Genomic DNA, 57,005 nt, shown 5'->3' with positions numbered 1-57,005 from the left:
GTGGAGCGGGCCGTGGCGCTGGATATCGCCGTCAGTCCGAAAACCCGCACCGCCCTGTTCGGGCCGATGGCCGTCGCCGCCTGATGCTCCGACATGATATTCGGCGCGGGGCTACGGTTGCCGCCTGTTGGGATGCCGTTTCCTGGCGTCTTTTGGTGCTAACTGGGTGTTATCTGGTGTTGCCTGAACACGACAGACGAGCGGCGAGCGTCTGTTAGTTGCGATCCTTCAGGAAGATGCGCGGGATGTCATGAGCCGAACATCCGTTCGAGCGCATTTTCGAGGTGCGCCCGCATCGCCCTCGCCGCAGCGGGACCGTCCTTGCGGCGGATCGCCTCGAGCACGGCCAGATGTTCATCCTGCACCAGCCGTTGCCGCTCCACCGTCTTCACGAGCGACAGATTACGCGACAGGTTCATGCTGAACAGAATCTGTTCCTCGATGAACGACATGACCGTGATGAAAAAAGGATTTTTCGACGCGCGCGCCACCGCCAGGTGGAACATGAAATCGTCCTGCGCACCGATGCCCCGTGTTTCTATGATGCGCTCCAACTGATCCCACGCATGCTGGATCGCGTCGATGTCGTCGGCGTCGGCTTTGAGCGCCGCCTGCTCGGCAGCGCCCGCCTCGGTCACGATGCGAAATTCATAGCAGCGGCGGATGTCAGACAGCGTTTCGAGCGGCGCAAAGCGGCGCACATCGGGGTCCGGGCGGCGCGCAACCGTGGTGCCCGAACCGTGCCGCGTCATGATGATCCCGTCCGCCCGCAAGCGCGCGAGCGCCTCGCGCACGGTCGGCCGTGAAGTCGCGAAGCGTTCGGCCAGTGCGTGCTCGGTCGGCAGCCGCTCACCTTCCTTGTACTCGCCTTCAAGAATGCGATTCAGGATGTCGCCGTAGATCTTGTCGGGCAAGCCCGTCGTTTTGCGCTCGTTCATCAGCGGGACTGAAGCAGCTTGTCTGAATAGGTTCCGATTGTAAGGCAAACCTCACGCCATGCCCGGCTGGTCGCTGCGCCATGGCTTGTCCGAAATGCCGCAAACGCATGCGGCGCGGCGCTCGTTGCGTGAAGCATTGTTGTCTCAGAATTTGACAAGTGTTTGATTTACATCCTGTGTCGATGCATCTTTTTCAGCGATCATTTAAGCTCGCATCGTAATCCAATTGTCAACGAGCCCGGCCGGCCGAACGGCTGCGGCACTCAACCCCTTCAGACGCGGAGTCGATATGTACACACGCATCCTTGTAGCCGTCGACGGCAGCCATACCTCGCGCCGTGCGTTCGAAGCAGCGCTCGCACTCGCGAAGTCCACTGGCGCCGTCATGCAACCGCTCTACGTCGTCGAAAACACGCCGATGTATTTCGAAGCGCCAGGCTATGACCCTTCCGTTCTGCGTAACCGCCTCGTCGAGGAAGGCAAGGAACTCGGCGCGGAATTCGCGGCGGCCATGGCTGCGCAAGGCGTCAAGGGTGAACTCGCCGTGGGCGAAGCTTCTTCGCTCGACGACGTTTCAGTGGTCGTACTCAAAGCTGCCGCTGACTTCAACGCCGATCTGCTGGTGATGGGCACGCATGGCCGCCGTGGGTTTCAGCGCCTGATTCTTGGCAGCGTCGCGGAGCGCTGCGTGCGCCAGGCGACCTTGCCGGTGCTGCTGATTCCATCCGCGGCAGGCAAATCCGGCGACAGCGCCTGAACATGTTGAGCGACATACATGGCCGTTGCATGCGCTCACCCTCATGGCCGGTACATACCGCGCGCTATCCCTAAAATGCGGGCCGAGCAGGGCGACGAGGATACATAGCAGTCCGTAACCACAAGCAGCAACGCGAGGGTGACGTCGCTCAAGAGGCCTAACTGCGTTAACGCGTCATTTTGTCGCTAAACGGGGAGCATGGGCGGTGGGACAATCAGTCATCACCCTTACAAACGGCTGAAAAACATGCTAACTCCTACCGCTGTGACCCGCTCGGCCGGCACTGCCGAATCCACTGTGATTTCGTCGCCTGCGCGTGGCGCCCGTCGTGCCGCGCCGGTGAGGGCAACCGCGCGCACCGCCGCTCGCTGTTCGAGCTGTGCGATGCGGGCGCTCTGCATGCCGCAAGGCCTGCCGCCAGACGAACTGCCCAAACTCGAAGCGCTTATTTGCACCGCCCGCTCGGTGCAGCGCGGTGAAGCGCTGTATCGCAGCGGCGATCGTTTCGACAACATTTATGCGGTGCGGTCCGGCTCCATGAAAACCGTCATGGCGCACCGTGACGGCCGCGAACAGGTCACCGGCCTGCGCCTCGCCGGCGAAGCACTCGGGCTCGACGGCATGAGCGATGACGTGCATGCATGCAGCGCCGTCGCCCTTGAAGACAGCACCGTTTGCATTGTTCCCTACCCTGCCCTCAAGTCCCTGTGTCGCGAAATCAACTCGATGCAGGAGCGCCTGCACAAACTGCTGGGTGAGCAGATCGTCCGCGAAGCCGGGCAAATGATGGTGCTCGGCTCACTTTCGGCCGACGAACGCGTGGCGGCATTTCTGCTCGACGTGTCGCAACGCAATGCCCAGCGCGGTTATTCATCGGCGGAATTCAACTTGCGCATGACCCGGGAGGACATGGGCAGCTACCTGGGAATGACGCTCGAAACCGTGAGCCGCACCCTGTCAAGATTTCAAAAGCGCGGTCTAATAGATACACAGGGCAAACATATCCGCATCGTCGACCTGGAAGGCTTACAGAGGGTGTAAGCCGTACGCGCCGGACTGGCCCGCGCCGCCGCGTCCCGGTCCATTCGCCTTTAGGCGCGCATTCGCCTTGGCATGGCTCCTGCGAGCGGGTACAGTCTTTAGTCCGTCCCCCGCAAGGAGACCCGGCGAAATGAATCGCGACCCCGCCCCGCATCACCCGCTCGTCCAGCGCCTGATTGATGCGCGTCAAGTAACTGACGCGCTGTTTTCCATCGTCAAACCCGAATTCCTGTATGACCGGCCGATCCGTGAGCGCCACCGGATCGTGTTTTACATCGGCCATCTGGAAGCTTTCGACCGTAACCTTTTCGACCGGCGCCTGTGCGATCTGCCTGCATTCGATCCGCACCTCGACCAACTGTTCGCTTTCGGGATCGATCCCGTCGACGGCGGCTTTCCGACCGATCAACCCAGTGACTGGCCATCGCTCGACGCCGTGCGCGGCTACGGGTTGCGCGCCCGCGAACAGATCGATCGTGAACTCGATGCGCTGAGCGACTCGGCGCGTGTCGGACATGAGGGCATGCAAACCGGCGCGGCCGAGCAGTTACTGAACGTCGCGATCGAGCATCGTCTGATGCATGCTGAAACGCTCGCGTACATGCTGCACCAGTTGCCGCTTGCACAGAAGGTCGCCCCGTCGTGCGAGGCGGTCCATACCCGTGCCGAACCGCGTGAGGCGTTGTCCTCGATGGTCAGCGTGCCGGCTGGCACCACGGTGCTCGGCATGGCACGCGAGAGTGGCCGTTTTGGCTGGGACAACGAGTTCGGCGAACTGCGCGTCGACGTGCCGGCGTTCGAGATCGATCGCCACATGGTAACGAACGGCGCATTTTGCGAGTTCATCGAGTCAGGTGGCTATCGCGAACCGAAATGGTGGACCGACAAGGATTGGGCCTGGAAAGAAGCGGAACAAATCGAGCATCCGGCCTGCTGGTCGCAGCCAATCGGAAGCGCTCAGAACAGCGGCTGGATGCTACGCACGATGTTCGACGAAATGCCGCTGCCACCCGACTGGCCGGTGTACGTGAGTCATGCCGAGGCCAGCGCCTACGCGCGCTGGGCCGGCAAGACACTGCCCAGCGAAGCACAATGGCAACGCGCGGCACACGGTGCGCCGCACGCGGCGTCGGGCAATTTCGATTTTCGTAGCTGGAACCCGCAGCCGGTCGATGCGTATCCCGACAACGTCAGCGCGTTCGGCGTGGAAGGTCAATTCGGCAATGGCTGGGAGTGGACCTCGAGCGTGTTCGACGCCCTGCCGGGGTTTGAAGCCTTTCCGTTTTATCCGGGTTACTCCGCCAACTTTTTCGATGGGCAGCATTACGTGCTCAAGGGCGGCTCGGCGCGCACCGCGCAATGCATGTTGCGGCCGGCTTTTCGCAACTGGTTTCAACCGCACTATCAATATGTGTACGCCGGATTCCGGTGTGTGAAAGATTGACGAATAAAGCATAAGTCGACGGCGCTGGACGTACACGCCCAGCGCCGAGGTTCACCCGGTTATTGCGAACCCATTCGGCGCACGGTCATCTCATTGCGCCCGAACTTCGATGGAAACGCGCCTGTCCGGTTGCAGGCAATCGATGACAGCCCTGCTCCCACCGTCCGGACATTGCGTTGTTGAATCGCGGGAGCCCACGCCTGTTGCATGAATCAACTCACCGTTCAGCCCATGATCGATCATGTACTCCCTTATCGTCTGGGCACGCGCGAGAGACAACGGCTGGTTGACCGTTTCAGGCCCAAGACGGTCGGTATGGCCTACGACCGAAATAGACTCAACGCCACTGCGCTGCTTGATACGCGCGATGACCTCGTCGAGGCTCGCCGCCCCTCCCGGCAACATCGAAGCGCGGCTTGATTGCCCGAAGGCAAACAGGGCATCGCTTTGCAATGCGAATTGCGCGACCGTTGGCGCCTCGGCTGCGGCCGGCGGTGAAGCCGCTGCAACCGGCGTATCCGGCGCCTCGCCACATGCGAATGTGAGCCGTCGCGTGACATCGGACTGGTCACTATCCGACAGCAGGCGTCCAACTTTCTGCACCGGGCGAACCGGTTCTCCGTGACATATCCGCTCGGCGACCTTCATGCAGGTGGCAGGTCCTTCGAATATCCCGTGACATTCGACCTGATGAAGCCTCGAACCGTCCGCGGCCGTAACCGTATAAGCATTGAACGTCGGCCCGGAAGCGCTCGAACATCCCGCAAGAAAAACCAGGCTAAGCGATAAACGGTGCTATTCGAATCGGAAGCTACCGAGCCCTGCCCGCCCGCCGAAGAATTCGGACCCGTGGACGCGGGTGAAGAACCCGGGGTGGACGAGAAGGGGGCACCGCCGCCGCCCCCGCTTTGGTTATTGATCAGCGTGGTCAACTGCGTCGTGACTGCGGCAAGCTGGCTTACGTTCACCGCGTCGGTTCCGGCCTTGCCGGCAGCCACACCGGTGATCTGCCGATTGCCGATATTGACCTCGCCCGCGGCCGAATGCGATTGCTGGCCGATCGCGACACCGCCGGGCGCCGTTGCATCGACAACCGCTCCGTCGCCGATACCGACACCGTTGTCTCCGTTGACAACGGTCGTCGATCCGACCGCGATCGACTGCGAACCCGCCGCCAACAAATCGGCCGCCGGCGAATTCGCGTGAAAATAGTTCGTGCCCGACCGGAACGTCTTCGGTGCAAACCGGCGAGGTGCGCTCGCGCGGTATCGAGCTGAGCGCGGTCGGAAACGTGACGCGCGAACTCTCCGTGATCGCGTCGTACATCTATCAGGACGTGAAGAATGTAAAGGCAAACGACGCGTCGCTGAACAACTGGCCGGTCGACATTCCTCGCCCTCGCCAGATGGCGTCGCTGTGGACCGACTGGACATGGCATACGGGAGCGCTCGCCGGCTTCGGGTTGGGAGGCGGCGTCCGCTACGGGAGCGCGTCCGCCGGTGCGCCGGACAACTCGCTGACAGTTGCAAGCTATGTGTTGTACGACGCGGCACTGCACTATCAGACCCGCAACTGGCGTTTCATGCTGAATGCGGCCAACCTGTTCGACCGCCACTACATCAGCGGTTGCCAATCCGATTCGGTCTGCGCATTCGGCAATGGGCGAACGCTGCTAGCCAACGCGAAGTACACCTGGTAGCAAGACGTTCGTCCACTCAGAAGCGATGCCGGATGCCGCCGGCAATCAGCAACTGATTGCTGCCTGTGGACGGAGCCGCCGTGTTAATGACCGCGGGCGCGCCCGACGATGCACGCTGATAGAGCGTCTCGACATACGTATCGGTACGCTTCGAGAGCTGGTAGTCGGCCTGCAGCGCGCCCTGGTGCCAATGCGCACCCGAGCCCTTCGTGTACGTGTACATGCCGGCCAGCGACACCGCAGGCGTCAACTGGTACACGCCGTTCACTTCATAGTTGCTGAATCCAACCGACGGCGCGGGCGCTCCGGAGTCGGCGTTGCGCACACCGCTATACGTGGAGCGCGACCAAGCCGTCCCCAACGTGAAACCGCCAATCGCATAGTTTGCCCCCACGCCGTAGGTATTCTGCGTCTGCACGCTCGCCTGGAACACGTCACGGTCGACGCCCGGCAGCGCGACTGTGTCGTATGCACCGCCTGCCGTGTTGCCCCGGCCATTGCCATGCAACCAGGCCGCGCCCGCGCTGAACGATCCATTCTGATAGTTCGCGCCCACGCCGTACGCGCGGTTGTTCGCGAACTGGCCGGCGCCATTTGAGACCGCATACATGCCGCCGAAACTGAAGCCGCCGAACGTCGGGCTCGCATACTTGACCGAATTGCGAGCCAGGTACGAGTTGTTGGCGTTGTCGTTGTCAAACGGATGAGCGAATGCTGTCCCGCCGCTGGCACCCGTTAGCGTGAACGGCGCGAAGTAATCGTGAATCGAATCGTACTGGTGGCCCAACGTGACGGTCCCGTACCCATCGTTGCCAAGGCCGACGTAATAAGGATGATCGTTCAGCGCGGCACCTGTCTGTGCCGAGAACCCTCGTTCAAGGCGGAAAATCGCCTTGTTGCCGCTACCGAGTTCCTCCGAACCCTGCAGGCCCCAGTAGCTCCCGTCGATTAGTCCCGAGGTTGCCTGATACTGGGCATGACCGCCGACGTTGCTCAAATACGCGAGACCCGCATCGATTTCTCCATACAGCGTTACGCTGCTTTGTGCCTGTGCATACCCGCTCGCCAGCGTGAGAATGGCCGTGCAAATCGAGACGCGGATGAAGGATGTGTTTTTATTGTTCGACATGCCGAAAGCCTTTTTTAAATTGATCAGTTAAACGAATGGTGATCCGAGCCACGGACCACACCGCATTGCCGCCGCCCCCTGCCGGCGACAGCGCAAACAGCCGGTTCAATACCACCGCCCAAAGCGACGGATGTAGACCGTCTTGACGACCTGAGTGAGCATCATGTAGCCCACCATCGTGGCGATGAACCAGCCCCAATAGCTTGGAGCCAACGCCGTGAAGCCGAGCGTGTCAGCCAGTGGCGAGAACGGCAGCCAGCAGCCGACCGCGATCGCGGCGAAAGTCGACAGCAACACGGGCAGCGCTGCCGTGCTCTGCAGGAACGGAATCTTCTGCGTACGCAGCATGTGCACGACGAGCGTCTGGGACACGAGACCTTCAACGAACCAGCCCGAATTCATGATGATCTGGCCACCGTTGCCGCCGTGCAGGTGATACAACGCACCCGCGCCGAATACGCTCCACATCAGGAAGTAAGTCGTAATATCGAACACCGAGGACGTCGGCCCGAGCCAGACCATGAAGCGCCCAATGTCGCCCGCTTCCCACTTGCGCGGCTTCTTCAGAAACTCGGGGTCCATCTTGTCCCAGGGCAGGAACATCTGCGACAGGTCATAGATCAGGTTCTGGATCAGCAACTGCATCGCAAGCATCGGCTCCCACGGCAGGAACGCGCTCGCCACCAGCACCGAGAACACGTTGCCGAAGTTCGAACTCGCCGTCATGTTCAGATACTTGAGGATGTTGCCGAACGTCTCACGGCCCTTGATCACGCCCTCCTCCAGCACCATCAGGCTCTTCTCGAGGAGGATGATGTCGGCCGTTTCCTTGGCGATGTCCGCACCGCTATCGACCGAAATCCCCACGTCGGCGTCGCGCAGCGCCGGCGCGTCATTGATACCGTCGCCGAGGAAACCGACCGTGTGCCCGTTCGCCTGCAGCGCCTTCACAACGCGGGCCTTCTGCAGCGGCGCGAGCTTCGCGAACACGGTCGTCCGTTCGACTACTTCGCCAAGCCGGTCATCGTCCATCTGTTCGATGTCGCGTCCGAGCAGCGGTGTGCCGGGGTCAAGGCCGACGTCCCGGCAAACCTTCGATGCGACGATCGGGTTGTCTCCCGTCAGCACCTTCATGGCGACGCCGTTGTCGTGCAATGCGCGAATCGCAGGCGCCGCGGAATCCTTCGGCGGATCGAGGAACGTCAGGAACCCGCGCACCACGAGCCCGGCCTCATCCACGGTCCTGTATTGCAGTTTTGCCTCGGCCTGAGGGATCTCGCGGGTGGCGACAACCAGTACCCGGTAGCCATCCTCGTTGTACTCCTGCGAGCGGGCAATCAGGTCCTGACGCTCCTTCGCACCCAGTTCGCGGATCGCGTCGCCGTCCTGAACGTGCGTGGAAACCACCAGCATTTCCTCGACCGCCCCTTTTGACACCATCAGTTGATCGCCGCCGGCACGCGCGACGATCACCGACAAACGCCGTCGGACGAAATCGAAGGGGAGCTCATCGACCTTCGTGTAATGCGTCGGTTTCACGGCCATTCCCGCCTGGTTCGCGTGGTTGACGACCGCAATGTCGATCAGATTCTTTTGCCCGCTCTGGTGGAAGCTGTTGAGCCAGGCGAGTCCCAGGATGTGCGGGTCTTTATTGCCATGAATATCGAGGTGATGCTCGAGGATGATCTTGTCCTGCGTGAGCGTCCCGGTCTTGTCGGTACACAGCACATCCATTGCGCCGAAGTTCTGCACGGAATTCAGGCGCTTGACCACCACCTTGCGGCGCGCCATTGCAACGGCCCCTTTCGCAAGATTCGCCGATACGATCATGGGCAGCATCTCGGGCGTCAACCCCACCGCGACAGCAAGCGCGAATGTCAGCGCGGACAGCCAGTCGCCCTTCGTCAGCCCGTTGATCATGAATACGATCGGCACCATGACCAGCATGAAACGTATCAACAACCATGACACGCTGCTCACGCCGCGGTCGAAACTGGTTTCAACCCGCTTGTGGCTAGTGACGTTCTGCGCAAGTGCGCCAAAGTACGTGTCGGCTCCGGTGGCGACCACAACCGCGGTCGCCGTACCGCTTACGACATTCGTGCCCATGAAGCAGATATTGGCCAACTCGAGCGGATCGCCCTGACCGGTCGAACCGGCATCCGCGGATTTCTCCATCACGGCGCCAAGCGTGTCGTATTTCTCGACTGGCAGTGCTTCGCCGGTGAGTGCCGCCTGACTGATAAACAGGTCGCGCGAGTGGATCAGCCGGATATCGGCAGGGATCATGTCACCCGCCTGCAGACTGACGATATCGCCGACAACCAGACTGGACATTGCGATTTCGCGCTTTGCCGGCGGCGCCGATTTGGATGCGCGACGCACAACGGTGGCAGTCGTGCGCACCATCGATTTCAGTCGCTCAGCGGCCTTGCTTGAGCGGTACTCCTGAAAAAATCGCAGCAGGCTGCTAACCGTCACCATGGTGAGCAGGATGCTGATGCCGGTCCAGTCGCGATCGTCCGGGGCGGCAAAGTAAACATCGGTCAGGTAACTGATTGCCGCGAGCACAAGCAGCACGATCACGAACGGATTCTTGAAGGCCAGCAGCAATTGCACGACGACGTGAGGCGGCTTGTCATGTGCCACTTCGTTCGGGCCATTCTGATGCAGACGCTCCTCGGCGTCGGCCTCGACAAGGCCATCCAGCGAGCTTTGCGTATGCAGCAGCGTGGTGTTGATACTGTTGTTGGCCTCGCTGACGATGCGCGCAGAGTGCTTGCGCTCGTTGGAGGTGGACGTGGTAATGAAGCCCCTCTGCTTACGCGGGGACGGATGAGAACGGTAAGAATGCTTGGACATAGTTTTCCCCGTGGCGGGCGGCCACTGGCCGCCGCGACACTTCTTTTTTCAAGGTGATTTTCTATGGTTGCGCGACCTGACTCCGGAATACGACGGAGCAGGCCCGGGCATGCGCCGGATCGCTATCCGGCACGCAGCGACGTCAGTGCGCGCGGCTCCACAACCCCGTCCACCAACGGGCAATGGCCGTCGGCGTTTTATGTTCGTGGATACGCAGCGTCAGCAGCGAGTCGTAGTGAGCACGAGCCTCACGAACGTGAGGCAACTCGGGTACGAGAAGAGCGAAATGCATGATGTTCCTCCGTCCGGGCTGCGGCCCGGAGGTTGTTCGCGTGCGCCAGCTGGAAGGCCGGCACCACGACGCCAAGGCTCAACGAGAGAAAGGCGAGGAACGGTGTGGACTTCCTTCAGGCGGAAAGAGAGTTTGAATCGCGTAAGGGACAAGAGTCACTGTCGGGCATGATTTCTCCTTTCTCGCGCTTTGACTGCACGAGCATGTCTTTTCAACCACGCACTGTATGAATTGCGCAGGCGTGAGCGATCACCGTCGCGAGTCAGGCTCACGACGTCCTTCAAGCGGACGAGCGAAATCACGCGCGTCGACGCGGTACTAAAAAGGTGCGGGGGAAGTATTGCGAAACTACGGCAAAAATACGACGCGCACCGTCCTGCCTGCTGGCGGGACGGCGGCTAGAAGAGGCGGGCGTCCTGCCGGTCAGGCAGACAAACTGTTCGAAGATCGACTACTGCTACTGTCCAAGGCATCGGCCCCTTAGTGAGAACGGACGAATAGTAATTGCCGTGAAAGTCGCTGTCAACCCGCAAAACATCCTTTTGGAATGGCCGTTAGTCGAAAAGAATCGGAGTCGGAAAAGTGAGGATTCGGACGGTCTTCTGGCTGATTGGCGCGACCGTTAGCAAAGTGCCTAACGCGTACCGTCAACCCGTCATGTCGAACTATGGATACGAATCTCAAACCGGCATATCATTCGGCATCCTTATCTTGATGTTCATCTGAATCGATGCCCGCTCCAGCATCACAGCCTCAGTGCCCCGCGCCGGTCACCAGTTGCAACGGCGTTTCAATGACTTGCGACAAGTCACTTTCCTTTCGCTGTTCGGTCACTGCCTTCAACGCCACGTCGACACCGAATACAGCTTGCCGTTCGGCAAACTGATTCATGGTCGCGAGCACGCGGCCGTCGGCGAGCAAGGGTTTAATCGCATCGCTGTCGTTATACCCGGTGACATAAACACCACCGGTTCTCCCCGCGTCGCGAACAGCATCTACCGCACCCATGGCCATATTGTCGTTACCGCACATCAGCGCGCGGATCTGCGGATAGTCTCCCAACATCTTCGACGCGACGTCCCGGCCCTTCGCATAATCCCAGTCGCCGGACTGTATGGCGACGATCTTCATGCCGGCCTCGCTCATTGCGTCCTTGCCGCCGGCCGTGCGTTGCTGCGCATTGCGATCGGCGGAGCTCCCTTCGATAATCCCGACCTGATCGCCCGCCTTGAGTCGCTGCGCAAGATAATCGCCCACCTGCTTCGCGCCCTTGCGGTTGTTCGGGCCGACAAAGGGCACGGAGATGTGAGCGGCATCCTGCAACGCGTCGTCAAGCGGGTTGTCGATGGTAATTATGATGATGCCCGCCTTGACGCCCCGCGCTACGACCGCTGTCAACGCCTTCGAGTCAGTCGGCGCGATGACGATCGCATTCATCCTCGCTTTGATTAGTTCGTCGACCATTCGGATCTGTACAGCCGTATCGTCCTCGGTTGCCGTTCCCCGAATGGTCAAAGCGAACTGCGACGCATAGTGCTTCTGATAATTTTGCGCAGCGTTCAGCATCGCGACGGTGAACGGATCGGACATCGACTTCAACACGAGGGCAATCTTCAGCTTGCCGCCCTGCATTGCATCGACACGAACCGTACCTGTCAGGCCTGCCGCGGCCAGCGTGGCGGCAACCAGCAAGCGGCGGCGCATCCTCTGTGTCATTGAATTTCTCTCCTTGGACACACACGGACGGCTGTTTGCATCGCGTCCGCCCCTAAAACGGATCAAACTGCCGCCAACGCTGCTGTGTCCCGATCGCCCGCGCCCGATAGCGGCCGCAGAACGGCAGCGATATCGTCGAACAACGGCCGGCTGCCAATGTCCTCGCTCAGGCAATGCGCTTTTAACGCTACCAGCTTCGCCGCGATATCCACGTTCGCATCCAGTCCGTCGCATCGCTCGATCAATTCCTCGAGCAGACAACCATACGCCCTGACTTCGAGACGTTGCAATGCATCACTGAAGTCCCGGTTATCGGCAATGTGGAAAGACGCCGCGCCAAAATCGCCCAGCAATACGCTACCCTGCTCACTGCCAGCGCCGTGCAGAATATTGTGCGCGTACAGATCGCCATGCATCACCCCTTGACGATGCAGATGACACGCCGCTGACGCGATACCGTACGCAATACGTAATACTGAGGCCAACCCGAAGCGCATGCCTTCACGATAGACGTCGCGCGTGCATGACTCGAGGCTGGGTGGGCCCGCAAGATTGGCGAACTGCGGATCGATCAGCTCCATCACCAGGCCATGTGCGCCGGCTGGATGGTCCTTCACCTTACCCACCACCGGAATCAGGTTCGGATGATCGCCGGCACGAATGCAGGCCGCCATCTCGCAGTCGGGCAATCCGTCGCTCGTTACCGCACCCTTGAACAATTTGACGGCCACCGGCCTGCTCGCCTCGTCATGACGGGCGGAAAGCGCCGCGCGATAAATGACACCGGACGCACCCTCGCCTAACTGCGCTTCAAGTTCCAACGCATTCCATTGAATAGCCGCGATCGGGGTGTCGATCAGGACTGACGCGGCCAGCGCTTCACTGAATGGATTGCCGGCGTACGCCAGCCACGCAAGCCGCGGCAGGCACAACAACCACGCGGGCAGTTCGTCCAGTTGATTCGCCGCGAGACGCAGCAGTTCGAGCCGCGAGCAGGCTGCCATTTCCTCGGGCAATGCGCGCAGCCGGTTACCGGCAAGCATCAACTTCTGCAGTTGCGAGCAGGCGCCGATTTCAGGCGGCAGGACTTCGACCTCGTTGTCGGTGAGGATCAGCCAACGCAACAACGGTGGCAGCGATTTACCCGAAACCTCGCGAATACGATTGGCCTTGAAACCGACCATGCTCAGTTGTGAACACTGCCCCAGCACTTCCGGCAATTCAGTGAACCGGTTGTCAGAGGCAAAAATGATGCGCAGCTTTCGCAGCCTTGGCAAATCATCCGGCAGCGTTGAAAGTGCATTACCCGACAGATCGAGAATTTCCAGCGTGTCGGCCAGATCGAAAATCTCACGTGGAAATTCGCTCAGGCCGTCCGCCAGAGTGAGTCGGCGGGTACCCGCCAGTTGTCCGGCGCGCAGTTGTTCGAGGGTCGTGGTCACAGTCGTAGAGAAAATATCCGCTCGCCGGTAAGCGATGCGTCGAAGGTATCAATTCTACTGAGTCCCGGGCCGCGTGCGGAATTGGATAGCAAGATCCGGCGTGACCTCGGCGCGAACAGTGTTTAAGCTGTCACGTATCGGTGGGTCAAGGCGCCGCGAGTTTGCAGCCGCTCGCGTCAAGCCATCCCGGCCCCCAGCCAGCCCCAGGAGCAAGCAAAGTGACATACGCGTACAAGTTAATGAATTCGCCCGTCGGCGAGTTGAAGCTCGTTGCTAACGGCAACCGGCTCGCCGCCATTCTCTGGGAGAACGACAAGCCGAACCGGGTACGCCTGCCGGAATCGATCGAAGCGGCTGACCGCCCGATCCTGCTCGAAACCGAGCGTCAGCTAAACGAATATTTCGCGGGAACGAGAGACCGGTTCGACCTCGAGTTCGACTTCCAGGGAACGGAGTTCCAGAAGAAGGTTTGGGCGGCGCTGCTGACGATCCCGTTCGGCGAAACGCGCAGTTATTCGGACATCGCTACACAAATCGGAAACATCAACGCGGTGCGGGCCGTGGGCGCGGCGAACGGCAGAAACCCGATCTCGATCGTTGCGCCATGTCATCGCGTGATCGGTGCGTCCGGCGATCTGACCGGCTTTGCCGGCGGCCTCGCCAACAAGATGTTTCTTCTGTCGCTTGAAGCCGGGCAAACTTCGCTGGAAGCAGCGGCGGAATCGGCTACGGCTTCAACCACCGCAACGGCAACGGCAATGGCTCGTCGGGAAGCTCCGACGAAAACGGCGCGCCCGGCGCCCGCTCGTGGGACACAGAGCTCGCTGTTTGGTAACTGAGGGGTAACTGAGCGGTAGCGGAGCGGTAACTGAGTGGCACGATTCTGAGTGCCTGCGTGCGGGATTCCTTTTTCATGTTGAGGCGGGTCTTGTCGTCGATCATCGCGCGAAGTGCCTGGAACAACGCCGTTGCGTCCGGGCCTCCGCGCGAGGCGGCGCGCCCGCGGCTTTCGTGAATCGGCACGTGCGGCGAATGATTGACGCCACTGCCGGACTCCAACGGCGCAGGCGCGAGCACGCTGCGTCAACCGCAATCGTCGAGCAAAAGTTCTTGCGCCACGATCTCAGGTGTTGCATAGCGCCACAGCGAACGCCCCAGCAGAGCGCTTAGAGGCATGCTGAATTCAGCGGCACGCGCCGACGAGCACGCCAGCAGACGATTCGATCCATTGCTTCTGCCCGCGCCTAAGCATTTCCTAAGCTGGCCCCGCTAAGATCCGGGACGCGATCCATCACATGCCCCTCAAAAACCTCCCTGCATGAACCCACTCGAAGCCTTCAATCAGGCGCTCTTTCTGATGATCAATGCAACGCCGTCGACGCCAGCCTGGCAAATCGACATGGCGCGCATGATTGCTGAGTACGTCATTTATCTCGTTCCGCTGTCGCTGACCGCGATATGGTTCTTTGGCGACGAGCGTCAGCGCGAAGTCGCGGTGCGCGCGTTTTGCGTAACCCTGCTCGCCCTCGGGCTCAATCAGATTGTCGGTCTGGTTTGGCCGCATCCCCGGCCTTTCGTGATCGGACTCGGTCATACGTTTCTGGAACACGCGCCCGACCCATCGTTCCCAAGCGACCATGGGACGATAGTCTCGTGCATCGCACTGAGCTTGTTGCTCGGCGGCATGAGACGGTGCGGCATGCTGATCCTGCTGTCCGGTCTCGCGGTGGCGTGGGCACGCATCTTTGTCGGCGTGCATTTTCCGCTCGACATGGTTGGCGCCGTAGGCATGGCATGCGTGGCCTACCTGCTGATCGCCCCGCTGTGGCGGCTGGCCGGCGCCACGGCGATGCGCGGCCTTGTTACCGTGTACCGCAAATTACTGGCGTGGCCGATCGGGCGGGGCTGGTTATCCTCGTAGGCCAGTGTGGGCGCGCGGGCCTGCGCCTCGGATCTTCGAGCGCCGCTGAGGCGCAACCATCGGTTGCACCGCCCGCCACGGCCTGATTGGCGAGCGGTGCGTTGGCAATGGCCAAACCCCGCTTGATTGGCGCGTGAAGATCATTGCGCCCAGCATGCAGTGCAGGCTCGCGCTCGCCGCTTACTTCCAGAGCGTACGGCCGAAGAACGTCAGGGTGCGGTCCCAGGCCCGCTGCGCCCAGACGGGATCAAACTGGGTCCGGGAGATACGGCCAGGCCCGACTGCCGTCTCGTTAGCGAACGAGTGAAGAGCGAGATAGCGATGAAACTCGACGTCGACATTGGCTGCGATGAGCTTCGCCTCCAAAGCATCGACCGTCTCCGCCGGGAAGAACTCGTCCTGGGTCGCCCAATGGCCAAGAACAGGAACCTTGATTTTCGATGCGTCGATGTATTCGAGCGGCGGAAAGCCGTACCACACCACGCCGGCCGCCACCTCCGGGATATTGCATAGCGAGAGCCAGGTGAGCGCGCCACCCATGCAATAGCCGGTCACACCGACGCTCGCCGCATGCTGCTTCAGGTACTGAACGGCGCCCCGCACGTCCTGGGTAGCGGCGTCGCCGAAATCGAGCCCGCTCATCAGATGGTGCGCCTCTTCCTCCTCCACCGTCGATTTGCCGCGGTAAAGATCGGGCACCAGCGCCAGATAGCCGGCTTGCGCGAGACGGTCGGCCACCCCGCGGATCTGGTCGTTCAACCCCCACCACTCCTGAATCACGACAATGGCAGGCGCGCCTTCTGCTTTATGCGGCCTCGCCAGATAGCCCTGGACTTCCTTGCCGTCCGGACGGTGAAACGTGATCATCGATCCTGTGCTCTGTGTCATCGGTCATTCCTCGAAGTAGGCGGAGCCGTTAGCATAGCGCCAATGCGAGGAACCCTGCCGAATTCAGGCTTTACTTAAAAGCGGTCAATATGCCGTGCAGTGTTTTCACGAGCGTGCTTATGCGCCTTTCCGTGCGCTTCCTGGGCCGCCTATTCATAAAATATTGTTACTAACCAGTCAGTACAGTACGGCGGGATTCGCCCCTGCAGTGTAATAACGCCCAATTGACTCACTACGCGATCGCAACGCGCGCTATTAGGAAGAGACAGCATTCAACCAAGGAAATCCCTACGCCAACGTCAGGGTTTCCTGACGTTGAATTCGGTGACGCCCGATCAGCAAAATTTTTTGACGCCTTTATGCTCAACCGAGGCTTTTAGTTTATGATCACTCCCCAGCGAAGTCGGCTATCTAAAAAGACAAGCTTGTTCTGCAACGATCTGGCGCGAAATTGTTAAATTTAAGCATGCGGCAAAAATTTCCACCACCCGCACTGAATTCGTAAAATTGACTGATTACCGTCTCTCAGGTTCTGGCATGCAATCCTCGGACGCCAGAGTCTTTTCAGCCGACACAATGTGTCGGCTTTTTTTTGCGGGTTAGCCGCAGAAATAAACTTCGATCCGGCGATTTTCGAAGGCATTAATTAAATAGAAAAATTAAATCTCCCGCAAACCTTTGCGAGATTAAATTATTTTCAAGGAAGTCCGGGCATATTGGCTTGATAGCGAACACTATCTCGATCGACAAACCCAAACGCGCAATTAAGAGATAAAGAGGGATTAGCATTCCCGCGAAAGACGTAGCGCATCTATTTGTATGACAAATAACTGGAAAACCGAACGCAACAGCTATAACCGCTGGTGCGGTACTCAGGAATGAGGCAGGAACCCGGATACTCCGGTCAACCCCGTTTCCAGCATCTGCCGATTATTCGTATATCCAACGCACACATAGCCTTCCATATCGAGCGCACTGCCCGAGGGTGAACATCACGCCGGCTTGTTCGATCAGCGTAGCGCAAAACTCCACCGACGAGATCGGCAGATCGTACTTCAGCAGCGCGGTCGTTCCCAACTTCGGCTTGATATATGACATAGCCGGCTCGCTTACCGGAACCGCTCGGGACGAAACGGATAGGGATCGGCGCAAGGCGTCGCGCCCGTCATCATTTCCGCCAGCAAACGGCCCGTCACGGGACCGATCGTCAATCCGTGGTGGTTGTGGCCAAACGCGAACCAGAGTCCTCGATGGCGAGGCGCTCGCCCTATGACGGGCCGCATGTCTGGCGTGCAGGGACGCAGGCCGATCCATGGCGCGTCGTCCAGCCGGCGCCCCAAACCGAAAACCGGCCGGGCGACGCTTTCTGCGCGCGCAAGTTGAATACCCGTTGGCGGTGCATCCCGGCGGGCGATTTCAACACCCGTCGTCAAACGCAAGCGGCCTTCCATTGGCGCCACCACGTACCCTCGCTCCGTATCCACAAGCGGCACCGAGAGCAGTGGTTTCGTGGCCTCGTAGTGCATGTGATAGCCGCGCTTCGCGCGCAGCGGTATGCGATATCCGAGCGGCTCAAAAACTTTATCGGACCACGGGCCGAGTGCCACGACCACCTCGTTGGCACTGATCCTGCCTTGGGACGTCTGCACAGTCCACGCATCGGCCTCCTGACGCACCGTACTTGCCTCTCCGGTCAGCAACGTTCCGCCGCCGTCCTCGAACAACCGTGCATATCCCTTCGTCAACGCGCCTGGGTTGGAAATACTCTTCGGGTCCTGCCAATGCAGGGCGCCACAGAAACCGCTGCCCAACCCAGGCTCGCGCGCCAGCAGCCGCGCGGCATCGAGCGTCACCACGCGCAACCCATATTGACTCGCGATGACCTCGGCGGCTGATGCCTGCCGTTCATATTCGGAGCGCGTGCGAAATGCCTCGATCCAGCCGCCGTCATGCGCGAGTCTCTGAAGACCGGCACGCTCGATCAGCACATCGTGTTCGTCGACGCTTTGGCGGATCAACGGCAGCATGTCGCGTGCGGCCGCTTCCAAGCGCTCCGGCGACGACTCCCACCAGAATCGCGCGAGCCACGCGGCAAAAGTCGGCACAGCCTTATAGTCCCAGTACAGGTCGATCGAACGATTGCGCATGTAGCGCAGCAGTGTTCCGAAATCGCGCGGAAACGCGTAAGGGACCACCGACGAGCGCTCGATCAAACCTGCATTGCCAAAACTGGTCTCTTCACCAGGGCCACGCCGATCGACGAGCGCCACGCGGCGGCCACGATCCTGCAGATGCAGCGCCGACGACACGCCGACGATCCCGGCGCCCAACACGATTACATCGAAATCCATAAGTTACTTCGCGATGATGTCGCGCTTGAAATACTTCTGCGAAAGATTGCTGAGCGTGCCGTCCTTCTTCAAGGCGTCGAGCGCAGCATCGATCTTTCCGGCCAGCGCCTTGTCGCCCTTACGCAAGCCAAAACCGGTGCCTTCGCCAAGCGTTGCCGGATCGCTGAGCGGCTGGCCGACAATCGCATAGTCCTTGCCTGAGGGCTTATTCAGAAAACCGTCCTCGACAGTCTGCGCTTCCTGGACGGCCGCATCCAGTCGTCCTGCAACGAGGTCGGCATACACCTGATCCTGGTCCTGATAGGAGACGACCGATACGCCGGCATTCGCCCAGTGGCGCTTGAGGAAATCCTCCTGCGACGATCCCTGCAGCACACCGACGCGCTTGCCCTGCAGGCTCTTCACGTCGGGCAGCAGGGACGAACCGCGCCGGGCCACCATCACGATCGGCACCACGTAGATAGGCGGCGTGAAATCGATGGACTGCTTACGTTTGTCCGTGATGTTCATGGCGGAGTTGATCACATCGAATTTGCGCGCCTGCAACGCGGGAATCAAGCCGTCGAACGAATTCTCCACCCACTCGCATTTCACACCCATCTTTGCACACACCGCATTGCCGACATCAACGTCGAATCCTTGCAATTGCCCCGTCGGCGACTTGCTCTCGAACGGCGGATACGCTGCCTCGATGCCGAAACGCAAGGCGCTTTGAGTTTCCGCGCTGACAGTGCCGGCCGAACCGATTAACGCAGCCGCGACGAAAAATGACAGTGAAAGCTTCAGAGACATGATGGATCCCGGTGTGGTTGAAGGGTCGCGAATTCAGGGCGAGAACGGTCGCTAACAAGGCACCGTCTGGAAGCCACATGAGAAACAAAGGAGACAGGCTTCTCACACTCGCTCTGGAACAACAGTCTATTCTGGACATTGGTAATTGCAAGCGATTTTCAAAAAAAAGTCCAGACTGGACTTTTTGACTTTAGAATCGTGCTGACGCCGCACGCCGGCAACGATCTGGAGAGCAAGCCCATGAGCAGCACAGACAAAGTATTCCCGTTGATCGTCCAGCAGGACGCGGTGCGTAAAGCCCTGCCTCATCTCGATGTGCGCGGTGCGTTGACACGCATGTTTCTCGCGCTTGCGAACAATGCCGCGGTGCAGCCGGCGCAGACCTTCACGCCTTTTCCGCAAGGGGCCGGCGACTTCATCACCTACCTCGGGGTGCTGGCGGAAGCCAAGGTGTTCGGTGCCAAGTTGTCGCCGTACATCGTGACTGAGTCGAAACCGGTCATCACCGCATGGACCGCGCTGATGTCGATGGAAACGGGGCAGCCTTTGATGTGGTGCGATGCGGGATTGCTGACCGTCGAGCGCACCGCCGGTGCGACCGCACTCGCGGTGGATCACCTTGCGGCGCCGAACGCGCGCCGGCTCGCCATTGTCGGGGCGGGCGCGGTGGGACAAGCTCATGTGCGCCATCTCGCGGCGCTACGGCCATGGGATCTGATCAGCGTATTTTCTCCCGAGCTTGCCGGGAACGAAGCAAAACGCGCGGCGATCGGAGCCCTTGATGAGCGCGTGCTGGTTTGCACCCGACTTGAAGATTGCCTGCGCGATGCGGACGTGGTTGCATTGTGCACGTCCTCAGGCACACCGGTACTTTCGGAAGACAGGCTGACAAAGCCGGCGCTCATTACGTCGATCAGTACGAACGTCGCGAACGCTCACGAAATTCCACCGGCATGGCTGCCGGGCATGGAAGTCTATTGCGACTACCGGCCAACCACGCCAGGCAGTGCCGGGGAAATGAAGCTGGCGGCGCAGTTGCATGACTGGTCGCCGGACCGCGTGCTTGGCGATCTGCCGGAGTTGGTGTCCGGCATGGCCAGAAAACCCTCCGGGCAACAGCACGTCTTTTTCCGCTCAATCGGACTCGGGCTTGAAGACGTGGCGATCGCCAACGAATTGTTCAGACACATCGTTGCGCAGCACAGCCACATGGCAAAATAACGCGCGTCGCACCGATTCTCCGCACCGCGACGCAACACGTTGCAAACTTTCCGATCTCTGGAATTGCCCCCCATCCCTATGCGAAAGACTAAGACATCGGCCGCACGCAAGCTTCTTCTGGATCGATACGGCCGTGTCGCCGATGGTATCGCGCTGCTCTTTTTCCCCTACGTCGAAGTCGTCATCCATGACCTGCAAAGTCAGACCGTCGCATACATAGCCAACAACCTGTCCAAGCGTGAACTGGGCGACGAATCGGCACTGGAAGAAATCGACCACTCGGTGGAGTCAGGCACGGTCGGCCCCTACGAGAAGATCAATTGGGACGGCCGGCGGATGCGCTGCGTCAGCACGGTGCTGTTTGACGACGCCGGGGTTGCCGTTGGCGTGATGTGCGTGAACTACAACATTGCGGTCTTCGAGGACATGAAACATGTCATCGACCGGGTGATTTCCGGTGCGGGTGTGGTCAAGCAACCCGAAGAACTGTTCAAGGACGACTGGCAGGAACGTATCAACACGTTTCTTCACGCCTGGCTTCAGGAGCGTCAGTTGGCGTTGAACTCACTGACCCGCGACCATCGTCGCGAACTGGTCGAAGCGCTGTGGGCCGAAGGTGCGTTCAAAGGGAAAAGTGCCGCGAACTACGTCGCAAACGTGCTGGGAATGGGACGCGCAACCGTCTATCAACACATCAGAGATCTGCGCGACGCGGCAGCCTGAATTGATCGGCGCGCCGCGGCGTTACCCGCGGCGCGGCGCTACTGCGCGGCCTTACTGGCCCGTATAACCGAGCGGAACAGTCGCGTTGGCCTTGGCAACCGTCGCGTTGTTCGACACGATGTACTGTGGCACCTCCGTGAGAGTCAGCGTGACCTGCCCATTGGTATAGGCAAGCGTGCTGGTGTTGCCATAGCCGTCGATCTTCGTCACATTGCCCGACGTACCCGGGCTGTCGACCTGCAGGGTGTAGCTCGTCGAGTAGGTCTGGCTGTAGAGACCGCCGCTCGTGGGCCACTGCGCATTGCTATGCGCCCATGCAGCCGTCACCACCTTGCCGTTACCGAGTTGCTGGAACGCATACGCAAAGGTTCCCGACGGCGTACCCGTGATCCGGCCCAATGTATTCGTGCCGTCCAGCACACGCGTCATCGTGGCGAAGGCCATCGCCTCGGGTTTCGGCGACAGGTTCGACGCACCGTATGCGCCTTGAGCGTCATTCAGGTCGAAGAACGTGCCGTATCCCACTTCGCCGGGATAGTCGGCGCCGTAGAAAAGCGTCGTCAACTGAGCGCCGCCGCCCAGCACAATAATGTGCGAGCGTACGCCAACCGCGGCCTGGGCAAACAACTGGTTCTGTGACGGCACCGTGGGACCATAGTTAAGACCCGGATCGTAGCTCGTGCCCTGTTCGGTAACGAAGAGCTTCATGTTCGGCTTACCGGCCTGCATCATCGAACGCAATTGCGCAATCTGGTTATCGAGCGCGTTCGCCTGGTTTGCCGTACTCGGATCGGAGTCCTGCAATTCCGGTGGATGAGCCGGATAGGTGCCCGCATTCCAGTAGCCATGCGTCGAGACCGCGTCAATGTAATTCCACAGACCCAGCGCACCAAACGTTTGCAGATAGCCGGTCGTGCAGGTGCTGCAATTCGCCGGGAACGGGTTGGTGGGGCCCATCACGACGGCATTCGGATCGGTCGAATGAATGCCCTGGTACGCAGCCTTGTACATGGCAACGAAGTTCGCGTTGCTATCCGCCCAGCCGAGGCTCGGCTCCCACGTCACCTGATAATAGTTGCTCTGCTGGTTCGGGTAGTTTGCGGCGCGAATCAGGCTGGTATCGGTGCCGACCTTGGCCATGAAGCTCTGGAACTCCGGCATGTTCGACGGTGCATAGTAGCTGTCGTTATATTGACCCGTCTTCGAATCCCAGGCCGGCAGTCCATCAAGACGCACGATGCGCATCTGATCGGGATTTGCCTTGTAGAACGGATCGAGATCGTTCACGCTCGGCGTGTAGGTGTTGGGGCCATTGGGTTCCATTGACGATACCTCGCGGTCGTCGACGGTCCACGAGACGCCCATGTCATGCAGTGCGGCGATGTTCCCATTGAAGCCCTGCATACCGAAGCGGTGCTGATCCTGATGTGCGTATGTGACGGTGCCCAGCACCGGCGTCAGATTCGGCAGCACGCCGAAGGTTGCGATGCCCACCGGACGCGTGCCGCTGTTGGGCAAAGTACCGCCGTTCGAGCGCAGCGTCGCGGTCAGCGCGCCATAGCCGGACCACGTCGATGTACACGGAATCGAGTTGGTTTGCACACCGGCGCTCACCGCGAAACTGCCCTGCGTCTTGATCGCGCCATTCGAATCCGCCACGGACCAGACGACGGTATCCGCGCTCGGCGCGTTCGTCGTAATCGTGAGCTTGAACGGTGCGTTGTTCTGGAAAATGCGCAGGCCGTCGGTGGTGGGGGTGTCGGCGCTGATCACTCCGTTGGCGGTTCCGCCTGCGGTGTGCGTGGGCGTGCCGCACGAGAGGGTTGAACTGCCTGGCGTCGGGGTGGGCGTTGGCGTTGGCGTTGGCGTTGGCGTTGGCGTTGGCGTTGGCGTCGGCGTCGGCGTCGGCGTTGGCATTGGCGTTGGCGTTGGCGTTGGCGTTGGCGTTGGCGTCGGCGTTGGCGTCGGCGTCGGCGTTGGCGTTGGCGTTGGCGTCGGCGTCGGCGTCGGCGTCGGCGTAGCGCTGGCGGCAACCGCCCTCACCCAGCATGACTTGCCATAGCCGAATGCAGGATCTGTCTGCGAAACCGCGCCGACATAACACCCAACGCCGTTGCTAAAGGTAGCCGGCGCCGTCAGCATGGCCGACGGCGCGGTGGGCGGAACGGCACCGAACACCACCGAAGCCGTGCCGAGGAATTTGCAGGTGCCATTCTCTTGCGCGCACAACTTGTACTGGAGTCCCGCGACTGTGATGGTGCTCGTCGCGGCCTGCGCGTTTTCCGCGCCAAACCATGCCAGTACGGTCGCTGCCGCAACCCCTAGAAGTTTCAAATTTCTCGTCATTGTCAATGTGTATCGCTAAGAATCAGGTTATCCCCGAGGATTGAGCGAGATCGAACCAGGTCGTCCCACTTTGACGTTGTTCTGGGTACAGAGAGAGTTGAATCGGTGAACGCGATGACGCATTCATTGCTGATGAAGCTGACGCTTCCAATGTGTCGTTACCCGCTGGCAGACACCGCCTGACATTCGAACGCCGCGCGGCGCCAGCCGGAAGCACGTCACGCGTCTCGAACTGCCGGTGGTCAGCAGATATTTATTACGTAATCCTTACCATCAACCCAAAAAGTCTGCGTGATGAAGTTCTTCAGTGATTTACGGCGAACCTGGCCACCTCGATTTCGGTCGAGGAAAATCCAGAACACGGCTAGTGCGCCCTGAACGAAACTAATTGGGTTTCGAGCCCAATTCCGTTAGCGCAACATCCATGAAAGTTGCTGAACGGTAGCGTTAGAGTCGCTTGACTCCTTCGCACCCGTTTGGTTGAGTAACGCCGCTCAACGTCGCGCGAACGCCTGCCACGCAAGCTTTACTCGATCGACGTGGATTTCGGGCGTATGCCCGGCATTAGTTACTGCCAGTTTTTGGCTGACGAATTATAAACGTTTCATTCATGTAACGTGACCGCGATGGCGGTCGATAAGTAGTAGTTCAAAGAATCTTTGGGGAAACGCCTCCGACAGTTTTCCAAAGCCAAGGGAATGGAAAATCTCTGCCTCATAGAGCCGCGGAAAACGCAAATCTTTGACTCTTACCGGAGAAAAATAAATAGCTCGCGTGTGGAATAGCGTCGCATGTTTTATATTATTAATATAAATGCGAGCGACGCCAAATGAACATCCGGTCAGAACCGCTCGGCGTGAAATCAACCAGGCGTCAACGGCGCACCGCGTTTTTCATCTGACCATAATCGCGGCAGAAAAACCGCTCAGGGTGTCCAGCGATAAACGATCACGCTGGAGCCGTTGTAGTTGTCTTTCGTGATCACGTACTCACCTGCCGACCTAAGGTAAGCCCTGAGGCCATACATCGAATCCACGTCGTTGCCCACGTCGACCGTCCCCACGCTCGAATTGATCAGCGTCGTATCGAGATTCCCCGTCGTGAGATTGAAGGCGTCGATGTTGGGCACTGTATGCACGTAACCGACGAACAGGTAGTTTCCCGCCGCCGTGATCGACTTGGGATTGGCGCTGGTGAGGTTGATCACCGGATTGGGCTTCGTGGTGTTGCCCGCGCTCCAGCCGTGATACACCTCGATTCTCGATTGCATCGCCGTCCAGTCCCAACTGCCGGCAATGCCTTGCGCGAGGATCATGGTGTCGCTCTCCGGCAGGTAGATGATGCGCGTCAATGGCCGGATACTCTGCGGAATGGAAATGGCGATTCCCGGTCCCCATATCGGCTTGCCTTCGCCATCGAAACCCGTCAACGGGTAGTGGTAGATGTGATTCGTCCTGTCCAGACCGGCCCACACGTCTCCCCTGCTGTCGATGCAAAATCCCCCGGTGACCGATAGTATCGTGTTGAAAGCCGGACCCGGAATCGACGCGTCCGGGATCGCAATGTAGCCGCTCGCCGAATTGAAATGGAAGAAGTAGAAGATGCCGGGGTTCTGGCCGGACGCAACGAGGATCCGGTTTCCGCCCACGCTGACAAGCTGACCGAAGTGCTCGTCGCGCTGCGTATCGTTCATGTTGAGTCGCGGATCGGATGGATAGCTGAATGGGTCGACCGTATTCGCGACAAAGGTGCCGCCGGCGGTGCCGGTGTAAATGTTCGTGCCGCCATAGAAATAGGCACCATCGGTAACCGGATCCGGCGCGGCGACCGCCTCGAAGTTGAGCGACTGAAGCTTCCATTGCAGATTGCCGTTACTGTCGTACGCGTGAATGTCGGTGCCGCCGTTGCGGCCGAGGTCCCAACCTCCGCCCCATGGGTTGTTGAGCACATACAGGTTGCCGGCTGCGTCTTTGCCGATGCCGACAACACGCGTGAAGCGCTTGTCGCCAACCTGGCCCCTGACGCCAGTAGTGGTGTCGAGATAGCCGCCCTGAATGCCGAACGTGCCGACCAGGGTCGGCGTACCCGAGACGGTATAACGCTTGATATTCATGTCGGGGCCCTGATCGCCAACCATCAGTTGTCCGGACGATGCGTCGAAGTACAGCGCGGAGGGTCGCGAGGCGACTGGCATCTGGATCGTGTTCAACAGCGCGCCGCCCGGGCTGAACTCAACGACCGTGGCCGCGCTTTGCTGCGCGACCCAGAGATTGCCCGCGCTATCCAAAGCGAGCGCACCGGGACCCGACACGCTAATGTCCTGCTGCCACACGCCATCGGTCGTATAGACGCGAACGCGATTACCCAAAAAATCGCTCGCATAAAGGAGCGAACCGGCTGTCGCGAGCCCGGTAATCACGTCGGCCCGCTTGACGGCATTCCAGGTGCTCACGGGAATGAGAAGATCGCGTTGCTGAGTCGCGCGGTTGTAGCGTCCTACCGCCCCGCTGCCGTACTTGGTGCTGTACTGCAAGGCGGCGAAGATGGACGTGGCATTCCCCGTGATGGCTCCGCCCTGAAACTCGCTGTTGATTCCAATCGAACCGATACTTTTGCCATTCTGGTAGATCGCAACGCCGCCCTCGTTTTCATCCCACATGGATGCGGTGTAGATCACGCCTTCCGGCGCGACCCACATTGAGCGCGCTGTGTTGCCCACGTGCGTAGCAAGCGTTCCGAATGTGTTCGCCAGCCAGTCGGTGGTGTACTGAGCCTGACACGCTGATGCAAACACGCTAATCGTCGCGATTGCTGCGATTGCCGCGCCGTGCAGCGTAGCGCGAATTCGTTTTCTAACCATGGGCGATGCTCTCCTGACAGGGGTCCCTCGATAACATTAATCACCGTATCATCGAGAAAAGCGTGAAAAATTCAGAAGGCATTTTTTTCGACCATTCGCCAGGCTCGCGAGTATCGCTGAAGTTGATGTCGGTGCCTATTGCACACTCACTGCGCAAGCTTGCGCGGTTGAGGGAGTAGTCAGTCAGACCATGACTGTGTCCGGTTTCAGCATGTCCATGAACGCGCGGACCTTGGCGCTCAGCAGGCGGCGCGAACTATAAAGCGCCCAGACCTCCACCGGCGCACCCGTTGCCGTGCCCCAGCAAACGAGCCGGCCCGCGCGCACATCCTGCTCGACCAGCAGGCGCGGCAGGAGTGCTGCGCCCACGCCTTGCAGCACCGCCTCGCGCACCATCAATAGCGACGACATCCGCAGCACCGGCATCGGCTGAATGACCCTCTCATCGCCGGCTTCCGTGCGCATGTTCCAGAGCGCGCCTGGTGGCGCCGCGGCGAACATGACGGCCGGCACCTGAAGCGCATCGGCTTCGCTTGTGGACATCGCCGACGCCGACGGTATCGACATACCCGGCGCCGCGACCACGAAACGCTCGTCACTGAGAATGCGCCGCCCGACAAGTTGCGCGTCGGGCCGTGGATCGATACGGATCACCAGGTCGTAGCCGTCTTCCACCGGATCCGCAAGCCGGTCTTCCGCGATGATCTCGAGCTCGACCTGCGGATAGGCCAGCGCAAAACGTGCCGCGATCCGGCACAGCACGACATGCGCGAACACGATCGGTGCGCTGATGCGCAAGCGCCCGCGCGGCACCGGCGCGCGCGACGCGACTGCTTCACCCGCCTCCTGAATCTCCGTCATGAGTCCCCGCGTGCGCTCGTGGAGCGCGAGACCTTCTTCCGTCAGACGCAACCTGCGTGCGCCCCGCTCGATCAGCCGCACGCCAAGGTCATCTTCCAGCTCGGCCACGCGCCGTGACAGCGTGGCCTTGGGCCGGTCGAGCGCGCGACTGGCCGGCCCGAAGCCGCCGTGCAAGGCAACCGCGTTGAAATCCGCCAGCGAGGTCAAATCCATGATCGTTCCATTTATGAGACGAGGTGTCTGGATTTTGTCACTTTCGATCAATCGATGGAACGAATATTGTTCGTCTCACGGACTAACCCGGTCCATTCAACCCCAGGAGAAAATCATGGCAATCCTCGTAACCGGCAGCACAGGCGTAATCGGCAAGCAGGTTCTCGACCATCTAAACGGCAGCGGTGCCGAAGTGCGCGCGCTGACCCGCTCGCCGGAAAAAGCCCAATTTCCCGCCGGCGTCACCGCGGTCAAAGGTGACCTGTCCGACATCGACGCAATCCGGCGCGCAATGAACGGCGTCAGCACCTTGTTCCTGCTCGCCCCCAACGCCGCCGACGAACTGACACAAGCGCTGCAGACGCTCAGTGTCACGCGGGAAGCCGGCGTGAAGGGCATTGTTTATCTGTCGGTTTTCAAGGGGGCGGAGTATGTCGACGTGCCTCACTTCACCGGCAAGCACACGGTGGAACGCATGATCGAGCACACCGATCTGCCGGCGACGGTGCTGCGCCCCGCGTATTTCATCCAGAACGATGTCCGGCAGAAAGACCCGCTGCTGACACACGGTGTCTACGGCATGCCGATTGGCAGCAAAGGTATTTCGATGGTCGACGTCCGCGATATCGGCGAGGCCGCCGCGCGCGAACTCCTGCGCCGCGAGCGCGCCGCCGACCGGCTGCCACGTGAGGCGTACGAACTCGTCGGGCCCGATGCGCTGACGTCGGACACCATCGCCGCGATCTGGGCCGAGGCATTGGGACGTCCGGTCCGCTATGGCGGCGACGATCTCGACATCCTCGAACAGCGTCTCAAGGCGGTCGCGCCAGGTTGGCTCGCCTACGACATGCGTCTGATGATGCGCCGCTATCAACTGGACGGCGCGGTCGCTTCGAAAGCCGAGATCGAACGCCTCGCCGCGCTGCTCGGGCGGCAGCCAAGATCGTATCGGGACTTCGCGATGGCCTCGGCCGCCGCATGGGCCAAGGGTTGATCGATCAGCGCGGGTGAAAAACGCTGTCTAAAGACTGGCGCGCGAGCCACGGGTTGGGCTGAAAAGTCCCGTCCGTGGCTCGCCTGCGTTCAGGATCCAGCGGCGACCTGGATTGCCCCGGCGCTATTGTGGAAATGGACGAGCTGAGTAGGGTCAGGATCAGCCTCAATGCCCACCGCAATAAATCGCGGTCAGAAAAAGCGGTACGACTTCGCGAATGCCTGCATTGCTGCCAGCCTGCCGTACCCTCGCCTCAACCGACGAGGCAGATCCTCTCACCACCACGCCATATGTTGAAGACTGGAGCGGCTGGCCGCTGCCCTGTTTGAAAATCGGATCGTTCTGCGCGTAGCCGAAAACGGCCGAGACATGAAAGCCAAACGCTGTCAGGTTGCTGCCGCGTGCGGGACGAAACGCATTGACCGAGTTCGCTTCAATGCGCATCGGCTTCGGATCGATCGATTGGTCGTCCAGAAGCGGAGCAATGAAATCATGGGGATTCGACTGACAGTTCAGTTGGGCGTCGAGCGCATAGGCATTGCACACAGGAGAAGATAATCCCACGCCCAGCGACACAAGGGCGACTAGCATGCGAAGAGTGGATGGTTTCATCATCGTAGCGCGATCGTTCTGCTGGATTGCCTCGAGAAGCCCAAGCACATAAGGTAGCAGATCGTTGAGATTTCAGAATCGTACCGCCCGCGCCGCCAGTCTGTGCGGTGACGCTCAAACCGCCCAAAGCCCGCGCACGACAGGCGGCAGGCCGTATTTCGTGCCGCACGCGCGCCTGTCCAACTCCGTCGCCCTGCTATGCTCTACATGAAGTCGGTCCAGCGCGCGAGGACCCGCCGCGCGGACTGTCGCCGTCCCGCCCGCTAAACGAACCGCAGCCATGCCCCGCTCCTCACACTACGACCTGCAATCCCTGCGCGTTTTCATCGTCGTCGCGGAACTCGGCAGCCTGACGAAGGCGGCCGAGCGTACCTGCCTGACGCTCTCGGCGGTCAGCAAACGCATGACCGATCTGGAACATAGCATCGATTGCACACTGATGCTGCGGCAACCGCGCGGCATCGAGCTGACCGCCGCCGGCAAGGGTTTGCTCGCGCATGCAAGGCAAGTGGTCGAGCGCGTGAACCGCATGGCCAACGAAATGAGCGACTACGCCGCCGGCGTGCGTGGACACGTGCGAGTCTGGGCCAACACGTCGTCGGTCATCCAGTTCCTGCCGCACGATGTGCAGGCTTTTCTCTCCGGCAATCCCGGTGTGAAGATTTCACTCGAAGAACGGTTGAGCGACGAAATCGTCGCGGCGATCCGCAACGGCGACGCCGATATCGGCATCTTTGCGGACAACGTGCTGTCGCCGGGTATCGACAAGGCCATCTATCGAGAGGACAAACTCGTGCTGCTGGTGCCGGCCGGCCATCCGCTCGCCGCCCTCGAAGAAGTCGCCTTCGCCGATACGCTCGACTTCGAGTACGTCGGCCTGAACGAAGGCAGCTCGCTGCTCGCGCGGCTGCTCGATGCCGCATTCAGCGCGGACCGGGTGCTCAAGCTGCGCATCCAGGTGCACAGCTTCGATGGCATCTGCCGGATGATCGAGCACGGGCTCGGCATCGGCGTACTCCCCGAGGGCGCCGTGCGCCCGGAAATTCTCGCAGCGGGCCTGCGCGCCGTGAAACTGACCGACGCGTGGGCGCATCGCGCGCTCTGGATCGGCACGCTGTCGCGCGAAACGCTGTCGCCTGAAGCGCTGCGCCTGTACGACTTCATGTCCGGCCATATCTAAGCTTAAATTCGCCGACCCTTTCCATTCTGGAAAGGGTCGTTGAGAATCCATTGATTTTCAGCACGGGCGGGTTGTCGCAAAGTAAGCGTCAAGAGACGACGTTTGCAAGGAGACAACCATGACGAAGCCGCTTGATGGCGTTCGTGTGCTCGAAATGGGCCAGCTTATTGCCGGCCCCTTCGCTGGAAAAATGCTCGCCGAGTTCGGCGCGCATGTCATCAAGATCGAACCGCCCGGCACGGGCGACCCGCTACGCAAATGGCGCCTGCTGCATGAGGGCACATCCGTCTGGTGGGCGGCGCAATCGCGCAACAAGGAATCCGTCACGCTCGATCTTCGCTCGCCCGAAGCTCAGGACGTGATTCGTCAACTGGTCGCGCAAAGCGACGTGCTGATCGAGAACTTTCGTCCCGGCACGCTCGAAAAATGGGGGCTCGGCTGGGACGAACTGCATGCGTTAAATCCTGGTCTCGTGATGCTGCGCGTGTCCGGCTACGGGCAGACCGGTCCCTACCGCGACCGTCCGGGCTTCGGCGTCATCGGCGAAGCGATGGGCGGCTTGCGGCATCTGAGCGGCGAAAGCGGCCGCACACCGGTGCGCGTGGGCGTCTCCATCGGCGATTCCCTCTCCGCCTTGCACGGCGTGATCGGCATCCTGCTCGCGCTGCGCCATCGCGATCAGAACGGCGGTGCGGGTCAGATGATCGACGTCGCGCTCTACGAGTCGGTTTTCAACATGATGGAAAGCCTGCTGCCCGAGTACTCGGCATTCGGCGCCGTGCGTCAAGCGGCGGGCAGCAGCCTGCCGGGGATCGCGCCGTCGAATGCTTATCGCTGCAGCGACGGCAAATATGCACTGATCGCCGGCAATGGCGACAGCATCTTCCGGCGCCTGATGGAACTGATCGGCCGTCAGGACCTCGCGGACGATCCCGCCCTCGCCCAGAACGATGGCCGCGTAAACAACGTCGAGCGGCTGGATGCAGCGATTGCCGACTGGACTCGCCGCAACACACTCGACGAGGTGCTCACCGCGCTCAACGACGCGCGCATTCCCGCCGGCAAGATCTACGACGTCGCCGACATCGCGAACGACCCGCACTACCACGCACGCGAAATGATCCTCGACAGCCAGCTTCCCGACGGCACGCCGGTGCAACTGCCCGGCATCGTCCCGAAACTGAGCGCGACCCCAGGCACGGTGAACACCTGCGCGCCCACCCTCGGCCAGCACACCGACAAGGTGCTGGAAAACCTCGGCATCGGCACGACGACTCGCGACGCCTGGCGCGCCCGCGGCATCATCTGAACAGGAGCCCCGCATGAGCAGCAAACGTCTGTATATCCAGGAGGTCGCCACTCGCGACGGTTTCCAGAACGAGGCCCGGTTCGTCGACACCGACGCCAAGATCGAACTGATCGACCGTCTGAGCGCATGCGGTTACGCGAGGATCGAGGTGACCTCGTTCACCTCGCCGAAAGCGATTCCGGTCTTGCGCGATGCCGAAGCCGTCATGCAGCAAATCAAGCGGCATCCAGGGGTTATCTACACCGTGCTCGTTCCAAATCTGCGCGGCGCCGAGCGCGCGCTGTCGTGCGGTGTCGATGAAGTCAATCTCGTGATGTCGGTGAGCGAGAGCCACAACCGCGCGAACCTGCGCATGAGCCGCGAGCAATCGTTCGCACAATTGCGCGACGTAATCGGCGTGGTCAGGCAAACGAAGGTGGCAATCAACGTGTCGCTCTCCACCGCAATGGGCTGCCCGATGGAAGGCGATATCGAACCGGCTGACGTGCTGGACTGGATGCAGCGCTTCGCCGATCTCGGCGTGCATGGCGTGACCTTGTGCGACACCACCGGCATGGCCTATCCATCGCAGGTCGGGGCGCTATGCGCCGCCGCGCGCGAGCGTTTCGCCGCCCTTGACCTCACGTTGCACTTTCATAACACGCGCGGCATGGCGCTCGCCAACACGCTCGCCGCGCTGCAAGCCGGTATCGACCGTTTCGACGCGTCGCTCGGCGGACTCGGCGGGTGCCCCTACGCGCCGGGTGCAACGGGCAATGTCTGCACCGAGGAACTCGTGCACATGCTCGAACTCGACGGCTACGACACCGGCGTCGATCTCGATGCCGTGCTGTCCGCCTCGGCGCTGCTTCCCGGACTGATCGGCCACGACGTGCCGAGCCAGTTGCTCAAGGCCGGACGCCGCCTCGATCTGCACCCGGCGCCTTGCATCGCGACCGACGGCCTGCCGGAACAACGCGCATTTTCTTCAGGAACCTGACATGGCACTCATCGATCACCTCGATCACCTCGTACTGACTTGCGTCGACTTCGCTGCAACGAAGCGGTTCTACACCGAAGTCATGCAGATGCAACTCGAGACGTTTGGCGAAGGACGTATTGCGTTTCGCTTCGGCAATCAGAAGATCAACGTCCACGTGCGCGGCGCCGAATTCGAGCCGAAGGCGCATGTTCCCGTGCCGGGCGCGCTCGACCTGTGTTTCATCGCCACCGTGCCGCTCGACGATGTCATTGCGCATCTCGCCCGCTGCCAATGTCCGATTATCGAAGGCCCGGTTGCGCGCACCGGCGCCACACAGAAGATTCGATCGGTGTACGTGCGCGATCCCGATCTGAATCTGATCGAGATTTCCGAACTTGCGGGTTGATGTCATGGCACCCCGCGCCCTACGAACCGGTCACATTCACATGCCGGTCAACAACCTGAATCGCGTGCCGTTGCAACCCCCCCTGGGCCAGGTGGTGAGTCGATGAACATCGTCCTGCTCGACAGCGCTACGTTGCCCGTGCCGCTCACCGCGCCGGCCTGGGCGGGCGAATGGTCCGCCCGCCTCGCCACGCGCGCCGCCGACGTGGTTCATGCGCTCGAAGATGCCGCCATTGCGATCACGAACAAAGTGCCGATCCGCGCGGCCGATCTGAAACGCCTGCCGAAACTCCGCTTCATCTGCATTGCCGCAACGGGTTTCGATTGCATCGATATCGACGCCTGCCGCGAGTCCGGCGTGATCGTATCCAACGTGCCGGGGTATTCGGCACAGAGCGTCTCGGAGTGGGCGCTCGCGTCGATCTTCGCGTTGCGGCGCAATCTGTTCGCCTATCGCGAGACCGCTCGCATCGGTTGGGCGGCCTCGCCGAATTTCTGCGTACACGACGCGCCGATTCTCGACATCGCCGGTTCGACGCTCGGCATTATCGGGCGCGGCGCGATCGGCAGTTCGCTCGCCCGGCTGGCCCGCGCGGTCGGCATGAATGTGCTGTTTGCGGAGCACCGCGGACGGTTGACGGTTCGCGAAGGCTTCACATCATTTGACGAGGTGGTGCGATCCGCCGACGTTCTCTCGCTCCACTGTCCACTGACCGAAGCGACGCGCAAGCTGATCGACGCGCCCACACTTCGCGCGATGAAACACGGCGCGTTGCTCGTGAATAGCGCGCGCGGCGGTCTGGTCGATTCGGCCGCGCTGCTCGATGCGCTTACCACCGGCCACCTCGGCGGCGCCGCGCTCGACGTGCTCCCGCAGGAACCACCCGATCCACATGAGCCCCTGCTGGCGTGCGCGCTTCGCAACCTCATCGTCACGCCGCACATCAGTTGGGCGGCGACGCATGCCGCGAACCGGCTCAATGCCGGCATCGAAGCGAACCTCGCTGCGTTCCATGCGGGCGCACCGATCAACGTGGTGAACGGCGCATAAGCCGCCCCCGAAAATAAAGTAACGGAGACAAGCATGAACAGCAGCAATCTGGGCGTGGGCGCAAAAGCAGGCTCCCATTCGCGCATCGCTTCATCCGAGCCGGTTTCAACCGACGAATCACACCGCCAGGATGTTCAGGCCACCACGTTGGGCGGCTGGATGGACAACATGCCTGCGGGCTCACTGCATCGATTTGTAGTGTGGGTGGTCGGCATAGGCCTGTTCTTCGATATGTTCGAGATTTTCCTTGTCAGCTCGATCGGCGCGGCGCTGCAGGGCGAGTACGGTATCGACAGACACAGCATGGACTTCAAGCTGCTGCTGGCCTCGGCCTTTGTCGGCATGTTCTTCGGCGCATTTTTTCTGGGCAGCGTGGCCGACCGGATTGGCCGGCGCAAGGCTTTCCTGTTCAATCTGATCTGGTACAGCGGCTTTTCACTGCTAGGCGCATTCTCGGTCAATGCCGGGATGCTGGTGATCTGCCGCTTCCTCACCGGCATTGGCGTAGGCGCACTCTATCCCGTCGCCGATAGTTTCCTGTCCGAGATTCTGCCCAAGGAACGCCGCGGACGAATGGCCGCCTGGGCCTACACCGCGTCGTATGTTGCCGTGCCGCTGGTCGGATTCCTCGCGCTTTGGCTCAACCCTCTGCACTTTGGTGCCGTGGCGGGTTGGCGCGTTATTCTGGTGATCGGCAGCCTGGGCGCAGTACTGGTTCTGCTGGTACAGCATAAGTTGCCCGAAAGCCCGCGCTGGCTATTGGCGCAGGGTCGCGTCGACGAAGCTCACGCGATGCTTCGGCGCTTTGCCGACAGTGCCGGGGTGACGGTGCCGGTCATCTCGCCTGAGGCGACCATCAAGCGCAATGCAATGACTTTAGGTGAGCGCGTGGCCCTGCTACGCCGTCCTCCGTACAACAAACGCTACCTGATGCTGGCCATCTTCCATCTGCTGCAGGGATTTGGCTACTACGGCTTTGGCACACTGGCCGCCACAGTGGTGAAAAGCCGCGGCTTTGACATCACCGACGGCACGTTGTTTATCGCGCTGTCGTTTCTCGGCTACCCGGTCGGCTCTTTGCTTTCAATCCCGCTCCTCAACTGGATAGAACGCAGGACGCTGGTGATCGGCGCCATCTTGTCCATTGCGGTTTTTGGCTTGGGTTTTGCCTATTCGAACAACTCGGGGTTGATCGTTCTATTTGGCGTGTTGACAACCTGCGCGTCGAACGTATTCAGCAATGCGTACCATGTCTATCAAGCGGAAATTTTTCCAGCCAGCGTGCGCTCGACTGCAATCGGCAGCACCTATTCGTTGTCCCGCATTGTTAGTGCGATGCTGCCGTTCATCTTGCTCCCCGTATTGAGCCAGCAAGGAGCGGGCGCTATGTTCGGCATTATTGCGGTGGCCCTGTTGATCGTGGCTATCACCGTGCGAGTCCTCGGCCCCCGCACGACACGGCGCAGCCAGGACGAGATCAATCCGGGTTAAGCCGCGCGTCGTACATCGTTTCATTACAGAAGGCAGCGCGCCGATCCATCGAGGCGCGCCGCCCCACACCTGATATCTGTCAAACGGGGGGCGACGAGGTATGCATCACCCTCACGTCTGCATCAGGAGTCAGGAGAGATGATGCACTTCCTGCAGGCCATATACCGGCGTCGCAATCCCCTCCATGCGCGCCTTCAACTGCAGCGATAAGTATTGCGAGTAGTGGCGCGATTGATGCAGATTACCGCCATGGAACCATAAGGCAGTCTGCTGCGTCGGTTTCCACATGTTGCGCTGCTCACCCTCCCACGGTCCCGGGTCTTTCGTCGTATTCGAGCCCAGCCCCCACACCTTGCCCACTTTATCCGCCACTTCACGCGAGATAAGATCGGCGGCCCAGCCGTTCATCGATCCATAGCCGGTCGCATAGACGACGAGATCCGCTTCCAGTTCGGTGCCGTCGCTGAGCACGACAGAGTGCTCTTTCAGTTCGACCACATCCACGCCGCTCTTCAGCTTGATCTTGCCGTCCGCGACAAGATCGGCGGCGCCCACATCGATGTAATAACCCGACCCGCGCCGAAGATACTTCATGAAAAGCCCTGAGTCGTCGTCCCCGAAATCGAGCATGAAGCCGCTTTTCTCCAGACGGTCGTAGAACGCCGCGTCGCGCTGCCTGATGGCATCGAAGACCGGTTTCTGGAACGTATGCAGGATCTTGTACGGGATCGACGCAAAGGTCAGATCGGCTTTCGAAGTCGTCATGCCCGACGCCACCGCGCGCTCGGAATAAAGATCGCCGAGCGCAAGCTCCATCAACGAATCCGACTTGACGATATGCGTGGACGAACGCTGAACCATCGTGACGTCGACGCCCGCCTCCCACAGCGCCGCGCAGATATCGTGCGACGAATTGTTCGCGCCGATCACCACGACTTTCTTGCCCTTGTAAGCGTCCGGCCCCGGATGTTTGGACGAGTGATGCTGCTCGCCCTTGAACACATCCATGCCTTTGAATGAAGGAATATTCGGCTTACCCGACATGCCCGTCGCCAGCACAAGCTGCTTGGGCCGCAGCGTCAGCGTCTCGCCGCCGTGCTCGACCTCGACCACCCATTCGGCCGCCGCTTCGTCGTAGCGCGCGGACTTGCAGGTGGTCGACCCCCAGTAGTTCAACTCCATGACCTTGGTGTACATCTCAAGCCAGTCGCCGATCTTGTCCTTGGGCGTAAAGACCGGCCAGTTGTCGGGGAACGGCAAATACGGCATGTGGTCGTACCAGACCGGATCATGTAGACACAGCGACTTGTAGCGGTTGCGCCACTGATCGCCAGGACGTGGGTTCTTGTCCACGATGATCGTCGGCACTCCCAACTGGCGCAATCGCGCACCCAGCCCGATCCCACCTTGTCCTCCTCCCACGATCAGACAGTAAGGTTGCTCCGCACGACCCAGCGTCCGCGCCTCCGCTTCGCGGCGCTCCTTCCAGGTGACCCGATCCGTGCGTGCACCATGTTCCGCGCCCATCGGGCGACGCTGGCCCTTGGGCTCCTCGTGGCCTTTCAGTTCGGCCATGGTAGTCAGCAAGGTCCAGATCAGGCCGTCTTTTACACGGATAAAACCACTGCCGCGGGCGACCTGTGTTTCGAACGTGATCCACGCCTGGGCCACACCATCGGCTTCGGTCGGCGTTTCGTTTTCGGCAATCCTCAGCCGGGTGGGTTTGATGGCGTCAAGTTGGGCGTCGAGCATGGCGCCGATCTGGTCCCGGCCCTCCATGGTTTTAATATTCCAGGTGAAAGCAACCAGATCGCGCCAATAGCATTCCGGTTGAAACAACGCGAAGGCCGCAGCGGTATCGCCGCGTTTGAGCGCCGATTCCAGGGACTCCAGAACATGTGCAATAGTCTGGCTTGCATTATTTTCAGGCATGGCTGCTCCTCCATTCGATACGGATTAGTGAAACGTGGAAGTGATACGCGGGTTCTTTTTGCCCGCTGGATAACGGTGGACCGCTAGCGCCGGTGCGGCGGGACAATGCCGAACTTCGCGATCCGTCTGTAAAGCGTCGCCCGCGAGATGCCGAGCGTCTGGGCGGTCTCGTCGGGGTGCCATTTCGCATCCGTCAGGGCGGCGACGATGCGATCGCGCTCAAGGGCGTCGATCCCGGAGAGGGTGGGTTGCGCCTCGCGGGCGGGATCCCGGTGCTTCGGCGCCGCTTGCCGTTGCGCCCGGATGACAGGTGGGCGAACCCGCGCATACAGAGGCGAACCGCTGCCCACCAGTTTCATCGAAACCATGTCGCGGCCCGGCCTGACATCCAGAAGTCGTTCGGCGCGGACATCGAATAGCTCGGAGACAGGCCGCGGCAACTGGTCGAGGCCAGGCACACATTCCTTGGCCCGGCGGTTTGCCGCGACCGCATTTCCATGCACGTCGAAAGCGATCAGAATTTCCGGCTGGGCCTCCACGTAATGACGATTCCGGTGGGCCAGCAACACCCAGTGATGCGTGGTCGCGTTGAGAAAGAAACTATCCTCGATCAGCACCGCGCTATGACGCACGATATGGTTGATCAGGCGCTGGCTTTCGCGTTCGTCAGGCGAGCGAATCGCCGATGCATCCAGCACGCCGATCAGCTCGCCTTCCAGCCCGAAGATGGGCGAGGCGCTGCAGGTCAACGTGGTAAACGCGGCGCGAAAATGATCTGTCTTATGCACCGTGATCGGTTGGGAATCCAGCAATACGGCCGCCACGCCACAGGTTCCCTCTTCCTGCTCTGACCAGCAGGAGCCCCAATAAAGCCCTGCCCGTTTGAAGTCGTGGCGCCGATCCCGGTCGACGCGATAATCTATCGTCACACCTTGTGCGTCGGTGAGCATCACGCAGTAGTCAGCTTCGCGTACCGTCTCATGCAGACGCGAAAGGCATTCTCCCGAGGCCCGCAAAACCGACTCTTCACGATGTTGCACGTCGCGCAGTTCCGGCGCGGTCAGAATGCGCGGACCTTTTGTCAGACCAGGATCGAGATGATATTGCTCGAGCGAGCGCCAGTACGACGAAGCCAGCCGCGCGGAATCGGCACCGCGATCGGGCGCGCGGCCTTCGATCAACCTGCGGATCCGGTCGATGTGTCTAACCTGCGGAACATAAGGCATGAATGTCTCCGGTCTGCTCGGCGCACATCGCCAGGTGCGCGCTCAGGATGACTTTTAGCATGCGTGTTCCGGAAGATCACACCGCAGTGCAGCATCAAGCCGGATGAGACTTTTGTCTCAGTTCCTTTGTCTCAGTTCTTTTATGGCGGGGACGCAACGCGGTTCGATTCCCACGGTACTGAAGATAGCGCGCGTAAAGCCCCTGCTAGAATGCTTGCCCTTTTCTCTGGAGACGCACATGTCCTGGTTCATCTATGAAGTGCCCGAATACAATGAAGACGGGGCGCGCATCGAACCCTTCAGCGACCTGCGTAGCCGCGTCCAGAAAGTCAGTGGGCAGGCCATGGTCGACGAGTTGGAAAGCGTCCGCGAGAACGCCGCGAAGACAGCGGATACGCCGGCGCACCCGCTACGCGCGGCGGATAATCCTCACGTATTTCCGATCCCGTACGCCGACTCCATGATCCTGGTCGGGTTTATCTTCGAACTGAAACGGGAGTCCCGGTGCCTGGTGGTGTCGCCCGTGGAAATGCCCTGGTTGAAAGACGCGTAACGCGTCTAGTCGCCAGCGCGTAACGCGTCACGCGTAGCGCGCGAGAAACATATCGGCGGCCGATTCCGCGACGTGCTTCTGTTCATCCACGCCGAGAGGCGGCTGCCCCATCGTCACCTGCGGCCAGAAAGCGAATGCTTTTACGAGGGCCTGCAACTGCTGCGAAGCGTATACCGGGTCCGAGGTCTTCAGGCGGCCATCGGCTGCGGCCGCGCGAATCCACACCGTCAAATCCTCTTCCCGCTCACCCATGCGGGTCACCATCTCCCGCGCGCGCTCCGGCGAATGAATGCCCGCCGCGATCGCGACGCGCGCGAGGGCCAGGAATGCCTCGTTATTCAATAGGCTCAGCTTCTTGAACAGAAGCTGGAGCAACTGCGCACGCAATGGATGCGCGGCGGAGTAAGCCGGCGCCTCGCCTGTGTCGCTCGACTCCCACAACTGCCGCAGGATCGCGGCGAACAGCACTTCCTTACTGGGGAAATGGTTGTAGACCGTCCGCTTCGAGACGCTCGCGCGGGCCGCGATACGGTCCATGCTGGTCGCGTCGAAACCGGCCGCGAGAAATTCTTCGATGGCCGCCTCGATGATGGCAGCGCGCTTGCGGTCGGTCAGGCGTAGAAGGGGTTGACTGGTGTTCATCGCTAAATTTTACACCGGGTAGTTTACTTTTCTCAAAAATAAACTACACTCAACAGTCTACTTTCTGTATCGAGGCGGTTTGCATGGCATCGTTTACCAGTTCTATTCGCCGCGCCTTGGGCCTGACGGCGGCGCGACGCGGGCGCGAATTGTTCGACATGTCGGCTCAGCACGACGGCGAGCGCTTTCGAAACGTCAAGCCGCGTCCGGTCGAGGGTATCGGCAAGACCCTGAGCATCGCGTGGAATGTGTTGTTCCGGAAACCGGACGGTACGGTGCCGGCGGGCACTCTGCCCGTCGACACGCTGTCACGCGAACAACTCGACGCCGCGCCGGACCGCAGCCTCTATCGCCTCGGGCATTCGACCATGCTGCTTAAGCTGCGCGGTCAGTTCTGGCTGACCGATCCCGTCTTCGCCGAGCGTGCATCGCCGTTCCGGCGGTTCGGCCCGAAGCGCTTCCATGCCCCGCCCATTGCACTCGAAGACTTGCCGCCGTTGCGCGGCGTGATTCTGTCGCACGATCACTATGACCATCTGGATCGCGAAACGGTGCTGGCGCTCGCCGCGAAGACCGGCGTGTTCCTGACGCCGCTGGGTGTCGGCGACCGCCTGATCGAATGGGGTATCGAGGCGTCGAAGGTGCGTCAATTCGATTGGTGGCAGGGCGTTGAAATCGACGGTCTGTCGTTTACTGCAACACCCGCGCAGCACTTCTCCGGTCGCAGTCTGTTCGACGGCAACAGCACCTTGTGGGCCTCGTGGGTGATCGTCGATGACGCGCTACGCGTGTTTTTCAGCGGCGACACCGGTTACTTCGACGGCTTCAGGACCATCGGCGAGCGGCTCGGTCCATTTGACGTGACGCTGCTCGAAACCGGCGCCTACGATGCTCAATGGCCGTACGTCCATATGCAGCCCGACGAGACCGTCCAGGCTCACGTCGATCTGGGGGGACGCTGGCTGGTGCCGGTTCACAACGGCACGTTCGATCTGGCGATGCATCGCTGGCAGGAACCGTACGAGCGTGTGGTTGGACTCGCTGCCGCCCGGGGCATTGCGCTCGCGACGCCTCGCATGGGCGAGCGGCTGGATCTGGGCACGCCGCACCGCGGCGGCAAGTGGTGGCGCGAGGTGTCAGAGGTGGCGGAGGTGGTGCCGGCCCCCGCGACGTCGCGGCGCTGGTTCTGTCGCGATAGCCGGCAAGCGAATTCGTAAGGCGTGCCCGGCAAGAGCTGATCTTGGCGCTTGCGCGCCGGGTGCTACTGGGCGTTCCCCAGTGCGCGCCGAGATCCGCAAGAGGATGAGTCGATCCACTCACGCAGCCGGACGTCGCGAATCTCAAGTACATCGAACAGGCCGACGGCACGCAGGGCCGGCAGGGCCGCGACGATGTCCGTGGCGGCCACGGCGCGCGCCGCGTCAGTGCTGGCCGGATCGGTCCAGACGCGCGCATTGGCCAGAAAAGCGGCAACCGTGCCTTTGCGGACGGTCACACCATTGATATCGGCCCGATCGACGTGATCGGGGAGAACTTGCTCGGCTCGCATCGCACGGCACTCCTGTGTTGTTTGAGAAGAGGCCAGTCTAATGATGCAGACCCGGCCCGTCTCCGGTATAAAGGCCATTCGATACCGGATTGCCGCCACCCCTTGCGATGACTACCCCCTTGATTCGACCGGCTCTCGTGAGTTCGCCCGAAGGTCCATTCCTCGCCGCGGCCGAACTGACACAAAGTGAATCGCGCGCAACGCCCTCGCATAGTCATGCGCGCGGACAGCTCATGGGTGCGCTGAGCGGGCTCGCATCGATCGGGTTCGACAAGCAGCAATGGGTCGTGCCCGCCACCCATGCGATCTGGATTCCCCCGCATTGCGTTCACTCGATACGCTCCTATGGCCCCTTCTCGGGGTGGAGTGTTTTCATAACCGAGGAGCGCTGCGAATCGCTGCCGCGGCAGGCGCGCGCGATCAAGACGACGCCCTTGCTGCGCGAGGCGGTACGGCGCGCCGCGAGCTGGGCGAGCACCGAACTCGACGCATCGCAGACGCGCATTGCGGAGCTCATCGTCGATGAGCTCGCTGCGTCAAAGGAAGAATCGCTAGGCCTGCCGAGCCCCACCGATCCACGGCTCGCGCGCATCACGGACGCGCTCGGCGGCAACCTCGCGGATAACCGGCGCCTCGAAGAATGGGCGGCATGGGCCGGGCTCGCGCCGCGAACGCTGAGCCGCCGGTTCGTGACCGAAACAGGCATGACGTTCGCGCAATGGCGCCAACAGGCCCGCTTGCTTCGCGCACTCGAACGGGTGGCGGATGGGATTCCGGTCACGACGATTGCGCTCGAACTCGGCTACGACAATGTCAGTGCGTTTATCGACATGTTCCGTCGGGCCTTGGGCACCACGCCCGGACGCTACCTGGCCGTGGCAGCGCCTGAGAATCGCCGTAGCGGCTGATTCGAAACAGCCTTCACGTCACGGACAATATTTCCAGGCGTGAATCGTCTACAGACGTATGGAACCGCCGCGCACCCCAAAACCGACGATCGAACGCGACAACGACATCACTGCAACCGTGTTGCGTGAGCGGTCGAAACTCGGCAATTTCATCCGGCGCCGCGTGCAGGATCAGGGCGAGGCCGAAGACATCCTGCAGGACGTCTTTCACGAGTTCGTGCAGGCCTACCGGCTCCCCGCGCCGATCGAACAGGTAAGCGCGTGGCTGTTCCGCGTGGCGCGAAACCGCATCATCGACCGCTTTCGCAAGCGCCGCGAGCAAGCGCTCGCCGACATGGCCGACGATCAGGACGACGCAGACAACCCGGACTATCGGCTGGATCTCGCCCTGCCGGCCACCGACGCCGGTCCCGAAGCCGTCTATGCAAGATCGTTGCTGCTGGAGGCCCTGCAAGAAGCACTCGACGAATTGCCGGCAAATCAGCGCGACGTCTTCGTCGCCCACGAACTCGAAGGACGCAGCTTCAAGGAGCTGGCATCCGAAAGCGGTGTCGGCGTGAACACGCTATTGGCCCGCAAGCGCTACGCGGTACTGCATCTGCGCGTTCGCCTGCAAGCCGTCTATGACGAACTGGATATCTAAAAGGAGCAGCTAGATGAGATTCAAACTGAGATGCTTCGGCAAGGCACTGTTGGTTCTGGTGGGCGTTGCCGTGCTGGGATGGATGGTGATGGCGCTATGGAATTGGGTGATGCCCGCGCTATTCACCGGTGCCCGTCCGATCGACTTTCTGCACGCGCTGGGCCTGCTGGTCCTGAGCCGGATTCTCTTTGGCGGATTTCGCGGGCATGGCGGCTGGCATGGACGCCGGCACTGGCGGCGCTGGGAACGGATGACACCGCAGGAGCGTGAAAACTTTCAGAAGAACCTGGCGTCCTTTGACGGCAAGCGCCGCGAGGACGAAGCATGAGCCGCGCATCTACATCCGCTTGCAAGCAGCCCGCAGGCGTGATCGCTCCCGTGGTCAATCTGAAGCGCTGCGAAGGCAAGGGTGATTGCGCCGTCGTCTGCCCCGAAGACGTATTCGAAATCCGCCGGATCGATGCGGCGGACTATCAACAGTTGGGCGCGTTGAACCGATTCAAGCTGCGCGTACACGGCATGAAAGTCGCGTACACGCCCAACGCCGATGCATGCCGGGCATGTGGCCTGTGCGTAAGCGCATGCCCCGAACATGCCATTACGTTAGCCCGGATCGGGGCGCAATGAGGTCGTGTGTTGCCGCGCATCACTCCCGACCTTGTCGATCAAGGCCAGATTCGTTTCGAGCCAGTCGATATGATCTTCCGTATCGTCGAGAATATGGGTGATGATGTCGCGCGAGACAAAGTCGCGAACCGTCTCGCAGTACGCGATCGCTTCCTTGCAAGTTGTCTGCGACGCCTGCTCGAATTCGAGATCGCACTCAGGAATTTCTTTCGTATCCTCACCAATCAGCAACTTATGCAGGTCTTGCAAATTGGGCAGAGGTGCAGCTGCGATCAGCTTGCCGTGCCGGTGCCCACGTTTCTCCCGGCATTCCTCGCCGAGCGGCCCTCCGCCCGCTTACCGGAACTGAACAGGCTCACGAACTGTTCGAAACCCTGGATCGGCAGCGGCTTGCAAAAAAGAAACCCTTGATAGGCATGGCAGCCTGCAACCGCCAGGAAATCTCTTTGCGCTTCTGTTTCAACCCCCTCGGCAATGACACCCAGGTTAAAGCTTCGCGCAAGCGCCACGATGGTTCTCGCGATGTCAGCGTCGTTGGGGTCGACCAGAATGTCGCGCACGAACGAGCGATCGATCTTTAACTGGTCCAACGGCAATCTCTTCAGATAAGCCAGCGAAGAGTAGCCCGTCCCGAAGTCGTCGAGCGAAAACGTCACGCCGCGGGCACGCAGGGCGCTCATCTTTTCGATAACGTCCTGTACGTTCTCAACGAGAACACTCTCGGTCAATTCGAGCTTCAGCCGGTCCGCCCGCGCCCCGGTCCGGTCGATGACGTCGAGCACACCGTCCACGAAATCCGGCTCGCGGAATTGCCGGGCACTGACGTTCACTGCCATGGACAGATGCGCCATCGATGGGCTCGCCGCCCACAGTGCCAGTTGAGCGCATGCTGACGCCAGCACAGTGCGCCCCATCTCGAGAATCAGCCCGGACTCCTCGGCGAGCGGAATAAACTCGCCCGGCGGTATCAGGCCGCGTTCAGGATGCTCCCAACGCACCAGCGCCTCCGCACCGGTAATGTAATTGCCGTCGACGACCTGCGCCTGATAGTGGAGAACAATCCGGTTCTCTTCGATCGCGTTGCGCAGCCCCACCTCCATTTCGGCCCGCTTCAACACCGCTGTCTGCATCGCCGGGTCGAAGAAACAGATGCCGTTGCGGCCGCGCTCCTTCGATTGATACATGGCGAGATCGGCCCGTTTGAAAAGCTCGTCGGTGGACGTCTGCTCCCCCTTGAATACCGTGACGCCGATGCTGGCGGTACTCCGGAACTGGATGCCGTTGAGCTCATAGGCACACCCCAGCACGGAGAGAATTCTTGCCCCCGTCGCCTCGGTTTGGCTGGTGGCCACCGCCTCATCCGGACTCAGATTGCCCAGCACCACAACGAACTCGTCACCCCCCACCCGCGCGACCGTATCGGCCTCGTTGACGCTATTCGACAGGCGATATGCGACCTGCCGCAGGAGCAGATCGCCTTTGTCGTGCCCAAGCGTGTCGTTCAGCGTTTTGAAGTGATCGAGATCGATGAACATCAGGGCGCCACAGACCTTGTTCTCCCGGCTCGCCAGCATGGATTGCCTGAGCCGGTCCAGAAGCAGTGCACGATTGGGCAAGCGGGTCAGCGTGTCGTAGAAGGCCAGCTCGCGGATTTTCTCCTCTGACTTCTTACGCTCGGTAATGTCGCGGCCGCTGGTACGAAAGCCGATAAAGTCGCCCCGCTGATTGCTGATCGGCACCCAGGAAACCGACAGCCACAGCAGCGACCCATCCTTGCGCACGCAACGAAATTCGAGATCCTCGCCGCGAGAACCCTGAAGCCCCTTTTTAAACTCCGGGGCAACCCGCGAAACATCCTCTGGATGGATCAGCGTGCGGGCGAAATCGGGCATCGCCATGCATTCGACGACCGTATAGCCCGTGTAGTACTCAACCGACGGATTGATCCAGCGAGGTTTGCCATCCGGTCCCCACCAGATTTCCAGGTTCACCGTGCAGTCGGCAATGGCGCGAAACTTCTCTTCGTTCTCGCGCAACTCCCGTGTCATCGCCGAGGCGAGCCGCATGGCGCGCTCACGCCCTGTCATCATGAGCCAGCTCAGAAGCGCCAGCAGAAAACTCAAGCCCGTGCCGGCGCCTGCGATCAACGCCTGTGCATTGCGTCCCAATCTGGATCGGAACTCGTCGGAGGCACTCATCGTGAGCATCCAGTCATGCCCGTCGACAACCAGATATTCATTTGCGGAGATGATCGCGGGGGCGCGCCGGTTGTTCGGCTCGGAAGCGCGATGCAGCAGCGCGGCCTCCAATGGCTCGACGCCGTCGTAAATGGCCAGCGAGATGCCGGGTGGCTGTTCGCCGTACAGACTGGCCATCACGTCGTGCATCTGGAACGACGCATAGACCCAACCGATAATGTTCGCCCGGCGTTGCGTGAGATCGTCCTGCGCGTTGCCGGCCGCGTAGATCGGCAGATACATGATGAAACCCGGCCGACGGTCGGGACTCGCGCCGATCTGGAGGTTTACCTTGCCCGACAGGGCCGCCATGCCGGAATCGCGTGCCTTCTCCAGCGCGGCGCGCCGCACCGGTTCGTCCCAGGTGTCAAAACCGGGCGAGCTGCGAGCAATGCCAACAAAAGGCTCGCGCTGAATAATCGGCGCATAAGCCGTGCGCTGCCCGTCAGGATGAATCGTGTAGCCCGGAATGCCGCCCTGACGCATGCCCGCTATGTGGGCCGCTTTACTCGCCGCGGGCACCCATTCGATTACACCGACGCCGTGGACGCCGGAAAAATTCGCGTCAAGATTGAGCGCGTTCACATAGCGCCGGAACCGCTCGCGATCGATCGTACCGTTCGCGGCAAACAGGCTCTGCACGCCGCGCAACATCAGCTCATAGGTCGCCATGCGCTGCTCGACGCGGCCGACCGCATCACTCACGGTGTATTCGAACTGGCTGCGAAGCTCTTTGCGACTCGCCTGTCGTTCGTGATTCCAGACGACCCACGTCAAACAGAGCGACGCTGATAGAACCAGTAACGGCAGTAGGACAGCGCGTAGCCGGATCACGGCGACGCCTTGAAGTCGACCATGGAATCAGCCAGCTCAGGCTTGAAGTACTTTTCGAAGATTCGGCGCACCGTGCCGTCCGCACGCATTTCGTCCACCAGCGCCTGCCACTTTTCCCGTTCGCCGACGGAGAGTGCTTTCTTGGACATGATCAGACCGTGCGGCACCGAAGGATCGTTGAACTCGACAATCGTCGTCACATTGCGGATTTTTTTCGCGTCCAGTGCGGGGTAATCGAAGGGCTCGATAATCATGCCCTGGATCTGCCGGAGTATAAGCGCCTGGTAGAGCGGTTCGAGCCCTCCCGCCAGGCTGACCCGGTTTTCCGCCGTCAGTCTGTCGACCAGTTCATTGGCCGATGCGCTATAGCGAAAACTGCGGATCACGCCAAGCTGCGCGTGCCGATCACGTTCGAAATCCGCGACGTTGTGGATACCGGCGTCCTTGCGCACGAGCAGATAGTATTTATTGCTGAAGTACCACGCAAACGACGCGTATTGATTGCGTTCGTCGTTCGCAATGCCAGAAAGGCTGAAATCGAGCGCACCCGACTCGATCAGTTTCCAGATACGTGCCCGCGACATCAGACTGACCTTGATCTGGCAACCGCTGCGCCGGATCAGCTCGTCCGCAAAGTCTTTGTCGATACCGCTGTCGGTGTCGAGCGAATAGAGCAGGCCGTGGTCGTGCAATCCTAGCGTGAACGGCCGGAAGCAATCCGGGCCACCCGCAAAAGCATTGCTTACGAAACACACTGCCAACAGAACCCCGCCAAGCCAGCTTCGAATCACAACGCCTCCATAGCGGAATGACGCCTGGTTATATTCTCGCCGGTCATAATCCGGCGGCGTGCTCAGGCAGGTTTGTTTTACTCATACCCTACTTTTAACACACAATTCGGGATATTTTTCTGACCCAATGCGCTGCCGATGGGCGGTGACAACTTCAATCATCCGGACGGAATCGGACCAGCGTGTATGGTGCCTATGTATGACGCTCGTTCACCGTGCGGATCCCCTTCAATGATGAAGCACCGAGGGGCCAGCGAAGGTCGTTCTGGAAGGCGGAGCCGGTAGGATGCGCAGCACTGCGCCCGAACCCTCCTTTCAATCACGTAGCGCGTACATTTCATTTCCCGCTGAAGTACTGCGTGGAAGAAGCGTCGGGCGACCTACAAGCGCGGAACGTCGGTGAAATGCCGGATAAGCCGCCATCAACAGACGTCATATATCAAACCGCACCCGCCTCGCCGCGCCCAAGCGCACCGGATTTTTGCGCTCCTAATGCCTCGAAATTAATCACAGGTAGGGGGAAACCCGTATAATTCAGGATAAGAGGTCAGACAACTAGTGGACACACCACGCGTCAAGACCCGGGCCCGCGCGGCGCGGCGCCTGCCCTGAAAAGCTCTCCTTTCCCAGACCCGTGAACCCGACTGCGACTGCCCTGCCCTTCCGGAATGCCCTCATGGCGATGCTCGGCATCGGCCTCGTCAATATGCTGGTCGCACTCGACCAGACCGTCGTCAGCACCGCGCTGCCCTCGATCGTCGCCGAACTGCACGGCTTCGAGTACTACGCATGGATTGCCAGCGCGTACCTGCTGGCGTCGGTGGTGACCGTTCCCGTGTTCGGCCGTCTCGGCGACTACTTCGGCCGCAAGCGCTTCGTGATCGCCGCGGTTATCACGTTCACGGTGGCGTCGGTGCTGTGCGGCGTCGCGAACGACATGCTGTTCCTCGTGATCGCGCGCGGCTTGCAAGGCGTCGGCGGCGGGATGATGGTGGGCACCGCGTTCGCGTCGATCCCGGACCTGTTCCCCGATCCGCGTGCACGGGTGCGCTGGCAGGTGGTGATGGCGGCCGCGTACGGCATCGGCACCGCGGCGGGTCCGTCGCTGGGCGGCTGGATGAGCGAGCATTGGGGCTGGCGCTCCACCTTCCTGATCAACCTGCCGGTCGGCGCCGCGGCGCTCTATTTCATCTGGGCGCATCTGCCCAACCTGCAGCGGCCGCACGAGGGCGAGGTCAAGATCGACTGGCTCGGCGCGGCACTGGTCGCCATCGTGCTTGGCGGCTTTCAGGCGCTCATCGAAGCCGTGCCGAAGCATGGTTTGACGACCGGCAATCTGACGTTGGCGGCCTTCGTGATCGCGGGCGCCGTTGGTTTGCTGGCGTGCGAAAAAAGCGCCACGCATCCAATCATTCCACTCGACCTGTTCAAGGACGCGCAACTCGTCACGCTGTTCATACTCGGCTTTCTGTCCGGCTTCGTGATGTTTTCGCTGATCTTCTTTGCGCCGCTGCTGTTGCAAGGCGGCTTCGGCTTGTCGCCGCAACAGGCGGGTCTGCTCGCCACGCCGATCGCCGCGTGTATCGCCCTCGGCAGCCTGCTGAATACGCGCATCGTCATCCACATGAAGAAGCCCACGCGGATTCTGTCGATCGGGTTCGCGCTGCTGCTGTTCGCCGCGATCGCGCTGGCGTTCGCCAATCCGCAGACCCCGCACGTGTGGATCGAATTGCCGATGGCGGCGGTCGGTATCGGCCTCGGTTTCATCCTGAACAATCTGAATGTGTTCGGCCAGGAGATTGCCGGACGCGAACGTTTCGGTATCACGACGGCGCTGCTTCAGTCCACACGGATGGTCGGCGGGATGCTCGGCACCAGCATTGTGGCAACCGTGGTGCAGCATCACTATCGCGACGTGGTGACACGCACGATGAGCGTGCTCGGCGAGCCGGCCGTTTCGCAATGGCAGCCGCGTTTCGTCGATCTGCGCATCCTGATCGACGAAGCATCGCGACTGAAACTGATTGCGGATATGAAGCCGTCGGGCCTCAATACGCTGGCGTTGATCGACACGGCACGCGATGCGCTGGTGCAGTCGATTCATATCGGCGTGTGGCTGACGGCGGTAGCGGCACTGGCGGCTGCGCTGCTCGTGCAGCGCATCTCGCACGTGGTGTTTCGCAAGAGCTGAACGGCGGCGTGGCCGCGACCGTTTCGCGGCTGCGGCCCGCGCCGCTTCTTGCATCGGCTATTGCAGCACTTATTGCATCGGTTATTGCGCGCCGAGCTTCCTGATCAGCACGTCGAGTTGCGCCATTTCCTCTTCGGTCAGATCGGTCAACGGCGCACGCACCGGTCCCGCGCTGTGGCCGACCAGCTTCGCGCCGGCCTTCACGATGCTGACCGCGTAGCCCTGGCGGCGATTACGGATCGCCAGATACGGCAGGAAGAATTCGTCGATCAGCCTGCCGACGGTAGCGTGGTCGTCCGCGGCAATCGCGCGGTAGAAGTCCATCGCGGTCTTCGGGATAAAGTTGAAGACCGCCGACGAGTACACCGGCACGCCCATCGCCTTATAAGCCGCAGCGTAGATTTCCGCGGTCGGCAGGCCGCCGAGGTACGAGAAACGCTCACCCAGACGCCGGCGAATCGTCACCATGTTCTCGATTTCACCCACACCGTCCTTGAAGCCGATCAGGTTCGGACAACGGTCGGCGAGACGTTCGAGCATGTCCGCGTTGAGCTTCGAATTCGCGCGGTTATAGACGATCACGCCGATGTTCTTCACCGCCTTGCAGACCTGCTCGACATGCGCGGCAATGCCTTCCTGCGACGCCTCGGTCAGGTAGTGCGGCATCAGCAGCACGCCGCTCGCGCCGAGACGTTCGGCTTCCTTAGCATATTCAATCGCGACGCGCGTCGGGCCACCCGCACCGGCGAGAATCGGCACCTTGCCGCGACAGGTCTCGGTCGCCGTGCGAACCACCTCCGTGTAGTCGCTTCTGGTCAGCGAGAAAAATTCGCCCGTGCCGCCCGCGGCGAACAATGCCGTCGCGCCATACGGCGCGAGCCATTCGAGGCGCGCAGCATAGGTATCGGCGCGGAAATCGCCCTGTTCGTCGAAGTCGGTCACCGGAAACGACAGCAGGCCTTCCGAGACGATCGCTTTGAGTTCTTGAGGTGAGGTCATGGCGTGAATGGCTTAGTAGCGCAATAGCGTAAATTTTGTCGGCGAAAACGAGCGGCGGCACCCGGCGCCGCTCAAATCATAAAAGACTCAGCGCACCAGACACGGGCGCTTGTTGTCGAACTTCCAGTTCGGAATCAGGTATTGCATGGCCACGCCATCGTCGCGTGCGCCGAGGCCGTGCTGCTGATACAGCGCGTGCGCCTTCTCGATCTCGTCCATATCCAGTTCGACACCGAGGCCGGCGGCCTGAGGCACCTTGACCTTGCCGCCGACGATCTGCAACGGCTCACGCGTCAGGCGCTGACCGTCCTGCCAGATCCAGTGCGTGTCGATCGCCGTAATCTTGCCGGGCGCCGCCGCCGCGACATGCGTGAACATCGCGAGCGAAATGTCGAAGTGGTTGTTCGAGTGCGAGCCCCAGGTGAGCCCCCATTCATTGCACATCTGCGCCACCCGCACCGAACCCTGCATGGTCCAGAAATGCGGATCGGCAAGCGGAATATCCACCGACTGCAACTGGATCGCGTGACCCATCTGACGCCAGTCGGTCGCGATCATGTTGGTCGCCGTCGGCAAACCGGTCGCGCGGCGGAACTCGGCCATCACCTCGCGGCCCGAATAGCCGTTCTCCGCGCCGCACGGATCTTCCGCGTAAGCCAGCACGTCGTGCTTGTCGCGGCACAGGCGCACCGCTTCCGCGAGCGACCATGCGCCGTTCGGGTCGAGCGTGACGCGCGCGTTGGGGAAACGCTCGGCGAGCGCCGTGACCGCTTCGATTTCGGCGTCGCCCGGCAACACGCCGCCTTTGAGCTTGAAATCGTTGAAGCCATAGCGCGCCTGCGCCGCCTCGGCGAGCCGCACGACGGCCTCGGGCGTCATCGCTTCTTCGGTACGCACGCGCTCCCAGTCGTCGCGCCCCTCCGCGCCGCTCGCATAGGGCAGATCGGTTTTCTTGCGGTCGCCGATATAGAACAGATAGCCGAGCATTTCCACTTCGTCGCGTTGCTGGCCTTCACCGAGCAGCGCCGCGACGGGGACGCCAAGATGCTGACCGAGCAGATCGAGCAACGCGGCTTCGAGCGCCGTCACCGCGTGAATAGTGGTGCGCAGATCGAAGGTCTGCAGACCGCGGCCACCGGCATCGCGGTCGGCGAACTGGGTACGCGCTTTGTTCAGGATAGCTTGAAGATTGCCGATCGACTGACCGACGACCAGCGGACGCGCATCGTCGATGGTCTGGCGGATGCTCTCGCCGCCCGGCACTTCGCCGACGCCCATATGTCCGGCGCTGTCGCGCAGAATGACGATATTGCGTGTGAAGAACGGGCCATGCGCGCCGCTCAGATTCATCAGCATGCTGTCACGGCCGGCGACGGGCACGACGCGCAGCTCGGTCACGATCGGCGTAGCGTTCGATTGGGATGAGTTCGTGGACATGAGAATGGGCCCGGTTGAGTTAGCGAGCCGGCAGGCGGGCGTCCGCGCGCCGGATTAGCGCGCTCGGGACCCGTGCCGGGCAGAAAGTGGGAAATGCGTGATTCATGATCGGCGATTTTCGCTGGTCAGTGGGCTTTGCTATGCAAAGGCTCCGGCAACGCGTCACGATTCACACGGCGATTGCGGGTCAGGAAACCGGCCGCCGCCGCGATCAGCGAAGCCACGCCCAGCGCGTACAAACCGCCAGTAATCGAGCCGGTGTGCTGCTGCAAATAACCGAACGCGGCCGGTGCGAAAAAACCGCCGAGGTTGCCGACCGAGTTAATCAGCGCAATCACGGCTGCGGCAACGCGTGCGTCGAGATAACCCTGCGGAATCGGCCAGAAGAGCGACGATGCAGCCTTGAACCCGATCGCCGAAAAACAGATTGCCACGAAAGACAGCACCGGATTACCCGAAGTCGAAGCGAATAACCCGCACGCCGCGATCACGAGCGCCACCGCCAGCCACGCCTGCTGAAAACGCCATTTCGCCGACAACACCGCGAAGCAGTACATCGCGACCATGGCGATGAGCCACGGGATGGTATTGAACATGCCGACTTCAAAGTCCGAGAGTCCACCCATCTTGCGGATGATCGTCGGCAGCCAGAACGTCGCCGCGTAGATGGTCAGTTGAATCGCGAAGTACAGAAAGCAGAACAGGAGAATCTGCGGGTCTTTCAGCAGCTTCATCGGCGGCAGATGCGCGCCGCCGTGCGCCTCACGCTCGGCCTGCTCCGCGGCGATCGAGCTTTCGAGCACGGCCTGCTCCTCAGCCGTCAGCCACGCGGCATCGCGAATACGCGATTTCAGCAGCACCCAGCTCACACCGCACAGCACGATTGAAAAGCCGCCTTCAATCAGAAACATCCATTGCCAGCCCTGCAAGCCGAGGCCGCGAATCGACAGCAGACTGCCGGTGATCGGCCCGGACAGCACCGACGCCAGCGCGGAGCCCGAGAGAAAAACCGCCACGGCCTTGCCGCGTTCTTTCTGCGGCAGCCATTGAGTGAAGTAAAACACCACGCCCGGAAAGAAGCCGGCTTCAGCGATGCCGAGCAGAAAGCGCAGCACGTAGAAGGACGTATCGTTCCAGACGAACGCCATGGCCGCCGCGACCAGCCCCCAGGTGCCCATGATGCGGGTCAGCCACGCGCGCGCGCCGTACTTCTGCATCAATACGTTCGACGGCACTTCGAACAGCGCGTAGCCGACAAAGAACAAGCCGCTCCCCAGACCGTACGCGGCGGCGCCGATACCGAGGTCCGCCTGCATGTGGGAATTGACGAAGCCGATGTTCACGCGATCAATGTAGTTCGCGATGAACATGATCAGAAACAGCGGCAAGATGTGCCGCTTGACCTTCGAGACCGCGGATTCGAGCGCGTCGGCGGCGGTAAGAGCAGATGTCAAGGTTGTCTCCAGTTCCGGCCACTCCGGCGGCCTGCTCCGTAACACGTGATACGTTGTCTGACGACAGTCTACCCGCTTCTTTCCATCGATTCCAATAAGGTGTTTACCCTGCCACTTGCCTCGCACTCTGGCCGGGTATAGTGAAAAAAGCAGCGGGCACGGCATTCCCACCTTGGAAAAGGTCAATCAAAATAAGACGTCCGACAACAAAACATAAACCGCTTGCAGTAGAGACCGGAAAGGGTCGATCCGTCGCCGCGCGCATCCCCCGGGAGCGAGTGTTTCGAGTCGCGATCAATCGGACTGACGCTATGATGGCTATGTCGAAGCGCCCTATGACTTCACTCGCACCCGCGACGGGTGTATTTCCAGCCGATCAGATTAATCAACAAACCGTAAATGAGCAGCCTGACTGAGAAGGTGGTGGCCAGCCTTTCCGACGAAATCCGCCGCGGCGCCCTGAGGCCGGGAGACCGCATCCCGACGGAAGTCGCCATGATGAAGCAGCTCTCGGTGAGCCGCTCCGTGGTTCGCGAGGCAATCTCGCGCCTGCAGGCGGCTAAAGTGGTCGAGACGCGTCACGGTATCGGCACGTTCGTGCTGGAGCCGGCCACGGAACAGTCGATGCAGTTGCCCGCCGCCGACCTCTCCAGCATGCTCGACGTGATGGCGATCATCGAGTTTCGCATCGATGTGGAGGCTGCTTCCGCTGCGCTCGCCGCGGCACGGCGTACCGAGCAGAATCTCAAGCAGATTCGTGCGGCACTGGAACGCTTCGAGTCGGAACTCGAACGTGGGAGTACGGACACGCTCGCGCATGACATCGAGTTTCATTTGCAGATCGCCCGGGCAAGCGGCAACCGCTATTTCTTCGATGTGCTCAGTCAACTCGGCCGCTCGGTGAGCCCGCGCACGCGGCTCGGATCAGCCGAGATCGCGGAGCTCGATCATATTGAAACCTTGCGCAATGTGCTGGGCGAGCACCAGATGATTTACCGGGCCATTGAACGTCAGGACGCCGACGACGCACGCGCCGCGATGCGCATGCATCTGAGCAATAGCCGCGAGCGGCTTCGGCGCGCGCATGAGTCGAGCAAGGCGGCCGGCTAAGCCCAGCAGCGGGGCTTATCAGGCTCACCCGCGGTAGCGTGAAACGGCTCAGCGTTTCACGCTGCGTGGCCGCGCCATGCAAGCGATCTATGCTGCCGGCGCATAGCCGTCCTCAGCCGGCCCCTCCACCTCCAGCCCCATCAAGGCCGAACTCAACGATTTGCCATGCGCGTCCAGCGCCAGCGAGCGCGTCACGCCCCCGCCGAGCGCCTCGCCGAGTACGAAGTTGAATGCGGCAATGGCAGGCAATTCGTAACGCACGACATTGCCGCGCACCACCTCGCCGAGATACGCCTTGACCCGCTCGGCACTCAACACCGCTCGCAGATGCTCATAGTGTCTGGCGTCGTAACAGATGACGGAGATATTCAGCGTATTGCCCTTATCGCCGGTCCGCGAATGCGCAAGTTCACGTAATTTCATGTCACGCCTCCACCAGCGAGAAAGTAGGCTTGGCGTGCTCACGCGGCAGCAACACCGATTGCACCGCGACGACTTCGCGTGCCGACTTCGTCACGCCGCCACCGCCCGCCGGCCCGTTCGTATAAAGCGTCTCCACCTCGTTGCCGATCCGTACCGCTTGCGCCAGCGAGTCGGCGCGCCCCGCGACCCGTGCCCTGACCTCATAGGGCTCGGGTTGGTCGGCCGCCAGCGCTTCGCCATGCAATGCATTCACACCGATCAGATCGAATCGCAATTCACGCGTATCCACACCGGTCAAGGCGAGCCTTTCCCGCACGATATCGAGCGCGAGCCGGGCACGTGCCAGCGCGCCGGGACCGCCGTACGAGATCTGCCCCTCGCCGATATAGCCGTCGAAATACGCGACCGAGACCTTCAACGTATCCGTACGCGGCGCGCCACGTCCACCGCTCACGCGAATGCGATCCGGCGCGTCCTGCGCGACACGCACCTGCGTGAAGTCGGCGACCACGTCCGGTTGCAGATAGCGCTGCGGATCGTGAATCTCGTACAGCAGTTGCTCCTTGCAGCTTGCTTCGGTCACCCGTCCGCCGGCCTGCGCGAGCTTGGTAATGATCACCGAACCGTCCTGCCCGACTTCGGCGATGGGAAAGCCGAGCCGCGCGAGATTCGGGACGTCCTTGAAACCCGGGTCCGCAAAATAGCCTCCGGTGATTTGTCCCGCGCATTCGAGCAGATGGCCGATCACGGTTGCCTGCCCGAGCGTTTGCCAGTCGTCCATCCGCCACCCGAATTCATGGATCAACGGCGCGACGAACAAGGATGGATCGGCAACACGTCCGGTCAGCACGATTTGCGCGCCGGCCGCCAGCGCCTCGACAATCGCCGCCGCGCCAAGGTACGCATTCGCGGAGACGAGGCGATCCTTATACGACGCGACGCTTTCCCCCGACTCCTCGAAGCGGAAATTGCCCTGCCGTACGACGTCGAGCACATCGTCGCCGGTGACGGCGGCAATCTTCACCGGACCGAGTCCGAGCGAGTGCGCGATCTCGGCAGTCTTCTTCGCCGCCGCGAGTGGATTGGCCGCACCCATGTTCGACACGATCCGCACGCCGTTGCGAATCGCAGCGGGCAGCACGGCCGCCATGCGGGTTTCGAGCAACGGGTCGTAACCCTGTTCGGGATCTTTGCTGCGCGCCTGCTGCGCAATCGCGATGGTGCGCTCGGCGAGGCATTCGAACACCAGGTAATCGAGCGCGCCATGTTCCGCCAGCTCGACCGCCGGCTCGATACGGTCGCCGGAATATCCCGCGCCCGCACCGATTCGCACCGGCCGTCTATGTGGAGTCGTTGTCATGATGATGGCGTCCGTTCAGTAAAGCCGTGCGGCTCACAATGAGAATATCCCCAGCACGACGCAGGCAATCGTCATCACGATCGACGCGCCGAACAGCAAGGGAAACGTAAATTTCTGGTGATCGGCAAGATCGATGCCGCACAAGCCGACTACGAGAAACGTCGCCGGCGTAAGGGGGCTGACCGGGAAGCCGGTCGTCATCTGCCCGAGCAGCGCGGCCTGGCCGACGTGCACGGCGGGCACGCCGAGTTGGCCGGCCACTTCGGCAATCACCGGCAACACGCCGAAGTAAAACGAGTCCGGGTCGAACAGCATGCTGAGCGGCATCGACAGCACGCCGAGCACGACGGGAATGTGCCCCGCCATTGCGGGCGGCACGAAACCGACGGCTGCCTGTGCCATCGCTTTCAGCATGCCGCTGCCCTGCATCACGCCGGTGAACACGCCGGCCGCGAGCAGAATGCCGGCCATCATCAGCGCGGCGCGCGCGTGAGCGTCGATCCGCTTGCGCTGCATGTCGACGTTCGGATAGTTCACCATCAACGCGACGCAAAGCCCGACCATGAACATGATCGCGGGCGGAATCTTCT

The 57,005-nt window shown here is 61.1% G+C and carries 51 protein-coding genes and 3 pseudogenes (2 of these 54 running past the window's edge); 25 read left to right on the top strand and 29 right to left on the bottom strand.

The annotated features are described in order from the left end of the window. A protein-coding gene (locus AC57B6_RS32515; protein WP_028194956.1) for an acyl-homoserine-lactone synthase crosses the window boundary here: on the top strand, positions 1-84 show its 3' end. The gene continues 510 nt to the left of window position 1, outside the view; 84 of the gene's 594 nt are visible here — the last part of the coding sequence; its start codon lies beyond the left edge, outside the window; the stop codon is at positions 82-84. Positions 85-248: 164 nt separating this feature from the next. Here the strand turns inward: AC57B6_RS32515 and AC57B6_RS32510 are convergent, their stop codons facing one another. Next, the gene (locus AC57B6_RS32510; protein ID WP_028194957.1) at positions 249-938 is read right to left on the bottom strand and encodes a FadR/GntR family transcriptional regulator; all 690 of its coding nucleotides are present in this window, start codon (positions 936-938) and stop codon (positions 249-251) included. 289 nt (positions 939-1,227) lie between these two features. Here AC57B6_RS32510 and AC57B6_RS32505 point away from each other — a divergent pair, with 289 nt between their 5' ends. The 3 genes from AC57B6_RS32505 to AC57B6_RS32495 all read left to right on the top strand — a co-directional run bounded on the left by AC57B6_RS32505 (position 1,228) and on the right by AC57B6_RS32495 (position 4,180). Further along, a complete protein-coding gene (locus AC57B6_RS32505; RefSeq protein ID WP_183797305.1) occupies positions 1,228-1,695 on the top strand; it encodes a universal stress protein in 468 nt (155 codons plus the stop codon). Between the two features lie 246 nt (positions 1,696-1,941). Continuing rightward, entirely contained in the window at positions 1,942-2,736 is a 795-nt protein-coding gene (locus tag AC57B6_RS32500) for a helix-turn-helix domain-containing protein (RefSeq protein WP_496422885.1), read from the top strand. 130 nt (positions 2,737-2,866) lie between these two features. Continuing rightward, positions 2,867-4,180 (top strand): SUMF1/EgtB/PvdO family nonheme iron enzyme, encoded by a 1,314-nt coding sequence (locus AC57B6_RS32495; protein WP_496422868.1) that lies wholly within the window; start codon positions 2,867-2,869, stop codon positions 4,178-4,180. 90 nt (positions 4,181-4,270) lie between these two features. Here AC57B6_RS32495 and AC57B6_RS32490 read toward each other — a convergent pair whose 3' ends face one another. Together AC57B6_RS32490 and AC57B6_RS32485 are read right to left on the bottom strand one after the other, a co-directional pair. After that, positions 4,271-4,828 (bottom strand): OmpA family protein, encoded by a 558-nt coding sequence (locus AC57B6_RS32490; RefSeq protein WP_496422867.1) that lies wholly within the window; start codon positions 4,826-4,828, stop codon positions 4,271-4,273. Positions 4,829-4,971: 143 nt separating this feature from the next. Then, positions 4,972-5,403 (bottom strand): annotated as a pseudogene (locus AC57B6_RS32485) (adhesin); the annotation flags it as partial. Here AC57B6_RS32485 and AC57B6_RS32480 point away from each other — a divergent pair. Continuing rightward, a pseudogene (locus AC57B6_RS32480) lies at positions 5,337-5,879 on the top strand (TonB-dependent receptor domain-containing protein); the annotation flags it as partial. The pseudogenes AC57B6_RS32485 and AC57B6_RS32480 sit on opposite strands and share 67 nt — an antisense overlap. Positions 5,880-5,895: 16 nt before the next feature. On the opposite strand, the gene AC57B6_RS32475 reads toward AC57B6_RS32480, so the two are convergent. From AC57B6_RS32475 to AC57B6_RS32455, 5 genes are all read right to left on the bottom strand, one after another. Then, complete coding sequence (locus AC57B6_RS32475) at positions 5,896-7,008, bottom strand: porin (protein WP_496422866.1); 1,113 nt, start codon at positions 7,006-7,008, stop codon at positions 5,896-5,898. A gap of 105 nt (positions 7,009-7,113) precedes the next feature. Continuing rightward, positions 7,114-9,870, bottom strand: a complete 2,757-nt coding sequence (gene mgtA / locus AC57B6_RS32470) for a magnesium-translocating P-type ATPase (protein WP_496422865.1) — start codon at positions 9,868-9,870, stop codon at positions 7,114-7,116. A gap of 142 nt (positions 9,871-10,012) precedes the next feature. Then, on the bottom strand, positions 10,013-10,162 hold the full coding sequence (locus AC57B6_RS32465; RefSeq protein ID WP_252890513.1) for a hypothetical protein: 150 nt from the start codon (positions 10,160-10,162) through the stop codon (positions 10,013-10,015). Between the two features lie 753 nt (positions 10,163-10,915). Beyond that, positions 10,916-11,878: a substrate-binding domain-containing protein gene (locus AC57B6_RS32460; protein WP_106354521.1), complete on the bottom strand. Its 963-nt coding sequence runs from the start codon at positions 11,876-11,878 to the stop codon at positions 10,916-10,918. Between the two features lie 62 nt (positions 11,879-11,940). Beyond that, positions 11,941-13,320, bottom strand: coding sequence for a leucine-rich repeat-containing protein kinase family protein (locus AC57B6_RS32455; protein WP_183797311.1), 1,380 nt, complete (start codon positions 13,318-13,320; stop codon positions 11,941-11,943). A 218-nt stretch (positions 13,321-13,538) separates the two neighbouring features. Between AC57B6_RS32455 and AC57B6_RS32450 the strand changes: the two genes are divergently transcribed. Together AC57B6_RS32450 and AC57B6_RS32445 are read left to right on the top strand one after the other, a co-directional pair. Then, positions 13,539-14,159 (top strand): methylated-DNA--[protein]-cysteine S-methyltransferase, encoded by a 621-nt coding sequence (locus AC57B6_RS32450; RefSeq protein WP_144196049.1) that lies wholly within the window; start codon positions 13,539-13,541, stop codon positions 14,157-14,159. Positions 14,160-14,638: 479 nt separating this feature from the next. Beyond that, entirely contained in the window at positions 14,639-15,241 is a 603-nt protein-coding gene (locus AC57B6_RS32445) for a phosphatase PAP2 family protein (RefSeq protein ID WP_444513842.1), read from the top strand. Positions 15,242-15,421: 180 nt separating this feature from the next. On the opposite strand, the gene AC57B6_RS32440 is transcribed toward AC57B6_RS32445, so the two are convergent. The 4 genes from AC57B6_RS32440 to AC57B6_RS32425 all read right to left on the bottom strand — a co-directional run bounded on the left by AC57B6_RS32440 (position 15,422) and on the right by AC57B6_RS32425 (position 19,272). Further along, positions 15,422-16,129 carry a dienelactone hydrolase family protein gene (locus tag AC57B6_RS32440; RefSeq protein ID WP_030099872.1) on the bottom strand — a complete coding sequence of 236 codons (708 nt, stop codon included), beginning with the start codon at positions 16,127-16,129 and terminating at the stop codon, positions 15,422-15,424. Positions 16,130-17,059: 930 nt separating this feature from the next. Then, complete coding sequence (locus AC57B6_RS32435) at positions 17,060-17,227, bottom strand: hypothetical protein (RefSeq protein ID WP_235430043.1); 168 nt, start codon at positions 17,225-17,227, stop codon at positions 17,060-17,062. A gap of 11 nt (positions 17,228-17,238) precedes the next feature. Beyond that, a complete protein-coding gene (locus tag AC57B6_RS32430; protein WP_028194970.1) occupies positions 17,239-18,480 on the bottom strand; it encodes an NAD(P)/FAD-dependent oxidoreductase in 1,242 nt (413 codons plus the stop codon). Positions 18,481-18,483: 3 nt separating this feature from the next. Then, positions 18,484-19,272, bottom strand: coding sequence for an ABC transporter substrate-binding protein (locus tag AC57B6_RS32425; RefSeq protein ID WP_028194971.1), 789 nt, complete (start codon positions 19,270-19,272; stop codon positions 18,484-18,486). A 240-nt stretch (positions 19,273-19,512) separates the two neighbouring features. On the opposite strand from AC57B6_RS32425, the gene AC57B6_RS32420 reads away from it, so the two are divergent. Further along, positions 19,513-20,493, top strand: a complete 981-nt coding sequence (locus AC57B6_RS32420; protein WP_252890518.1) for an ornithine cyclodeaminase family protein — start codon at positions 19,513-19,515, stop codon at positions 20,491-20,493. Between the two features lie 78 nt (positions 20,494-20,571). Next, on the top strand, positions 20,572-21,216 hold the full coding sequence (locus tag AC57B6_RS32415; RefSeq protein ID WP_496422884.1) for a helix-turn-helix transcriptional regulator: 645 nt from the start codon (positions 20,572-20,574) through the stop codon (positions 21,214-21,216). A 51-nt stretch (positions 21,217-21,267) separates the two neighbouring features. Here AC57B6_RS32415 and AC57B6_RS32410 read toward each other — a convergent pair whose 3' ends face one another. Then, complete coding sequence (locus AC57B6_RS32410; protein WP_496422864.1) at positions 21,268-22,989, bottom strand: hypothetical protein; 1,722 nt, start codon at positions 22,987-22,989, stop codon at positions 21,268-21,270. Between the two features lie 50 nt (positions 22,990-23,039). Here AC57B6_RS32410 and AC57B6_RS32405 point away from each other — a divergent pair, with 50 nt between their 5' ends. Next, entirely contained in the window at positions 23,040-23,237 is a 198-nt protein-coding gene (locus tag AC57B6_RS32405; RefSeq protein ID WP_496422863.1) for a hypothetical protein, read from the top strand. A gap of 1,250 nt (positions 23,238-24,487) precedes the next feature. Here AC57B6_RS32405 and AC57B6_RS32400 read toward each other — a convergent pair. Together AC57B6_RS32400 and AC57B6_RS32395 are read right to left on the bottom strand one after the other, a co-directional pair. Then, complete coding sequence (locus AC57B6_RS32400; RefSeq protein ID WP_496422862.1) at positions 24,488-26,422, bottom strand: SMP-30/gluconolactonase/LRE family protein; 1,935 nt, start codon at positions 26,420-26,422, stop codon at positions 24,488-24,490. Positions 26,423-26,605: 183 nt separating this feature from the next. Further along, positions 26,606-27,496: a LysR family transcriptional regulator gene (locus AC57B6_RS32395; protein ID WP_496422861.1), complete on the bottom strand. Its 891-nt coding sequence runs from the start codon at positions 27,494-27,496 to the stop codon at positions 26,606-26,608. 115 nt (positions 27,497-27,611) lie between these two features. Here AC57B6_RS32395 and AC57B6_RS32390 point away from each other — a divergent pair, with 115 nt between their 5' ends. Beyond that, a complete protein-coding gene (locus AC57B6_RS32390; RefSeq protein WP_496422860.1) occupies positions 27,612-28,490 on the top strand; it encodes an NmrA/HSCARG family protein in 879 nt (292 codons plus the stop codon). Between the two features lie 165 nt (positions 28,491-28,655). Here the strand turns inward: AC57B6_RS32390 and AC57B6_RS32385 are convergent, their stop codons facing one another. Continuing rightward, positions 28,656-29,081, bottom strand: a complete 426-nt coding sequence (locus AC57B6_RS32385) for a hypothetical protein (protein WP_235430041.1) — start codon at positions 29,079-29,081, stop codon at positions 28,656-28,658. 301 nt (positions 29,082-29,382) lie between these two features. Between AC57B6_RS32385 and AC57B6_RS32380 the strand changes: the two genes are divergently transcribed. The 6 genes from AC57B6_RS32380 (at position 29,383) to AC57B6_RS32355 (ending at position 35,499) form a co-directional block, all read left to right on the top strand. Then, positions 29,383-30,282 (top strand): LysR family transcriptional regulator, encoded by a 900-nt coding sequence (locus AC57B6_RS32380; protein ID WP_496422859.1) that lies wholly within the window; start codon positions 29,383-29,385, stop codon positions 30,280-30,282. Positions 30,283-30,400: 118 nt separating this feature from the next. Further along, positions 30,401-31,591: a CaiB/BaiF CoA transferase family protein gene (locus tag AC57B6_RS32375; protein WP_496422858.1), complete on the top strand. Its 1,191-nt coding sequence runs from the start codon at positions 30,401-30,403 to the stop codon at positions 31,589-31,591. 13 nt (positions 31,592-31,604) lie between these two features. Further along, positions 31,605-32,570, top strand: a complete 966-nt coding sequence (locus AC57B6_RS32370) for a hydroxymethylglutaryl-CoA lyase (RefSeq protein ID WP_496422857.1) — start codon at positions 31,605-31,607, stop codon at positions 32,568-32,570. A gap of 1 nt (position 32,571) precedes the next feature. Continuing rightward, on the top strand, positions 32,572-32,958 hold the full coding sequence (locus tag AC57B6_RS32365) for a VOC family protein (protein WP_106354548.1): 387 nt from the start codon (positions 32,572-32,574) through the stop codon (positions 32,956-32,958). 102 nt (positions 32,959-33,060) lie between these two features. Beyond that, positions 33,061-34,008, top strand: coding sequence for a D-2-hydroxyacid dehydrogenase (locus AC57B6_RS32360; RefSeq protein ID WP_496422856.1), 948 nt, complete (start codon positions 33,061-33,063; stop codon positions 34,006-34,008). A gap of 33 nt (positions 34,009-34,041) precedes the next feature. Then, positions 34,042-35,499 carry an MFS transporter gene (locus AC57B6_RS32355; protein WP_496422855.1) on the top strand — a complete coding sequence of 486 codons (1,458 nt, stop codon included), beginning with the start codon at positions 34,042-34,044 and terminating at the stop codon, positions 35,497-35,499. Between the two features lie 129 nt (positions 35,500-35,628). On the opposite strand, the gene AC57B6_RS32350 is transcribed toward AC57B6_RS32355, so the two are convergent. Next, on the bottom strand, positions 35,629-37,431 hold the full coding sequence (locus AC57B6_RS32350) for an NAD(P)-binding domain-containing protein (RefSeq protein ID WP_496422854.1): 1,803 nt from the start codon (positions 37,429-37,431) through the stop codon (positions 35,629-35,631). Positions 37,432-37,514: 83 nt separating this feature from the next. Beyond that, entirely contained in the window at positions 37,515-38,657 is a 1,143-nt protein-coding gene (locus tag AC57B6_RS32345; RefSeq protein ID WP_496422853.1) for a helix-turn-helix domain-containing protein, read from the bottom strand. Positions 38,658-38,895: 238 nt separating this feature from the next. On the opposite strand from AC57B6_RS32345, the gene AC57B6_RS32340 reads away from it, so the two are divergent. Beyond that, positions 38,896-39,210 (top strand): hypothetical protein, encoded by a 315-nt coding sequence (locus AC57B6_RS32340; RefSeq protein WP_028194987.1) that lies wholly within the window; start codon positions 38,896-38,898, stop codon positions 39,208-39,210. A gap of 27 nt (positions 39,211-39,237) precedes the next feature. Here AC57B6_RS32340 and AC57B6_RS32335 read toward each other — a convergent pair whose 3' ends face one another. After that, positions 39,238-39,852 carry a TetR/AcrR family transcriptional regulator gene (locus tag AC57B6_RS32335; RefSeq protein WP_144194788.1) on the bottom strand — a complete coding sequence of 205 codons (615 nt, stop codon included), beginning with the start codon at positions 39,850-39,852 and terminating at the stop codon, positions 39,238-39,240. Between the two features lie 83 nt (positions 39,853-39,935). Between AC57B6_RS32335 and AC57B6_RS32330 the strand changes: the two genes are divergently transcribed. Next, the gene (locus AC57B6_RS32330; protein WP_496422852.1) at positions 39,936-41,069 is read left to right on the top strand and encodes an MBL fold metallo-hydrolase; all 1,134 of its coding nucleotides are present in this window, start codon (positions 39,936-39,938) and stop codon (positions 41,067-41,069) included. Between the two features lie 44 nt (positions 41,070-41,113). On the opposite strand, the gene AC57B6_RS32325 is transcribed toward AC57B6_RS32330, so the two are convergent. Continuing rightward, entirely contained in the window at positions 41,114-41,401 is a 288-nt protein-coding gene (locus AC57B6_RS32325; protein WP_106354560.1) for a hypothetical protein, read from the bottom strand. A gap of 107 nt (positions 41,402-41,508) precedes the next feature. Between AC57B6_RS32325 and AC57B6_RS32320 the strand changes: the two genes are divergently transcribed. Genes AC57B6_RS32320 through AC57B6_RS32305 form a run of 4 tightly spaced genes read left to right on the top strand, consistent with a single transcriptional unit; the run spans position 41,509 to position 43,579 of the window. Beyond that, a complete protein-coding gene (locus tag AC57B6_RS32320) occupies positions 41,509-42,309 on the top strand; it encodes an AraC family transcriptional regulator (RefSeq protein WP_496422851.1) in 801 nt (266 codons plus the stop codon). A gap of 58 nt (positions 42,310-42,367) precedes the next feature. Beyond that, positions 42,368-42,952: an RNA polymerase sigma factor gene (locus AC57B6_RS32315; RefSeq protein WP_496422850.1), complete on the top strand. Its 585-nt coding sequence runs from the start codon at positions 42,368-42,370 to the stop codon at positions 42,950-42,952. Between the two features lie 13 nt (positions 42,953-42,965). Next, positions 42,966-43,280: a hypothetical protein gene (locus AC57B6_RS32310; protein ID WP_030099851.1), complete on the top strand. Its 315-nt coding sequence runs from the start codon at positions 42,966-42,968 to the stop codon at positions 43,278-43,280. Continuing rightward, complete coding sequence (locus AC57B6_RS32305) at positions 43,277-43,579, top strand: 4Fe-4S binding protein (protein ID WP_030099850.1); 303 nt, start codon at positions 43,277-43,279, stop codon at positions 43,577-43,579. The genes AC57B6_RS32310 and AC57B6_RS32305 overlap by 4 nt, the downstream gene beginning before the upstream one ends. On the opposite strand, the pseudogene AC57B6_RS32300 reads toward AC57B6_RS32305, so the two are convergent. From AC57B6_RS32300 to AC57B6_RS32290, 3 genes and pseudogenes are all read right to left on the bottom strand, one after another. Next, positions 43,556-43,837, bottom strand: a pseudogene (locus AC57B6_RS32300) (ferritin-like domain-containing protein); the annotation flags it as partial. The gene AC57B6_RS32305 and the pseudogene AC57B6_RS32300 overlap by 24 nt on opposite strands. Before the next feature lie 14 nt (positions 43,838-43,851). Further along, positions 43,852-46,650, bottom strand: coding sequence for a bifunctional diguanylate cyclase/phosphodiesterase (locus AC57B6_RS32295; RefSeq protein WP_496422849.1), 2,799 nt, complete (start codon positions 46,648-46,650; stop codon positions 43,852-43,854). After that, positions 46,647-47,441, bottom strand: a complete 795-nt coding sequence (locus tag AC57B6_RS32290; protein ID WP_496422848.1) for a substrate-binding periplasmic protein — start codon at positions 47,439-47,441, stop codon at positions 46,647-46,649. The genes AC57B6_RS32295 and AC57B6_RS32290 overlap by 4 nt, the downstream gene beginning before the upstream one ends. Before the next feature lie 682 nt (positions 47,442-48,123). Here AC57B6_RS32290 and AC57B6_RS32285 point away from each other — a divergent pair. Beyond that, complete coding sequence (locus AC57B6_RS32285) at positions 48,124-49,632, top strand: MFS transporter (RefSeq protein WP_496422883.1); 1,509 nt, start codon at positions 48,124-48,126, stop codon at positions 49,630-49,632. A gap of 81 nt (positions 49,633-49,713) precedes the next feature. Here the strand turns inward: AC57B6_RS32285 and kdgD are convergent, their stop codons facing one another. The 3 genes from kdgD to AC57B6_RS32270 all read right to left on the bottom strand — a co-directional run bounded on the left by kdgD (position 49,714) and on the right by AC57B6_RS32270 (position 53,522). Next, positions 49,714-50,631: a 5-dehydro-4-deoxyglucarate dehydratase gene (gene kdgD, locus AC57B6_RS32280; protein WP_028194997.1), complete on the bottom strand. Its 918-nt coding sequence runs from the start codon at positions 50,629-50,631 to the stop codon at positions 49,714-49,716. A gap of 87 nt (positions 50,632-50,718) precedes the next feature. Further along, entirely contained in the window at positions 50,719-52,068 is a 1,350-nt protein-coding gene (gene gudD, locus AC57B6_RS32275) for a glucarate dehydratase (protein ID WP_496422847.1), read from the bottom strand. A 125-nt stretch (positions 52,069-52,193) separates the two neighbouring features. Beyond that, positions 52,194-53,522 (bottom strand): MFS transporter, encoded by a 1,329-nt coding sequence (locus AC57B6_RS32270; protein ID WP_046572546.1) that lies wholly within the window; start codon positions 53,520-53,522, stop codon positions 52,194-52,196. Positions 53,523-53,921: 399 nt separating this feature from the next. Between AC57B6_RS32270 and AC57B6_RS32265 the strand changes: the two genes are divergently transcribed. Continuing rightward, positions 53,922-54,632: a FadR/GntR family transcriptional regulator gene (locus AC57B6_RS32265; RefSeq protein WP_028195000.1), complete on the top strand. Its 711-nt coding sequence runs from the start codon at positions 53,922-53,924 to the stop codon at positions 54,630-54,632. An 87-nt stretch (positions 54,633-54,719) separates the two neighbouring features. Here the strand turns inward: AC57B6_RS32265 and AC57B6_RS32260 are convergent, their stop codons facing one another. The 3 genes in view from AC57B6_RS32260 to AC57B6_RS32250 are tightly spaced (at most 33 nt apart) and all read right to left on the bottom strand, a layout consistent with a single transcriptional unit that may run on beyond the window. Beyond that, on the bottom strand, positions 54,720-55,055 hold the full coding sequence (locus AC57B6_RS32260) for an AtuA-related protein (protein ID WP_030099844.1): 336 nt from the start codon (positions 55,053-55,055) through the stop codon (positions 54,720-54,722). 1 nt (position 55,056) lies between these two features. Then, positions 55,057-56,415, bottom strand: coding sequence for an acyclic terpene utilization AtuA family protein (locus tag AC57B6_RS32255; protein ID WP_496422846.1), 1,359 nt, complete (start codon positions 56,413-56,415; stop codon positions 55,057-55,059). A gap of 33 nt (positions 56,416-56,448) precedes the next feature. Then, positions 56,449-57,005: the 3' end of a CitMHS family transporter gene (locus tag AC57B6_RS32250; protein ID WP_178370879.1), read on the bottom strand. It continues 748 nt past the right edge of the window; only the last 557 of its 1,305 coding nucleotides appear in the window; its start codon lies off the right edge, out of view — the gene reads right to left on this strand; its stop codon occupies positions 56,449-56,451.

This window comes from Paraburkholderia sp. BGA-UO-ETr-F12, assembly GCF_059567945.1.
The sequence above is the reverse complement of the archived record's forward strand: the minus strand, read 5'-3'. Positions and strand labels throughout refer to the sequence as shown.

Bases quoted from the DNA above. Each gene is read 5' to 3' on its own strand.
- AC57B6_RS32510 (WP_028194957.1), bottom strand. From the start codon at position 938: ATGAACGAGCGCAAAACGACGGGCTTGCCCGACAAGATCTACGGCGAC.
- AC57B6_RS32505 (WP_183797305.1), top strand. From the start codon at position 1,228: ATGTACACACGCATCCTTGTAGCCGTCGACGGCAGCCATACCTCGCGC.
- AC57B6_RS32500 (WP_496422885.1), top strand. From the start codon at position 1,942: ATGCTAACTCCTACCGCTGTGACCCGCTCGGCCGGCACTGCCGAATCC.
- AC57B6_RS32495 (WP_496422868.1), top strand. From the start codon at position 2,867: ATGAATCGCGACCCCGCCCCGCATCACCCGCTCGTCCAGCGCCTGATT.
- AC57B6_RS32490 (WP_496422867.1), bottom strand. From the start codon at position 4,828: ATGAAGGTCGCCGAGCGGATATGTCACGGAGAACCGGTTCGCCCGGTG.
- AC57B6_RS32475 (WP_496422866.1), bottom strand. From the start codon at position 7,008: ATGTCGAACAATAAAAACACATCCTTCATCCGCGTCTCGATTTGCACG.
- mgtA (WP_496422865.1), bottom strand. From the start codon at position 9,870: ATGTCCAAGCATTCTTACCGTTCTCATCCGTCCCCGCGTAAGCAGAGG.
- AC57B6_RS32465 (WP_252890513.1), bottom strand. From the start codon at position 10,162: ATGCATTTCGCTCTTCTCGTACCCGAGTTGCCTCACGTTCGTGAGGCT.
- AC57B6_RS32460 (WP_106354521.1), bottom strand. From the start codon at position 11,878: ATGACACAGAGGATGCGCCGCCGCTTGCTGGTTGCCGCCACGCTGGCC.
- AC57B6_RS32445 (WP_444513842.1), top strand. From the start codon at position 14,639: ATGAACCCACTCGAAGCCTTCAATCAGGCGCTCTTTCTGATGATCAAT.
- AC57B6_RS32440 (WP_030099872.1), bottom strand. From the start codon at position 16,129: ATGACACAGAGCACAGGATCGATGATCACGTTTCACCGTCCGGACGGC.
- AC57B6_RS32435 (WP_235430043.1), bottom strand. From the start codon at position 17,227: ATGTCATATATCAAGCCGAAGTTGGGAACGACCGCGCTGCTGAAGTAC.
- AC57B6_RS32430 (WP_028194970.1), bottom strand. From the start codon at position 18,480: ATGGATTTCGATGTAATCGTGTTGGGCGCCGGGATCGTCGGCGTGTCG.
- AC57B6_RS32425 (WP_028194971.1), bottom strand. From the start codon at position 19,272: ATGTCTCTGAAGCTTTCACTGTCATTTTTCGTCGCGGCTGCGTTAATC.
- AC57B6_RS32420 (WP_252890518.1), top strand. From the start codon at position 19,513: ATGAGCAGCACAGACAAAGTATTCCCGTTGATCGTCCAGCAGGACGCG.
- AC57B6_RS32415 (WP_496422884.1), top strand. From the start codon at position 20,572: ATGCGAAAGACTAAGACATCGGCCGCACGCAAGCTTCTTCTGGATCGA.
- AC57B6_RS32400 (WP_496422862.1), bottom strand. From the start codon at position 26,422: ATGGTTAGAAAACGAATTCGCGCTACGCTGCACGGCGCGGCAATCGCA.
- AC57B6_RS32395 (WP_496422861.1), bottom strand. From the start codon at position 27,496: ATGGATTTGACCTCGCTGGCGGATTTCAACGCGGTTGCCTTGCACGGC.
- AC57B6_RS32390 (WP_496422860.1), top strand. From the start codon at position 27,612: ATGGCAATCCTCGTAACCGGCAGCACAGGCGTAATCGGCAAGCAGGTT.
- AC57B6_RS32385 (WP_235430041.1), bottom strand. From the start codon at position 29,081: ATGCTAGTCGCCCTTGTGTCGCTGGGCGTGGGATTATCTTCTCCTGTG.
- AC57B6_RS32380 (WP_496422859.1), top strand. From the start codon at position 29,383: ATGCCCCGCTCCTCACACTACGACCTGCAATCCCTGCGCGTTTTCATC.
- AC57B6_RS32375 (WP_496422858.1), top strand. From the start codon at position 30,401: ATGACGAAGCCGCTTGATGGCGTTCGTGTGCTCGAAATGGGCCAGCTT.
- AC57B6_RS32370 (WP_496422857.1), top strand. From the start codon at position 31,605: ATGAGCAGCAAACGTCTGTATATCCAGGAGGTCGCCACTCGCGACGGT.
- AC57B6_RS32365 (WP_106354548.1), top strand. From the start codon at position 32,572: ATGGCACTCATCGATCACCTCGATCACCTCGTACTGACTTGCGTCGAC.
- AC57B6_RS32360 (WP_496422856.1), top strand. From the start codon at position 33,061: ATGAACATCGTCCTGCTCGACAGCGCTACGTTGCCCGTGCCGCTCACC.
- AC57B6_RS32355 (WP_496422855.1), top strand. From the start codon at position 34,042: ATGAACAGCAGCAATCTGGGCGTGGGCGCAAAAGCAGGCTCCCATTCG.
- AC57B6_RS32350 (WP_496422854.1), bottom strand. From the start codon at position 37,431: ATGCCTGAAAATAATGCAAGCCAGACTATTGCACATGTTCTGGAGTCC.
- AC57B6_RS32345 (WP_496422853.1), bottom strand. From the start codon at position 38,657: ATGCCTTATGTTCCGCAGGTTAGACACATCGACCGGATCCGCAGGTTG.
- AC57B6_RS32340 (WP_028194987.1), top strand. From the start codon at position 38,896: ATGTCCTGGTTCATCTATGAAGTGCCCGAATACAATGAAGACGGGGCG.
- AC57B6_RS32335 (WP_144194788.1), bottom strand. From the start codon at position 39,852: ATGAACACCAGTCAACCCCTTCTACGCCTGACCGACCGCAAGCGCGCT.
- AC57B6_RS32330 (WP_496422852.1), top strand. From the start codon at position 39,936: ATGGCATCGTTTACCAGTTCTATTCGCCGCGCCTTGGGCCTGACGGCG.
- AC57B6_RS32325 (WP_106354560.1), bottom strand. From the start codon at position 41,401: ATGCGAGCCGAGCAAGTTCTCCCCGATCACGTCGATCGGGCCGATATC.
- AC57B6_RS32320 (WP_496422851.1), top strand. From the start codon at position 41,509: ATGACTACCCCCTTGATTCGACCGGCTCTCGTGAGTTCGCCCGAAGGT.
- AC57B6_RS32315 (WP_496422850.1), top strand. From the start codon at position 42,368: ATGGAACCGCCGCGCACCCCAAAACCGACGATCGAACGCGACAACGAC.
- AC57B6_RS32310 (WP_030099851.1), top strand. From the start codon at position 42,966: ATGAGATTCAAACTGAGATGCTTCGGCAAGGCACTGTTGGTTCTGGTG.
- AC57B6_RS32305 (WP_030099850.1), top strand. From the start codon at position 43,277: ATGAGCCGCGCATCTACATCCGCTTGCAAGCAGCCCGCAGGCGTGATC.
- AC57B6_RS32285 (WP_496422883.1), top strand. From the start codon at position 48,124: ATGCTCGGCATCGGCCTCGTCAATATGCTGGTCGCACTCGACCAGACC.
- kdgD (WP_028194997.1), bottom strand. From the start codon at position 50,631: ATGACCTCACCTCAAGAACTCAAAGCGATCGTCTCGGAAGGCCTGCTG.
- gudD (WP_496422847.1), bottom strand. From the start codon at position 52,068: ATGTCCACGAACTCATCCCAATCGAACGCTACGCCGATCGTGACCGAG.
- AC57B6_RS32265 (WP_028195000.1), top strand. From the start codon at position 53,922: ATGAGCAGCCTGACTGAGAAGGTGGTGGCCAGCCTTTCCGACGAAATC.
- AC57B6_RS32260 (WP_030099844.1), bottom strand. From the start codon at position 55,055: ATGAAATTACGTGAACTTGCGCATTCGCGGACCGGCGATAAGGGCAAT.
- AC57B6_RS32255 (WP_496422846.1), bottom strand. From the start codon at position 56,415: ATGACAACGACTCCACATAGACGGCCGGTGCGAATCGGTGCGGGCGCG.